Origin of the sequence: Rhizobium sp. BK251, from assembly GCF_004345245.1 — a bacterium.
Taxonomy (GTDB): Bacteria; Pseudomonadota; Alphaproteobacteria; order Rhizobiales; family Rhizobiaceae; genus Rhizobium.
The window spans coordinates 228984-286654 of record NZ_SLUQ01000006.1; the positions used below are offsets into that span (position 1 = coordinate 228984).

Consider the following 57671-nt stretch of genomic DNA (forward strand, 5'->3'; position numbering starts at 1 on the left):
AATCCCGGGATCGGCTGCGTCAGCCCGATGAGCGCCGCGGAGACGAAGAGCGGATAGGAACTCATGTCGGCCGGAGCGAAATTGCCGACGGGCGTATTCGTGATCGTCAACCATCCGCTGATGACGCTTGGCGGCACGAGGCAGAGGAGGAGATAGCCGAAGGCGGAAACGAGCAGGAAGACGAAGAGGGCGCTCGCAAAGGTTCGGGAATCCGTCAAGTCCCTCGGCTTCAGCTGCGAGAATATGTTCGAGCGGACGAAGAGCGTCGTGCGCGAGGCGGCGCTCAATTCACAAAACCGGCCGAACTGGCTCAGCAGGAATATCACCGCGCCGAACCAGAAGGTCGGCATCTGCAGAAGCACGCCCATGGCGTCACCTCAGCGCGGTGGGCACTGGTTGTTGGGGCACTCTTGCGCCGCGACGTCCACCGCCGTCAGGTGCGGCACGGCAAGTATCGTGACCGATATAGTCAGGAACAATGTAAGAGCGTATTGCCAAACGCGGCGCATTTTCTTGCTCCCTGAAGTCAGTCAAGAAATCTGGCATATTATACTCTGCTAACATTGTACTCCTGCACGGTGGAAGCGCAACCGATATCGAGCACAGGATGCAATGGCGCTCGGCGACATATCATGATGCGTGCGCAAATTGCGGCAGGCCCGCTTTCAACCTTTCACGAGCCGGTCGATGACGCGGCCAAGGAACAGTATTTCGCCGAGGAAGCCGCGTGCGAGTGCATAGCCGTACCAGAGGAGGAAGAGCGAGAAGAGGCCGAGCAAGAGCGCAACGAAACGATTGCCCGCACCCGGCGGCGGCAACAGCTGGAATTCATCGTTGAGAAACGCTTGGAAACTGCGCGGCCGCAAGAGCATCCATAGACCCAGCCCCGTGACCGAGACGCAGACCAATAGCTGAAGAACAAGTACGAATAGGCCGCGATTCATGTCCTGCCGTGAGTTATCCATTCCGCCGGCCGCCCAGCCAACCGCCGCCGCCCCGAGCGTTCCAGGGTCGAATGGAAACGACTAGCAGCGATGGCATAGGTTTTCGAGGCGGCGAGAAGGGCATTCGCATCAAGGGAAATTTATGCCGGCCCTTGCCTGCCCCGCATCTTCCCTCACGACAAAGGGCCGGCGCCCCGCGGCACCGACCCTCCGTATTGGCAAAGCCGACATCAGATAATGTCGGAGACCGCAGCCCTCAGCGCCGGGAAGGCGTTGCCGAGATAGGATTGCGGCCAGGGCACGTTGAGCGTCTGGTCGAAGAGCACGAACATGGCGACCCAGATGATGCCGACGATCAATATCGTGCGCAGCCAGGGCTGCTTTCCTTCAAGGCGCATGTAGAGCAGCATGTAGAGGAACATGGTCGGCAGGAGGCCGATCAGCAGCACGCCGACGAAGATCGCGACTAGCCAGAGGGCCGCGATTCCGATGCGCGCATAGATCTCCCGATCCGGCAGTCCTTCCAGCGGATCGGACTCGCTCGGCTTGCGCGGCTCCACGATGCGTTCTCCGGCCCGCACCTTCATCGTCATGCCAATCCCCGAGAGGATCACCACGAGGAGGCCAACGCCTGCGACCGTCTGCGGCATCAGGCGTGCGGCGAAGGCCCAGTGAGTCGAGGTCAGGAGCGCGGTGAGGAAAAAGAGGCCCATGACCAGCCAGATGCCCGGAACCACGATGCGGTCGACCGGAGAAGCCGTGCCCTGCTCAACCTCCCTCTGGCTCTCGCCTGGTGCGCTGACGGCAGCGCCGACCGGCATAAGCGCGCGGACGCGGCGGTTGGCAAGGAACTTGTACAGGCTCCAGGCGAAGAAGATGACCGGAATGAGAGTGATGATGATCACGCCGGGGCGCGAGACCCAGGTGAAGCCGTAACGACTGGTGGAGATGAAGAGATACTGCTCCACGAGCCCGCCGAGCACGAGGCCGAGGAGGACGGGCGCGCGCGCCCAGCCGAACCGCTTCATCGTCCAGCCGATCACCGAGAAGAGCAGCAGCACGACGATATCGCCGATATCGCGAGTCGCCTGATAGGCGCCAATGAAGACGATCGAAAGGACCGCCGGCACCAGCACGCCGGCCGGCACAAGCGCCAGCTTGGCTAGCTGCGAGACGAAGGCGAAGCAGATGAGGACGCCGACGATATTGGCGATCATCAGGCTCCAGACGATCGTGTAGGTAATGTCGAGCTGTTCCGTCAGGAGTTTCGGACCCGGCTGGATGCCGTGCATCATGAAGGCGCCGAGCAGGATCGCCATGGTGGCGCTTGCCGGAATGCCGAAGGCGAGCGTCGGGATGAGTGCGCCGCCCTCGCGCGAGTTGTTGGCTGCCTCGCAGGCGATGACGCCGCGCACATCGCCTGTACCGAAGCTTTCCGTGCCGCCCTTGACCGATTTCGCTGCCGAACCGTAGGCGATCCAGTCCACGGCCGGCCCGCCGAGGCCGGGAATGGAGCCGAGCACCGCACCGAGCCATGAGCTCTGCAATACGAGGCGGATGTTCTTGATGGCATCGACCACGCCACGGAACTGATCCCGCACGATGCTTTCGCTGCGGTGCGCGGCGATCGCCTGTTTGGAGGCGGCAAGCTCGATCAGTTCCGGGACGGCGAAGAGGCCGAGCACCAGCGCCTCGATCGGAATGCCTTCCCAGAGATAGATCGAGCCGAATGTCCAACGCAGTTCACCGGTCTGCGCCTCGTCTCCGACGGAGGCGAGCAGAACGCCAAAGCACGCCGCAACCAGGCCCTTCATCATGTTGCCCTGGCTGACGGCAGCGACCAGGCTGAGGCCGAGGACGCAGAGTGCCAGCAGTTCCGGCGTGCCGAAGGCCATCATGAAGGGCCTGAGGATCGGGATCGCGACGCCGAGCAGGACGGCTCCGAAGATGCCACCGAAGAGCGAGGCGGAATAGGAGGCGCCGAGCGCCCTGCCCGCTTCGCCACGGCGCGCCATCGGATAGCCGTCCATGACGGTCGCGGCTGAGCCGGCGGCTCCGGGAACGCCGAGCAGGATGGAGGGGATGGTGTCCGCCGTCGGCGTCACCGCCCACATGCCGATCAGGAAGGCGAGAGCGGTGTAGGAATCCATTGTGTAGGTGAAAGGCAGGAGCAGCGCCATGCCGGCAAGTCCGCCAATGCCGGGGATCACCCCGATGAAGAGGCCGAGCAGGACGCCCAGCATGATGATCAGGAAGCGGAACGGATCGAAGACGACCGTCAGCGCCTCCATCGCCTGTTGCAAGAGATGCATATTTCCTCCACGCGCCCGGCTCCCGCCAGACATTGCCTTCCGGACCGGCACGCGCGGCGCGCCCGGCCCATGGTTCGAAAGCATCGCCACCTTAGCGGTGCCAGCCGGTATTGCATCTGTAACCAGAGCGACACCGGTGATTTGCCAACCTCTCGAAACGCGGCTGTTGCCGATACGGCACGTCCCGAAATGCGGCTGCAGACAGACGGGCATGGCCGGTCTTCCGCACTGCGCGGAAAAGGCTCACTATGCCTGGCTGTCCTCCTGCAACACGACGATCCGAGCTCCCGGTCGGATCATTTGTGTAGTACTGTCATTTTGTAAGACAATGGTGGACTAGAGCCGCTGATTTTGGCAAATTCAAAAAGCGGAGGTCATTATCATGCCGGTGAATTTAGCGACCATGGAATTGAAACTGCTCGTCGTTTTCGACGCGCTTCTCGTCGAGTGCAGCGTCAGCCGCGCGGCCGACCGGCTTGGAATGTCGCAGCCGGCCGTCAGCAACGCGCTGAACCGGTTGCGCCTGATGCTGAACGACCGCCTCTTCATCCGTACCAGCGAGGGCATGCGCCCGACCCCGCGCGCGACGGAGATCGCCGGACCGATCCAGGCCGCCATGCGCCAGATCGAAGAGGCGCTGGAGCCGACCGCCTTCGAGCCTGCCGATCCCGACTGGACCTTCAGCCTCGCCGTCTCCGACCACGCCTCTGTTGTGATGCTGCCACATCTGATCGAGCACATATCGCGGATCGCTCCGCGCGTCGGGCTGAAGATCCAGTCCCGACCGAACGAGGATCTGCCTGCCGTTCTCGACACCAACGAGATCGATATCGCGATCGGCGTCATTCCCGAGCTGCCGAGGCGCTTCAAACGCATGCCGCTCTTCGAGGACACCTATCTCTGCATGATGCGGCGCAGCCATCCGCTCGCCGGCCGGCCGATCACGCTGGAAGAATTCCTGAAGGCGGACCAGCTTTCGGTGAAACCCGGCATGAGCGACATGAGCCGCGCCGACCGCTTCCTGGCCCAGGAGGGCATCAAGCGCCGCACGGTAACGACCGTGCATCAGTTTCTTGCAGCGCCCGCCATCGTCTCTCGCTCCGATCTGATTGTGCTCGTCTTCGAGAAGATGGCGCCGATCTTCGATCCATCGCGCTTCTATTTCTGTCCCGTGCCGGTTCCGAACATGAAGGTGACGGCAACCGCGGTCTGGAGCGATGTGCATTCCGACCTTCCGGCCCACAAGTGGCTGCGGCGCCAGATCGCGCTGGCCGCGCGCCAACTGGCCGAAGAGCCGGAACTCTCCCGTGACGAGGCGCTTCCGGCCTCCATGGCATTGAACTGAGCTTCATCAGGCCTGGCTTCAAACGCGATCCTCGAGGAATCGGCGATTGCGCACGCCCCATTGCGCCCGCTTCGCAAATGCGAATATAGTACTGTCATACAATATGACGTAGCTGAGGAATTCTGATCCTCGGCAAGAACAGGAAAGGACATGCCGTGAGCCAGCGATCCATCTCCCCCGAACGCCTATCGCCGGAATTCGCCGGGATGCGGGACGGAACCCGCCTCTCCTACCGCCTCGTCAAGGGCAATGGCGATCGGCGTTGCTTGCTCGTGCATTCGCTCGCCATGGACAAGACCTTCTGGAACGCGACCGTCGAGGCGCTTGCTGCCGGCGCCGACGTGTTGATCTACGACTGCCGCGGCCATGGCGCCTCCGATAAGCCGGAAGGACCCTACAGCGTCGAACAGTTCGCGGGCGATGTCGCCGACCTCATGGATCACGTCGGCTGGAAATCGGCGACGGTCGCGGGCGCATCGATGGGCGGCTGCGTCGCGCTTGCCTTCGCTGCCGGCTTTCCGGAACGCGTGGAGGCGCTCGGCCTCTTCGATACGACCGCCTGGTACGGCGAGAATGCGCCGCAGGCCTGGGCCGAGCGCGCGGAGAAGGCACTCGAAGGCGGGATGGCGGCCCTTGTCGCTTTCCAGAAGACCCGCTGGTTCAGCGATGCCTTCCGCGAGGCAGATCCGGCAATCGTTGAAGCGGCCATTGCCGTCTTCCTCGCCAACGATCTGAAAGCCTATGCGGCCACCTGCGCCATGCTCGGCCACGCCGATCTCCGCCAAGCGCTTCCGACGTTCAATTTTCCGTGCCGCGTCGTCGTCGGCTCGGAGGACTACGCCACCCCGCCGGACATGGCCCGCACCATGGCCGGCGCCATTCCCGGCGCAACATTGGATATTCTTCAGGGCGCCCGCCACTTCACGCCGCTGGAGGTGCCGGCGATCATCGCGAGCCATCTCGATCTCCTCCTCGACGCCAGCAGCGGAGGACGGCGCTGAAGCAGCGTCCATGCGAAACGGACGCAGGCACTTAAAATATCCGGGTTTTCACTTATATATGGGTCAAACTCGTTTCGAGGGTCTGCTAGAGGAGACTTGAATGCTTGGTGCCCTTTCCCGCCATTCCCGCCTTGCTGCCATCGTGGTAGCGGGTCTGGCCCTTTCCGTGATGACGGTCGACCACGCCGAGGCCCGGCGCGCCGGCGGCAGCTTCGGCGGATTCGGAAGCCGGGGAACCCGTACCTTCCAGGCCCCGCCGGTAACCCGCACCGCGCCGACAACTGCCGCTCCGATCGAGCGCTCCATGACGCCCCGGACGCAGACCAACCAGCCGGCAACGGCGCAGTCGCCTCTCGGCGCGCAGCAGCGCCCCGGCTTCTTCAACGGCTTTGGCCGCTCGATGCTGGGTGGCCTCCTGGTCGGTGGCCTGTTCGGCATGCTGCTCGGTCACGGCTTCGGCGGTGGTTTCGGTTTCCTCGGCATGCTGCTGCAGATCGCCTTGATTGCCGGCGCCGTGATGCTGGCCCTGCGGTTCTTCGCGCAACGCCGGCAGCAGCAGCCCTACGCGGCTTCCGCCGCCGGTCCGTCGCCACGCCAGTCCTACGGTGCGCCCGGCAGCAACGTCACCTCGTTCCGGATCCCCTCGATCGGTTCCGGCGCCGGCGCGGCCGCCTCGCCGGTGACGCCCGCCAATGACACGACGGTCGACCAGAGCGATCTCGAGCGCTTCGAGCAGATACTCGACGCAGTCCAGCGCGCCTATGGCGCCGAGGACTATGCCGCGCTCCGCAAGCTGACGACGCCCGAAGCCATGTCCTACCTCGCGGAGGAACTGGGCGAGAACGCCACAAAGGGCGTGCGCAACAGTGTCTCCGACGTCCATCTCCTGCAGGGCGACGTCGCCGAAGCATGGAATGAAGGTAACGACGAATATGCAACGGTCGCGATGCGCTATTCGAGCATCGACGCTCTTGTCGATCGCGAGACCGGCCGTGTGGTCGATGGCAACGCCACGACGCCGACCGAGACGACGGAGGTCTGGACCTTCGTTCGCAGACCCGGCAACGACTGGAAGCTTTCTGCTATCCAGGCTGCGGCCTGAAATCAGAGAGAGGGCGAGGCTTAGCGCCTCGCCTTTTCCGTTGTGTTCAACTGCCGCACCGGATTGCCCGCCAGCCAGGCGGAGATATCCTCCAGCGCATCCCTGTAGAAGACGCGATAGGTTTCCTCGGTGACATAGCCGAGGTGCGGCGTCGCGACGACGTTGGCCAGACCGCGAAAAGGATGGTCGGCCGGCAGCGGCTCCCGGTCGAAGACGTCGAGCCCAGCCCCGCCGATCTTTCCGCCCTCAAGCGCTGCGATCAACGCCGGTTCGTCGACCAGCGGCCCGCGCGAGGTGTTGATGAGCAGGGCGTCCTTCTTCATCAGACCGAGCTCGCGTGCCCCGATGATGCCCGCCGTCTCGGGTGTCAGCGTCAGATGCAGGCTGACCACGTCGGAACGGGACAGCAGATCGTCAAGCGACGGCGAAAAGCCGATACCGAGTGCGGCGCTCCTTTCCGGCGTATTGGAGCGCGACCAGCCGGCGACCTCCATGCCGAAGGCGCGGCCGTAGCCGGCCACCAGCTTCCCGAGCTTGCCGAGACCAACGACGCCGAGCGTCTTGCCGGCAAGGCCGCGCCCGACCGAAAGCTGCCATCGCTCGCCACTCGCCCGGAAATTCGCTGCCTCCGCCGGTATATGCCGCACGAGCGCCATCAGCAGCGCCCAGGCGATTTCCGCCGCCGGCCCCACCACGCCGCCCGTGCCTGCGACGATGATCCCGAGCCTTGCCGCTGCTTCCGTGTCGATCGAGGCATTATGCATGCCGGTGGTGATCAGGAGCTTGAGTTTCGGTAGCTGTTCGAGAAGGGCAGCGTCGAACACCGTGCGCTCGCGCATGGCAACGATGATGTCGTAGTCCCGCAATCGCTGCTGTGCCTGCGCACCCGTGCCGGTCGGATCCGCGAAGCTTTCAACGCGGACCTTTCCGTCAAGCGCTCGCCAATCCGCCATGGAAAGGGCGATCTGCTGATAGTCGTCGAGGATGGCGCAGTTCAGGGTCATGGGCTTGTACTCCGGGGGAAGAGATGGACCGGTGGTTGATATAGGCGCGGCGGCGCGCTTCGAGAACCGGCGACGACCGGTTCGTTCGATCTCGCAGATCACTTTCCATTGACCTCGCCCGCTGCTATCTGAAGCAAGATGCAAATACGGGACGAACAGCCACGCGACCATGCCGCCATCGCCGAACTCGTCGAGCGCGCCTTCGGGCAGCCGGTCGAGGCGCGGCTCGTCGAAAAGCTGCGCGACGACGGCGATGCGGCGATTTCGCTGGTTGCGGAGGAAGGGGACGCTATCGTCGGCCATATCCTGCTGTCGCCGATGGCAGCACCGTTCCCGGCGCTCGGCCTCGCCCCACTTGCAGTCCTTCCCGGTCATGAGCGCAAGGGCATCGGCTCTGCGCTGGTCAAGGCAGCCATCGCACGGGCAGGCGAGCGGAACTACGGCGCCGTCTTTGTCCTCGGCGATCCTGGCTATTATGAGCGCTTCGGCTTCAGGGCCGCTCTGGCCGCGGACTTTTCTTCTCCCTATGCCGGTCCTTACTTCATGGTCATGCCGTTACGGGAATCTCTTCCCGCTACGACAGGCCGCGTCGACTACGCGCGAGCTTTCGACGGCCTCGCCTGATCAGGCCTTGATGCGCTTCATCTCCGGATCATAGAGCGGCTTCAGCGAGACCACACAGGGCACCCGCATCATCGCCACGTCCAGTTCGTAGCGGCCGGACAGCACGAAATCCTCGGTCACGCCCTTCGGATTGCGCACATAGCCGTAGCCGATCGGCTTGCCGACTGTATAGCCGTAGCCGCCGCTCGAGAGCCAGCCAACGCGCTGGCCGTCGCGATAGATCGTCTCGCGCCCGAGCAGCACGACATCCGGATCGTCAGGCACGAAACAGGCGAGCATCTTCCTCACGCCGTCTTGAAGCTGGCGCTCGATCGTTTCTCGGCCCCTGAAGGGAGTGGCCTTCCTCGTCTTCACCGCCCAGGCGAGCCCCGCCTCGACCGGTGTGTGGTCCGGACCGATATCGGCGCCCCAGGCGCGATAGCCCTTCTCCAGCCGGCAACTCTCGATCGCCCGATACCCGGCGTTGACGAGGCCGTGGTCGCGGCCTGCATGCATCAGCACGTCATAGACCGTTCCGGCATATTCGATCGGGACATGCAGCTCGTAGCCGAGTTCGCCGACATACGTGATGCGCAGCGCCCGCACCGGGCAGCCGGCAATGCCGATCGTCTTCACCCGGCCGAAAGGAAAGGCGGCGTTGGAAACATCGGCGCGCGTCACCTCTTGCAGGATCGCCCGCGCATTCGGCCCCATCAGGGAGAGGACCGTATAGGCCGAGGTCACGTCCACCAGCTCGGCATGCATTCCAGCCGGGATGTTCCGCGCGATCCAGTCGAAATCATGCGTGGCGAAGCCCGTTCCGGTGACGATGTAGAACTCGTTCTCGGCGACGCGGGCAACCGTAAGATCGCATTCGATGCCACCCCTGTCGTTCAGCATCTGCGTATAGGTGAGCGCACCCACGGGCTTTGCCACGTCGTTGGAGGCGATCCACGAAAGTGCGGCCTCCGCGTCCCTGCCCTTCAGCACGAACTTGGCGAACGACGTCTGGTCGAAGAGGGCGGCTGCCTCGCGCGCGGCGCGGTGCTCGCGCCCGACCGCATCGAACCAGTTCTGCCTGCCGTAGCTGTAGACATCCTTCGGCTGTTCGCTGGCGAAGAGATCGGCAAACCAGTTCGGGCGCTCCCAGCCGAGCTTCTCGCCGAAGCAGGCGCCCTGGGCCTTCAGCCGGTCGTAGAGCGGCGACTTGCGGCAGGGCCGCCCGCTTTCATACTCCTCGAAGGGGAAGGCCAGCGTGTAGTGCTTGCCATAGGCTTCCAGCGTGCGGGTGCGAACCCAGTCGGTGTCGAAATGCGGACGGCCGAAGCGACGGATGTCGACCGGCCAGAGATCGTAGGGCGGCTCGCCCTTTGCCACCCATTCCGCAAGCGCCATGCCCGCTCCCCCGGCGGACGCGATGCCGAAGGCGTTGAAGCCGGCGCCGACAAAGAAGTTCCTGAGTTCCGGCGCCTCGCCGAGAATGAAGTTCCCGTCCGGCGTGAAGCTTTCCGGGCCGTTCAAGAGCTGCTTGATGCCGGCGGTCTGGAGCCCCGGTACGCGACCGAGCGCCTGTTCCATGATCGGTTCGAAATGATCGAAGTCGCTGTCGAGCAGCGTGAAGTGGAAGCCCTCCGGAATGCCGTCCACCGCCCAGGGCATCGGGTTGGGCTCGTAGCCGCCCATCACCATGCCACCGACTTCCTCCTTGTAGTAGGTCAGCCGGTCGGGATCGCGCAACGTCGGCAGGTTGGAGGGAACGCCGAAGGATTCGGTGATGACATATTGGTGCTGCACCGAGACGAGCGGGACATTGACGCCGAAACGCGCCGCAAAGGCACGGGTCCATTGCCCGGCGCAGACGACCACGCGCTCGCATTCGATGCGGCCGCGAGCCGTGATGACGGCCTTTATCTTTCCCTTTTCGATCTCCAGATCGAGGACTTCCGTATCCTCGAAGATCGTCGCTCCCGCCATGCGCGCGCCCTTGGCGAGCGCCTGGGTGATGTCGGAGGGATTGGCCTGCCCGTCGGTCGGCAGGTATGCCGCACCCACCAGGTCATCGGTGGTCATCAGCGGCCAGAGGTCGAATGCCTCGCGCGGCGTCAGAAGCTGCATCTCGAGCCCGAAGGACTGGGCCGTCGTCGCCTGGCGCTTCACCTCCGTCCAGCGCTCCGCATTGCAGGCGAGCCGAAGCCCGCCATTCATCTTCCAGCCTGTGCCAAGTCCCGTCTCCGCCTCCAGCCGCTTGTAGAGATCGACGGAATAGCCGAGCAACTGCGTAATGTTGGCGCTGGTACGCAACTGCCCGACGAGCCCGGCCGCATGGAAGGTCGTCCCCGAAGTGAGCTTCTTGCGTTCCAGCAGCACGGTATCGGTCAATCCGAGCTTGGCGAGATGATAGGCCGTCGAGCAGCCGATGATGCCGCCGCCGATCACCACGGCCTTGGCTGTCCTGGGCAATTCCTTGGTCATAAGGTCAATCCTGAATGAAATTCTGGAAGGCGCGTTCGAAGCGCGCCAGATTGTCGGATGTATAGGTCGAATAGTCGAAATCGATGGTGGAATGGATTTCCGAGACCATACTCCACATCGTCTCGCGCAGAAGCGAGGCGCATTTCATCGCCTGGTAGCGCCGCCAGAGATCACCGCTCGCCGGCGCCCCGAAATAGGCCCCCAGCATGCCGCGCTCCATCTCCTCGGAAAACTCGTTGTTGGAGGCGAGCCCGCCGAGATCGAAGAGCGGCGTGTTGAAGCCAGCGTAGTCCCAATCGATGAGCCAGAGCCTCTTGCCGTCGTCGAGGAAATTCGCCGCCAGCAGGTCATTGTGACCGAAGAGGACATCGAATGGACCGGCAGCCCTTTCGAGCAGACCCGCCCTCTCGACGAGCAACGGCAACAGCCCCTCATATCGGCTGTGCGCCTCGCGAAGGCTTGCCGCATAGTCGCGGATGACGTGGAAGACCCAGAAGATCGCCGCAGGTCCCTGGAAATGCATCGGGATATCGTGGTGACAGGCCCTGACCAACGGCAGGATGCGCTCCAGCATGGCGGGCGCCCGCACCTCCGCGGCCGTAAGCGGCCGGGCGTCAATATAGTCGAGCACGAGAATGCCCGGCGCATGATAGAGCACGGCCGGCGAAAGCCCTGCCGCATGCGCCGCGATGCTCGCCGCAAGCTCGTTCGCCCGGCTGATATGGTGGACCGGAATATCCGTGCCGATGCGAACAACACAGCGCTTTACCGCATCGCTCACCAGATAGTTGCGATTGGTGATGCCACCGGTGATCGGAAAAATCTCGACGGCACCGTGCCATAGACCCAGCGCATGGATACTGTCTTCCGGCGTCATCGGCATGCGGACCCCCTGCCCCACGCAACCAAGGCCTTCCCCGGGCCATTTGCGGGTTCAGGAAGAAATCTAGGCCGGAATGGCACGGAAAAACAATAGGCTATGCGCGCCGCAGCTTCGAAGGGGCGTGTGATCGCTTGGCGGCGGCTCGCGGCCAGGGTCCGTCCCTGACCTCGCGTACGTCGCGGCGAAATTGCGTCGGCACGGAGCCGGCGCCGCCCCTGGTCTCAATCCGGCAGTCCGGCCAGTCGCAGGCCGTCGGCGAAGCTCGCGAGATCTTCGGCTCGATGGATCGGAAGCCAGTCCCTGAGATTGGCGACACGCAGGGACGGATCGAACTCACGAAGGCTCAGCATGGCCGGCCGCGCCTTGTCCATCCGGCCGGCCTTGGCATGACTTGCCGCCACGAGGGCGACCGCGATCAGAAAGTTCGGCAAATTCTGCACGGCCTTCTCCGCCCATGCGGAGGCGGTATCGAAGCGGCCTGCAAAGAAATGCGCCAGCGCGGTGCCGGCCTGCATCCGGAACATTTCCGGGTCGAGCGGACTGAGGCGAACGGCGTGGGCGAAGTGTTCGATCGCGCCGTCGGTCTCGCCGCGGAAAGCGCGCAGGAATCCGCCGAGGAACCACGCAGGCGCCAGGTTGGGATTGAGCAGGAGAGCACGGTCGATCAGCGCGATGCCGCCGTCGAGATCACCGGCCAGATGGCCGAGCGCATGGCCGCCGCGGGTCAGCGCGACGGCATCGTCCCGCCCTAATTCGATGGCCAGGCGCGCCAGCCGCCTTCCCTCGGTGATCTCGGCCTGCCGATCGGTCATCCAGCCGTTGACCTTGCGCCAGAAATGACACCAGGCGGCCATGCCGTAGGCAGAAGCAAATTCCGGATCGAGCTCGATTGCCTTGTAGAACAGGGACAGCGCGTCTTCGATCTCCTCCCTCTTCCCGCCATGCACCTTTGCCATCCCGCGCAGGTAATAGTCATATGCGTCCAGGCTTCCGGTTGGCTTGCGCTTTGCACGCTCGATCTCGGCCTGTTCCAGCTGCGGCGAGATCGCACCGACGACGCTCTCGGCGATCTGGTCCTGCAGTTCGAAGATGTCTTCGAGCGTGCCTTCGAAGCGTTCGGCCCAGAGATGCGTGCCGGTCGTCGCATCGATCAATTGCCCGGTAATGCGCACCCGGCTGCCCGCCTTGCGCACGCTGCCTTCCAGAACGTAGCGCACACCCAGCTGACGGCCCACTTCCTTCACGTCGACGGGGCTGCCCTTGTAGGTGAAGCTCGAATTGCGCGCGATGACGAAAAGCCAGCGAAAGCGCGATAGTGCCGCGATGATGTCCTCCACGACGCCGTCGGCGAAATATTCCTGCTCCGCATCACCGGTCAGATTGTGGAAGGGCAAGACCGCAATGGAGGGCTTATCCGGAAGGGCAAGCGCCTGCGGCGGGATTTCGCCCTGTCCGAAGAGGGCATCGTTCGGCATGGCCGGCCCGTCGGCTGATTGCGACTGGCTGACCTCTCCGACGAACCGGAAACCCTTGCGGGCAATGGTCCTGACCAGCCGCTGCTCGTCGCCATTGTCGCCGATCGCCTTGCGAACCGCGTTGATGTGGCTGGTCATGGTCGATTCCGAAACGATCCGGCCGCCCCAGACCGCCTGGAGCAGGTCGTCCTTGCTCACGACGCGGTCGCGATTCTCCACCAGATGAAGCAGCAGGTCGAAAACCTGCGGCCCGACGCCGATGACTTCGGATCGCCGGTGGAGTTCCCGGCGCTCCGGGTCAAGCCGATAGTCTCCAAACACGAACTGCAAGTCTCGAATCCTCTGGCAGAGTTCGTTCGGGGTGGGTGGCCGAGGCAAGTGGCCGACACTGAATTGTCCATTGGTGGCAAGGCATGTCTTAGCTGACCGTACTGCCTGTCGAAGGCCCGGCTGTCCGATACTCCGCATTTGGACAGGTAAGCAAGCTTCATTCAAGAGCAATTCAAGCCTGCGGCAAGGACTTGCCACCGGCTTCGGGGCAATCTCCATCCATCGACCGCAGTGGTTGCGGTCAGGTGAAACGGAGGAAAATCATGAAGATCGTCGTTATCGGAGGCACAGGCCTCATTGGAAGCAAGCTGGTTACGAAGCTCCGCGCAGGCGGTCATGACGTCCTTCCGGCGTCCCCGAACACCGGCGTGAACACCATCACCCGCGAGGGGCTGGCGGAAGCGCTCCATGGCGCCAACGTCGTCGTCGACGTGGCCAACGCGCCCCTTTGGGAAGACAAGGCCGTCCTCGAATTCTTCGAAACCTCGGGCCGCAACTTGCTCGCTGCAGAAGCGGCTGCCGGCGTGCGCCATCACGTTGCCCTCTCTGTCGTCGGCACCGAGCGGCTTCTCGAAGGGGGTTACTTCCGCGGGAAGATGGCGCAGGAGAAGCTGATCGAGGAATCGGGCATGCCCTATACCATCCTTCGCGCCACTCAGTTCTTCGAGTTTGTCAGCGGCATCGCCCAGTCGGGCACCGTCGGGCAGGAAGTTCACCTCTCGCCCGCACTGATCCAGCCGATATCGTCCGATGACGTGGCTGCAGCGCTCGCCGACCTCGCGGTTGCCAAGCCGATCAACGGCATGGTCGAGGTCGCCGGTCCCGAGGCCCTGCCGCTCGATGAGCTTGTCAGACGCTTCCTGCGCATCACCAAAGACAGCCGGAAGGTCGTTCCAGACGTCAACGCGCGCTATTTCGGCATCCGCCTGAACGATCAGTCGCTCACACCCGGCAAGAACCCGCGCATCGGCTCGGCCCGCTTCGAGGATTGGCTGAGCCAGTCCATCGCGTAGCAACCCGGCCGGCAAGGCCTGCATCAGCAACCACAGGGTCGGGAGACGTCGAGGTCCGGTCACGCGTCACCCTGCGCTTTCCCGCCCTGCCCCTCATTCAGCAGGAGATCAGACATGATCAGGATACTGTTCTACGCGGCAGCGCTGGCAGCCACCGTTTCCATAACCGGCGCGTCGGCGGATGAGTCGGACGACAAGTCGAAGGTGACGCTGGTCTACGACCACGTCCTTCCGAATGTGCCGGGCAAGAGCATGAAGGGCGTGCTTGTCGAATACGAACCGGGCGGCTCCTCGTCCGCGCATACCCACCCGAATTCCGCCTTCATCTATGCCACGGTTCTCGAGGGAGCGATCCGCAGCCAGGTGAACGACGGGCCGGTGAAAACCTACCACGCCGGCGAAAGCTTCTCCGAGTTTCCGGGTGACCGTCACGGCGTCAGCGAAAACGCGAGCAGCACCGAACCGGCGCGCCTGCTGGCCGTCTTCGTCATCGACACGGACGAGACGACCCTGACGACGCCCTACCACGAGTGAAATCGAAGCGGCCGGCTGCCACCGACGAGCCGGCCACATCCTCCACCCCTTCCGAATTTCAAAGGCATGAACAGAATGGAAACTCTATCCAGCACAGTCGCGATCATTACCGGCGGAAGCTCCGGGATCGGGCGGGAGGCAGCGATCTCCCTGGCGCGGCTCGGAGCCAAGGTCCTGATTACCGGACGGCGTCAATCGGCGATCGACGCGGTCTGCGCCCTATCGGACAACATACGGGGCCTCGTCGCGGATGTCGCCCATGTCGATGATGCCAAACGTAGTGTCGATGAGGTGGTCAGGCTCTGGGGGCGGCTCGACGTTCTCGTCAACAATGCCGGAGCCGGAGGCATCATGCCGCTCTCCGAGGTCACTGCGGAACGCATCAACGATATATTCTCCGTGAACGTCGTGGGACCAAGTCTCCTGGCCGCCGCCGCACTCTCGCATCTGCGGGCCAGCAGGGGTGCGATCATCAATATTTCAAGCACGTACGGTCACAAGGCCGGGCCGGCGCTCTCACACTACGCCGCAAGCAAGGCGGCACTCGAGCACCTGACACGGTGCTGGGCCCTCGAACTTGCCGCGGATGGGATCCGGGTGAACGCGATCGCCGCCGGCCCGACCGAGTCCGGCGCGCTCACCGGCATGATGGGGTTGTCCGTCGAGCAGGCCGAGGCGATAAAGTCGCATGAGCGTCAGATGATCCCCCTGAAGAGGCGCGGCGAACCAGCTGACATCGCCCGATGGATCGCGATGCTTGCCGAGCCCGGCTCGGCCTGGGTGACCGGCCAGGTCCTGAGCGTAGACGGTGGCCTGTCCGTCGCCTAGCGCCTGGACTCATGGCAAGCCGGCAAGGGCGAGGCAGACGCCAACCCCTTGCCTAGACGATTCAAGGCGGCGAATTGCTGGGAGGGGAGATAGAGAGTAGAATTTCGGACGTCAACTCGACCTGAGGGGGTAGGCTATGAGCAGACTGTTGATCCTGTCGGCTGGTGTTATCCTGGCACTAACGCCCGTGGCGTCCGCTGCGCCGGCTATGCAACCGCTGAAGATCTCTAAGGAATGTAGCCAGTATACCGGCGATGTCCCGAGCTTCTGCACCATTACGGAATCGAACCTCGCGTCGATCCCGGCGGGCACCAAGATCCTGTACTATGGGCCGGTGACCGGCAGCCCGCTTTTCGGCAGCAGCACGGCGGTTATTTCCGTCGGAAACGGAGACACGGCGGTCGGGTACTGCGTCACCTATGACACGGCAAACCCGATGCAGGGAACCTGTGCGTTCCATGCCGGCAGCGGAGCCCTTGCCGGATTCCAGGCGGTCGTCAAGGTCACGGTCGACGACAAGCAGATCTATCACTGGGACGGCGGCTACCTGCTTGGCGCCGCCAAGTGAGAACGAAGGAAATGCTGCTGTCGTCTGGCTGTTTGCTCTAGCGGGCGGCCGAGAGCCTGCCGCCAGGGAAGACACGCCTCGCCTCACGCCGCGGCGACAGCCGCGGCGGCTGCGGACCGCAGGCTTTCTGCAGAGATCAATTCTCTCGCGATGACGGCGGTCGAATAGGCGCCGTTGGCGATCGCGACCAGTTGCTCGGCCGACAACCCCGGATCCGGCACCGACAAGTCTTGCGCGATGGCCTGCAGCCGCCGCTTCAGCTCCATCTTGTGCTCGGCGGCCACCCGGCGTGCGGGATGCTGGGCGTCGGGAATTTCGCTCGCGATGTTGATGCACGGGCAACCCCTGAAGCTATTCTCCATGACGCGGCTTGCAACGCTGTCTATGAAGGCGAAAAGCTGCTTGCGTGGCTCTCCGGCAAGCGGTGCCATCTGATTGTCCCAGCGCGTCCAGTAGAGCCGGTCGTACTGGCGGGCATATTCGGCGATCAGATCGTCCTTGGAGGGGAAGACGCGGTAGAAGCTCGTCTTTGAGACACCCGAGCGCGCCACGATCGTATCAACCCCTGTCGCCCGAATCCCTTCGCCATAGAAAAGGTCCTTGGCGACAGCGAGGATTTTCTCCCGCGCTCCGGGCTCATCCTTCCGCGGTGGGCCGCGGCGTGGCCGCGTGTGTGGATCAACTTCCTGTGTCATCACTCTTCGTGCCTCGCCCTCTCATTGACGATGTAACAGGTCTGTACATATAAAATCAAGTGACAAACAGGTCTGTAACTTTAGGAGATACCCATGCGCAGCGTAGTGGCGACGAATTTCAACGGTTACGAGGGACTGAAAGTTATGGAGCGGCCCAAGCCCGAGCCAAGCACGGACCGGGTGCTTGTTCGCGTCACGGCGGCTGCCATCAATCCACTCGATCACACGATACTCGTCGGCGGGCTACCTCGTGCCAAGGCTCCGCTTGTTCTCGGGAACGAGGGAGCCGGCATCGTCGAAGATGCAGGACCGAGCTTGATTGCGCCGGGCAGCCGGGTGGCGTTCACCGGGCCCTATGGCGCTGCCGAGGATGGAACCTGGCAGGAATATCTGCTGGTGCGCCCCGAAGACCTATTCCCGCTGCCGGACTCCGTCGATGACGTTACGGCAGCGTCGATGACGGTGTCCTATCTGACCGCCTTTCTGAGCCTGCGCCAGGCCGGGTTCGCCCCCGGCAAGTCCGTATTGGCGCCCGCAATCGGCGGATCGGTCGGCAATGCCGCCTATCAGCTCGCCGCGGCGCTCGGCGCGTCTCGCGTGATCTCCACTGCGGGCAGCACGCCAAAGGCGGAAACTGCCGTCGAAGCCGGCTTCGACGATGTCGTCGATCTCTCTGTCGAAGGCCTCGCAGCCGGAGTAAGGCGCATGACCGGCGGAGCGGGTGTCGACATCGTCATCGACAGCCTAGGCGGGACGATCATGAGCGAGGCGATGGACGTCCTGGCGATGAAAGGGTCGCTCGTATCCATAGGCTACTCGGCCGACCGCATTGCGCCGATCAACGTCACGAACCTTATCTGGAAGGACCTGAAGATATCCGGTTTCAGCATCTTTCGTGCGAGCGCGGAGGACATTCACGCTGCCTGGAAGATATTGCTTCCGCTGATCTCATCGGGAAAGATCGAGCCCCTGATCGACCGCACATTCCCTCTTGCCGAGGCAGGTGACGGTCTCGCCTACCTGATCGAAAAGCGGCCTTTCGGGAAAGTTGTCTTGACGATGGAGGCGTGACGCGCAACTGGGCGACGGATCCAAACCGCAACCCGGCTTTAAAGGGACATCGCCACCCAGGGACGCCGCCGAAGCCGGCGGCGTCCCTGGCGGGACAACGCCTCAGGCCGCGTCGACGGTCAACTGTGTCTGTTCGCCCAGCCCCTCGATGCCGAGGCGGATCGTCTGGCCGGCGTGCAGGAAAACCGGCGGCTTCATGCCGAGGCCGACGCCGGGAGGCGTGCCCGTCGAGATGATGTCACCCGGCTGCAGGCTCATGAACTGGGAGATGTAGTGAACGAGGAAGCGGACGCCGAAGATCATTGTCTTCGTCGAGCCGTTCTGGCGCGAGACGCCATCTACCGTCAGCCACATCTTCAGGTTCTGCGGATCAGCGACCTCGTCTCTCGTCACCAGCCACGGGCCGATCGGGCCGAAGCTGTCAGCCGACTTGCCCTTGGTCCATTGACCGCCGCGCTCGCTCTGGAACTCGCGCTCGGAGACATCGTTGATCAGGCAGAAGCCGGCGACATGCTTCATCGCGTCGTCTTCCGAAACGTAACGCGCCTCGTCGCCGATGACGACGCCGAGTTCGACTTCCCAGTCGGTCTTCTTCGACTTGCGCGGAATGATCACGTTGTCGTTCGGCCCGGTGATGGCGCTCGTCGCCTTCATGAAGAGGATCGGCTCCTCGGGGATCTTGGCGCCGGTCTCGGCGGCATGGTCGGCATAGTTGAGCCCGACGCAGATGAACTTGCCGGTGCGTGCCACGCATGGACCAATGCGCTCCGTGCCCGTCGCAAGCGGCAGCGTGGTCAAATCGAGCGCGGCAATCTTCTGAAGGCCGGCCGCAGTGAGCACACCGCCCGCGAGATCATCGACATGGGCGGAAAGATCGCGGATCTTTCCGTCAGCGTCGAGGATACCGGGCTTTTCAGCGCCCGGCTGGCCATATCGAAGAAGTTTCATGATGTCTCCCTGGTTCTTGCTTTGATCAAGCGGTCAGGCGTTCGCCCAGCCGCCGTCGATGACGATGGCGTTTCCGGTCATGAAGGCGGATTCGTCGCTTGCGAGGTAGACGACGAGGTCGGCCACCTCCTCGGCGGTCCCGAGCCTGCCCATCGGCTGACGGGCGATGAAGGCGGCGCGTGCGGCATCGTAGTCGCCGAGTGCGCGCATGCGGTCCTGCAGCGACGGGCTCTCCACTGTGCCGGGGCAGATGGCGTTCGCCCGGATGCCCTTGCCGATATAGTCGAGCGCCACGGATTTCGTGAGCCCGATGACGGCCGCCTTGGTGGTGCCGTAGATGAACCGGTTCGGCGCTGCGATCACCGTCGAGGCGACCGAGGCCATGTTGACGATCGTCCCGCCGCCGCGGTCGATCATGCCGGGAAGCAGCGCCCGGATCATGCGGTACATCGCCCTGATGTTCAGGTTGACGGAGAAATCGAAGGCGTCCTCGTCGCAGTCGAGGATAGCGCCGTTGTGGACGAAGCCGGCGCAGTTGAAGAGGATGTCCGGCGCCGTGATCGAGGCCGCGAATTCCTTGATCGCTTCCGGATTGAGCACGTCGAGGCGGCGCGTCGTGACGCCTGCCACCTCGTTCAGCGTGGCGAGCTTCGCCTCGTCGATATCGGTTGCGATCACGTTCGCCCCTTCTCGCACAAATGCGAGGACGGACGCCCGACCCATTCCCTGACCTGCAGCCGTGATGACCGCAGTCTTTCCCTTGAGCCTTCCTGTCATAACCGTCTTTTTCCTTGGATTGTTGCCCGTATCTTATGGAAGTCGTCGCTCAGGGCAAGGCCCGACCACCGTCGTCCGGCAATCCGACGCGGTGCGCCGCTCCTGCCAGATGCTGCAGCATGGCGGCCCGCGCCGCCTCGGCATTTCCCGCCTCGACTGCGGCAAGGATCCGGTCGTGTTCACCGAGCGTGATGCTCGCCATGTCGTCCGAGCCCTGCCGGTTGCCTGCCGCCAATATGCTCTCGCGGACGCGCTCGGAGACGAAGAGGAGAAACTGCACCATGTAGATGTTGCGCGTGGCAGCGGCGATCGTGCGGTGGAATTCGACATCCGCCTTCAGCCAGTTGACACTGCCATACGGTGCCTCCCGCATGACCGCGAGCGCCGAGCGCATGGCCTCCAGATCCTCGATGCTTCGCCGTTCGGCAGCTATGCCCGCTGCCTGCACCTCGAGGATGCCACGCAGTTCGAAGAGGCTCTGGAAGGCGTCTACCTGCAGGAGCGTGTCGTTATCGATCGTCAGCACCGTCGAGTTGGGCACATCGGCCACGAAGGCGCCGCGACCCTGCTGCGACCAGATCCGCCCCTCGGAGCGCAAGCGCGCGATCGCCTCACGCACGACGTTGCGGCTTACCCCGAAGGTCTGGGCAAGCGCCTGCTCCGTTGGCAGCTGGTCACCGGGCTTCAGCCGGCCCTGTGCGATCTCGCGCGAGATGGAGCTCGCCACCAGGGTGGAAAGATGCGGGCCGCGATTGACCTTGTCGAGTTTCAGCGTCATTGCTCACCTATAGCCCGACCCGGGACGGGACGCCATGATCCGCCCATCGCTCAGAATATGCGAAGGGTCAAGCGCATCCTTGATCCGCCCGAACAGATCCAGCGAAACTTCGTCAATCCGGTCCAGGAAAGCCTTCTGCTTGACGCGTCCGATGCCGTGCTCGGCGCTGATGGAGCCACCCGAACGGTCCAGCGCCTCGAAGATAACCTTCTCGGTCTCGTGAAACAGGGCCACGACCGCCTCCGGCCCCATGCCTTCCGGCGGCACGATATTCAGATGCACGTTCCCGTCCCCGACATGGCCATAGGTGACGGCAAGCGCCTCCGGATGGCTCTTCTCCAGGGAGGAAAGCGCGTCGGTAACGAAATCGGCAAGCCCGGAGATCGGCACCGAGACGTCGGTGCGCAGGTATCGGCCTCCCCTTCCCTGCGCTTCCACCATCGTCTCGCGCAGGAGCCAGAGCTTTTCGGCCTGGGCGCGGCTTGCGGCAACGACACCGTCCATGACGAGGTCATCGGCACCCGCGAGGAAGTCCTGGAGGATCGACGCCAGATCGACGCGCCCGCCGGCCGAGGCCTCGATCAACACGTAGACCGGGTAGACATCGCCCAAGGGATCCTTGAGGTCGTCGCGGGCATGGAGCGCGATGTCAATGCCGACGCGCAGGATGAGTTCGAAGGCGGTCAGAAGATCGCTGCATTCGCGACGAGCGCGTGCATAGAGCGCCATTGCGTCCTCGACGGAGCGCAGGCCGACCAGAGCCGTCTCCACCTGCGTCGGTCGCGGAAAGAGCTTGAGCGCAGCCGCCGTGATAATGCCGAGCGTGCCTTCGCTGCCGATGAAAAGTTGTTTCAGGTCATAACCGCGATTGTCCTTGCGCAGCATCTTCAGCCCGTTCCAGATGCGGCCATCGGCAAGCACCACTTCCAGGCCGAGCACGAGATCCCGCGTCATGCCATAGCGCAACACGTTGAAGCCGCCAGCATTGGTCGCCACATTGCCGCCGATACGGCAGCTTCCCTGCGCGCCGAAGGTGATCGGCAGCAGACAATCCTCGGCTTCCGCCCGGTTCTTGGCATCCTCGAGAATGCAGCCGGCCTCCACCACCATTGCGAAATCGACGGCGCTGATCGAGCGCACCTTGTTCATGCGCTCCAGCGAGACGACCACCTCGCCGCCATGAATGGCGGCGACCGCTGCGCCCACCAGGCCGGTCAGCCCGCCCTGCGGCACGACGGGTATGCCTTCGCGATAGCAGCAGCGCATGAGCGCCGAGACCTCGTCCGTGCTGCGCGGCCGGGCAACCGCGAGCGGCCTGCCGAAATGATCCCCGGACCAGTCCCGGCTGTAGCGGGCGAGATCCTCGTCGGCGGTAAGCAGAACATCCTCCGGAAGTGCCGCGGCGAGCGCCGCTAGCCACTTTGCGTTAGGGGGAGGAACGGCATTCATCAATTGGCTCTCCGACGGGATTCAAAACGACTGGACAACTAACCCCGTTGCATGGTTATCATACAACAATGATTTTGAACATCAAGAGCGGCGGGCCTTTCCACAAACCGCCGATAGCGAAAAATCAGATTGAAAAACGATAACTTGGAGGAAGGTCGCATGAGCGGCACTCAGGACAAATTCCGCATGATGCACACGATGATCCGGGTCTTTGACCTGGACAAGTCGATCAAGTTCTACACGGAACAGCTCGGCATGAAGCTCCTGCGCAAGGACGAGTACCCCGAAGGCAAGTTCACGCTCGCCTTTGTCGGCTACGGTCCGGAGGAAAACAACACGGTCGTCGAACTCACCTACAACTGGGACCAGGAAAAGCCCTATGAGATCGGCAGCGGCTTCGGCCATCTGGCGCTCGGCGTCAACGACATCTATGCCGTGTGCAGCGCGCTGGAGAAGCAGGGTGCGCGCATTCCGCGCCCGCCGGGGCCGATGAAGCACGGCACCACGCATATCGCCTTCATCGAGGACCCTGATGGCTACAAGATCGAGTTGATCGGCCTCGACACCATGCGGTGACATTCGCCTCCCCCTTCCGCCTGACGGAAGGCGGGAGAAAAAAGACCGGCGCCGCATGGCAGGAGCTTTTCTGCTGTGCGGCGCCTTCAAGGTCCTGGGAGTAAACGCTGTCACTTTATGATCGCAATCTTGCTTCGATCGATGGTGATCGCGACGGCGATGATCAAAACAGCGCCGAAGACGACATTTTCCGCGAAAATATTGATGCCGACGAAGGTCATGCCGATGCGCACGATCGAGATGATCAGCGCGCCGACTGCCGTTCGTCCAACCCCGCCAAGGCCGCCGGTGATCGCCGTCCCGCCGACGATGACGGCGGCGATGGCCGGCAGCAGCAGCTGGTTTGCAAGGCTCGGCGACCCGCTGGAGAGGCGTGCGGCGAGGATGACGCCCGCGATCGCCGCAAGCGTTCCCGAAATGATGAAGGCGATGATCTTGGTGCGATCGACATTGATGCCGGCCGCCAACGCCGCCGGCTCGCCGGCGCCGACCGCAAGGCAGTGGCGCCCGAAGCGCGTGTAACGCAGGATGAGGAAGCTCGCGAGGCCGACGACGGCGGCAATCAGTGCCACGACGGGCACGCCGGAAACGGTCCCGTTGATCCAGTTGGTCGCGAGCCGGCCACCCTCCTCGATGGTGATCGCGCGCCCCTGCGCCGTCCACAACGCCATGCCGGCAACGACGCCGCCGGTTGCCAGCGTTGCGACGAAGGACGGCACCTTGAGGCGCACATGCACATAGCCTGAGACGAGGCCGAAGACGACGCCGGCAGCGATCGCCACCGGAAAGGCGGCAAAACCCAGTGACGGCAGGAGCTGCGCCAGGATCACGCTTGCAAGCGAGGCGACAGCCTGGATCGAAAGATCGATACCGCCGACGAGGATGACGAAGGTCACGCCCGTCGCCAGAATGAAGAGCACGGCCGTGTTGGCGAGCAGCAGCGCCAGCGTCTCGCCCGTCAGAAAACCCGGCGAGGCGATCTCGATGATGACGATCAGGACGACAAGCAGTGCCGGCGGAATGAAGCCGCGCGCCCAGCCGGCCGGCAGCTGCGATGCAAGGTTGGAAAGATAATTCATCGCCGCCTCCTCAAACCATGGCCCGCAACAGGTCGACTTGGTCGGGCTTGGCGCCCGGCTCTGCGTCGAAGCGCGCGGTCACCTCGCCGTCGCGCATGACGAGCACGCGATGCGACAGGCCGATCGTCTCCTCCAGCGTGTCGGAGATCAGAAGGATCGCCACCCCCTGATCGGAAAGGTCGCGTACCAGCTCGTAGACCTCCTCCTTGGCGCCGACGTCGAGCCCGCGCGTCGGGTGGTCGAGGATGAGGATGCGAGAGCCCGCCGTCATCCAGCGGGCGAGCACCACCTTCTGCTGGTTGCCTCCGGAAAGCTTGCGGCAGGCGATGTCAGGTCCCGGCGCCTTGATCCTCAACCTCTTGATCCAGTCGGCAGCAAGCCGGCGCTCGCGCCCATAGTTGATCGCACCATGCCTCATGACGCAGGAAAGATCGGCAAGCGTGATGTTCTCCGCGATCGACAGGAACATCACCAGTCCCTCGACGCGCCGCTCGCGCGGGATGTAGCCGATGCTGCGGCGGACCGCCTGTTCCGGCGCGGTGAAGCGCACCTGCTCGCCGCCAATCTTCAGCGTACCCTCGCCATGTGGCAGGAAGCCGCCGATCGCCCGCGTCACCTCCTCGCGGCCGGAACCGACAACGCCCGCGATGCCGACGATCTCACCGGCGCGGATTTTCAGGTCCACATGGCGGAAGGCGCCGGGAATGCCGAGATTGGAGGCCTCGAGCACGACCTCGCTCCGGGGCGCCATCTGCCGTGCCTCCTTGTAGTATTCGGTGTGCAGTCCGCGACCGACCATGATCTCGTGCAGCTGCGGAGCGGTCACGTCAGCGGCGCGATGCTGGGCGACGACCTCGCCGTCCTTCATCGTATAGACACGGTCGGAAATCCTCAGCACCTCGTCCAGCCGGTGCGAGACGAAGACGAAGCTCGCCCGCGATTTCAGCGAGCGCACGCGCGCAAAGAGGATGTCGATATCCGAGGCACTGAGTACCGATGTCGGTTCGTCGAGCAGGATGACGAGCGGCCGCGACACACTCTCCTCCAGCGTCAGCGCCTTGGCGAGCTCCACCATCTGGCGCGCGGCGAAGGTAAGCTCCGACGTACGCGCGGTGACGTCGATATCGACGCCGATCTTGGCGAGCTGCCGGCGCGAGGCTTCGTGCATCGCCTTCCAGTTGACGAGCCCCATGCGGGCGAACTGCTGTTCCTGGCCGAGGTAAATGTTTTCGGCGACCGAGAGGTTGAGCAGCAGCGACTGCTCCTGGAACACCATGCCGATGCCATGGCTGGCAGCGTCGCGCGCGCTCCTGAGCTTCAGCGGTTCGCCGTCGAGCGTCAGTGTGCCGGAATCGGGCCGGTGCGTCCCGGCAAGGACGCGCATCAGCGTCGACTTTCCAGCGCCATTCTCGCCGATCAGGCCGACAACCTCGTTCGGCCGGATCTCGATGTCGACGTTCTTCAGCGCCTTGACGCCGACGAAGGATTTGGTGATGCCTCTGGCTGCAAGCATGGCCGCCTCACTTGACGATCTTGAGGTGGATGCGGTCGAGCGACAGCGCGACGGCGGCGATGATCAGCAGCCCCTGCACGGTCTGCTGTATGTAGGGCGAGATGCCGAGCAGGATCATGCCGTTTGCAAGCACCGTCACGATGAGGACACCGACCAGCGTGTTGAGCACACCACCCTCGCCGCCCGTCAGTGCCGTTCCGCCGACGACGACCGCTGTCACTGCCGCAAACAGCCTGCCGTCCGCGATCACCGCGTTCGACTGGCCGAGCTGGGCCGCGGCGAGCACGCCGGCCACCCCGAAGAAGAAACCGGCGAGCCCGAAGGCGGCAATACGCACGCGCTTCGGATTGACGCCGGAGAGTTCCGCCACGTCCTCGCCGCCGCCGAGCGCGACGATGTGGCGACCGAGCCGCGTGTGATACTGGATGACCGCGGCCACGGCGAAGGCGGCAAGCGCCACCCAGACAGCGAGCGGGAAGCCGAGAAAACGGGAAAGCGCCAGTGCGCGGAGCTCCGGATCCATCAGCCGCACGGCTGAACCGCCAAGCATGTAGACAGAAATGCCGAGACCTATGAACCACATGCCGAGCGTCGCCATGAACGACGGGATGCGCAAGGTCGTCTGCAGGATGCCGTTGGCGAGGCCCATCACCGTGGCGGCTGCGACCGATGCCAGCACCGCGAGCCAGCCATAATCATGCGCGTTGCTGTCGTTTGCGGCCAGCAGCACCAGCACCATGGCCGCGACCGAAAGCGTGCCCTCGACGGAAAGATCGATGCTGCCCATGAGGATGATGAAGGTCATGCCCATCGCAAGCGTCAGCGGAACGGCCGCAGAATTGGCGATGCGCACCAGGTTTCGCGGCTCGATGAAGTTCGGATTGGCGATGCTGATCAATATGCACAAGACGATGAGCACGACGAGCGGCGCAAAGGCGCGCCAACGGCCGAGTGCTGCCCCGCGAAAACTCCGGGCCACAAATGCTTCCATTACACTGGTCCGCTGCATGTTCGAAACGGGCTTCACCGGTTGGGAGACATCAGACAAGAGAATACACCTCCGCGTCCTGACGGGAACCCGCCGGCGGCATGGGTTTGCCGCCGGCGTTCACGGTGGCATGGCACCGCCATGCCTCGGGGGAGGAGCCGACTAGACGCGGATCGGGCCGACGACGCGGCCCCAGAGGTCGTTCCAGTCGAGCGTCGGCTGCGCTTCGACATTGGTCTTGTAGTATTCCTCGACGTTGTCCTTGGAAATCAGGACGACCTCGCCATAGAACTCGCGATGGTCGGCGGGCTCTGTCGTCGGATCAAACTTCTTCATCAGCGCGTTGTAACCGATGGCAAGTCCCATGCCGCCCTGCCAGAAGGGATCGGAGGTGACGGTGCAGGCGAATTCGCCGTTGCGCACCGCATCGACCGCCGACTTGATGCCGTCGATGCCGACGATCGGCACCTTGCCCGCGAGATTTTCGGCGCGAAGCGCTTCCAGCGCGCCCGTGCCCATATCGTCGTTTGCCGCCCAGATGCCCTTGATATCGTCACCGAAGCGGGTCAGCAGGTTCGAGGTCAGGTCAAAGGCCTCGGTCGATTTCCAGTTGGCGACCTGGAAGTCGAGAAGCTTGATGTTCGGGTTCGCGGCCAGCGCCTGGTCGAGGCCCTTCTTGCGCTCGATTGCCGCCGTCGTCGAGATCATGCCGCCGAGAGCAATGATGCCGCCCGAACCGCCGATCGACTTGAACAGGATCTCGGCAATCTGCTTGCCGCTGGCTATACCGTCGAACTCGATATGCGAGACGTAGTTCGGATTGAAGTCCGTGGGATGCAGGTCTGCGGGCTTGTTCCACTGCGTCACGACATAGGCACCTGCCGCCTTGCAGGCCTCGACGATCGGCCGGGCGTCCGGCGTGTCGTTCGGGTCGGAATTCAACACCATGTTGCCGCCGGTCTTGGCCAGCATCGCCTTGATGTCGGCTATACCCTTTTCGCTGTTGCCTTCGGAAACAAGCGTCACGTGCTCGAGCCCGACCGACTTGGCATAGGCCTCGGCCCCGGTCTTCCAGACAGCATGATAAGGGTTGGAAAGCGAGCGGATCGACGTGACCAGCGTTGGCGGATTCTGCGCGAAAAGCTTCCTAGGCATGGCCGCAACGGCAAGGCCGGTCGCCGCACCTGTCAGAAATGTCCGGCGGTCCACCCGCGCCGCATGCGATAAATCAATTCTGCCGTTCATCCCAAGTCCTCCCGTTGGATTCACGTCTGCCGACAGCCACCCTCCACCGGTGCCCGTCGCCAATTCTCAAAGCCTATACCTTTCTCTGTTGTACGACAACCCCTAAACACGATAACCGTACTCTTTCTCTTGACGCTCCCCCGGAGAGTTGAGATTGTGCGGCCAGGATGCGCCGAAAGCGGCGTGGAGGAGCGTGGAAAACCGGCATGGGAGGAGAAATGCCCGACTATATCATCGTCGGCGGCGGTTCGGCGGGATGCGTGCTCGCCGCACGGTTGAGCGAAGACCAGGATGTCACGGTTGCGTTGATCGAGGCGGGTCCGCCAGACAGAAACATGTTCATCCACATGCCGGCCGGCTTCTCCAGAATGACCGCGGGACCGCTGATCTGGGGCTACGAGACGGCGCCCGGCCGCGAGATCGGCGGGCGCCGGATGGTCTATCCGCAGGCTCGCGTACTCGGTGGCGGCAGTTCCATCAATGCGCAGGTCTTCACCCGCGGCTGCCCGGCGGATTACGACGGCTGGGAAGCCGAGGAAGGCTGCACCGGCTGGTCCTACGCCGATGTCCTTCCCTATTTCCGGCGTTCCGAAGGCAACGATACCTTCGGCGGCGAGCATCATGGCACCGAAGGCCCCCTCGGTGTCAGCTTCCAGACGCCGCATCCGCTAACACGCGCCTTCGTGCGTGCCGCGCAGGAGGCGGGGCTTCCCTACAATGCCGATTTCAACGCCGGCCGGCAGGAGGGCTGCGGCTACTACCAGACGACGACCCGCGAAGGCCGCCGCTCGAGCGCCGCCGTCGGCTATCTGAGGCCTGCGCTCGGCCGCGCCAATCTCAAGGTCACCACGGGCGTCCTCGTCAAGCGCATCGTCGTCAAGGGCGGCCGCGCCATCGGCGTCGAGATCGTCGAGAACGGCCGCACCACGCTCGTCCATGCCGACAGGGAAGTGATCGTCACGGCCGGCGCCATCGGCTCGCCGAAGCTCCTGATGCTTTCAGGCATTGGTCCTGCCGCCCATCTGAAGGAGACCGGCATCGAGGTCGCCCACGATGCCCCAGAAGTCGGCCGGAACCTGCAGGACCATATGGACGTCGACGTGCTCGCCGAGCTCTCCGGCCCGCATGGCATCGACCGCTACAAGAAAAGGCGCTGGCAGCTCGCCGCCGGCCTCGAATACCTGCTCTTCGGCAAAGGACCGGCGGCTTCCAACCTCGTCGAGGCCGGCGGCTTCTGGTGGGGCGACCGCGCAGAGAAGACACCGGACATCCAGTTCCATTTCCTGCCGGGCGCCGGCGTCGAGGAAGGTATCGGCACGGTTCCGGGCGGCAATGGCTGTACGCTCAACTCCTACCATGTCCGGCCGCGGTCGCGCGGGAGCGTTACGCTGAAATCAGCCGACCCTCGCGACGCGCCGGTCATCGATCCGAACGCGTTTTCGGAACCCTATGATCTCGACCGCGCCGTCGACGGTATCATGATCAGCCGCGAGATTCTCGCCCAGCCTGCCTTCCGCTCCCTCATCCGCAGCGAGTATCTGCCCGGCGATCGCGTCAAGAACCGGGCCGACGCGCTGGATTTCGCCCGCCAGTACGGCCGCTCCGCCTACCATCCGGTCGGCACCTGCCGGATGGGCGGCAGCGCGCAAGCCGTCGTCGATCCGCAATTGCGGCTGAACGGCATCGAGGCGCTACGCGTCTGCGACAGTTCCGTCATGCCGCGCCTCATCTCCTCAAATACCAATGCCGCGACGATCATGATTGCCGAAAAGGCAGCGGACCTTATTCGCGAAGCGGGGAAGACAACGCCGCCATCCTGAGCTATCGAATAGAGCAAGCCCGCCCGCCATCCTGTCGACGAGTGAACCTTTCATGACCGTTTCCGATCCGCGTGCCTTCCTGAAGACCCTATTTTCCGCCGCCGTGACCGCCGCCGATCCGGTCCATGCCATGCGAAGGCTCCTGACGGAAAGGCCGAAGGGCCGCACCATCGTCATCGGCGCCGGCAAGGGCTCGGCACAGATGGCCGCGGCACTGGAAAGCTTCTGGGACGGCCCGCTCGAAGGGCTCATCGTCACCCGCTACGGCTTCGGCATGCCCTGCAAGCATATCGAGATCATCGAGGCCTCTCATCCAGTGCCCGACGCCGCCGGGCTGGCGGCGGCCGAACGCCTGCTGAAACGGGTCGAGAGACTTTCTCCCGATGACCTGGTGATCGCGCTGATTTCCGGCGGCGGCTCGGCACTCCTGCCCTCCCCCCCGCCGGGTCTGACACTCGAGGACGAGATCGCGCTCAACAAGGCCTTGCTTGCCTCCGGCGCCCCGATCTCTGCGATGAACACCATCCGCAAGCACGTTTCGCGCATCAAGGGCGGCAGGCTTGCGGCCGCTGCGGCTCCCGCCCGTGTCATCAGCCTCATCGTATCGGACGTGCCCGGCGACAATCCGGCTTTCGTCGCCTCCGGCCCGACGGTTCCGGATGGAAGCTCTCCAGCCGATGCGCTTGCCGCCATCCGGCGCTACGGCATCCCGGTTGCTCCTCACCTGCTTGCCCATATCGAGAGCGAGGCATCGCGCGCGCCGAATCCGGCCGATGCCGCCTTTTCGCGCAACAGTGTCCATATCGTCGCCTCCGCCGCGCTGTCCCTGGAGGCCGCTGCCTTTGCCGCAAGGGCGGCGGGTGTCGAGGCCGTGATACTCTCGGACGCGATCGAGGGCGAGGCGCGCGAGCAGGCCCACATGCATGCGGCGATCGCCAGGGAAGTGCTGATGCGTAATCGGCCGTTTACGAAGCCCGTCGTACTGCTTTCCGGCGGCGAGACCACCGTGACCGTGAAGGGCAAGGGCAAGGGTGGGCGCAATTCGGAATTCCAGCTCTCGCTCGCCATGGATCTCGACGGCTGGGAGGGTATCGACGCGCTCGCCGCCGATACGGACGGCGTCGATGGCAGCGAAGACAATGCGGGTGCATTCGTCGACGGCGGCACGATCGCCCGCATGCGTGCCGCGGGGCTTGTTCCGGCCGACTACCTCTCCAATAACGACGCCTGGTCGGCCTTCAACGTGGAGGGCGGCCTCTTCGTCACTGGTCCGACCGGAACCAATGTCAACGATTTCCGCGCCATCCTGATCCGCTGATCCCGCAATCACTTCGGCATCTGTTCCAGAGCGTTCAACATCGGGGCGAGCGAGAAGCGACCTTCCTCAGCCTTGCGTGTCAAATCCCTCAGATAGCCGCCCGGTGAGCGGATATCGGCTGCGCGCTGCAAGATGGCCGCGACCGTGACTGCGGCGCCGATATCCCCCATGGCAGCGCACGCCCTTTCCCAGGCATCCGGTGATATGCCGAGCATCGAGCGCACCAGTCCCGCCGTCTCAATCGCCTCCCGCCACGTTCGAATGCCACCGCGCGCATAGCCCGCCAGATCTGGGCAGAGCTTCAGGAACCGCTCCAGCGTCACACCCGCCGCCTTCAGCTCCGATGCTTTCTGCCGCGGCGAGGCCGGTGGCTCTGCCTTATTATGTTCTGTGCCGTTTATTTCAAAAGACTGGTCTGTGTTTGAATTCTGAATATGGCGCTCATTATCAGAGTCATTGGCGCTCATTTCCTGCTCAGTCATTGAATTGAGGTAGGCATTCTCGGTCTCGGCGCGCAGACGCAGCAGGCCATCCCGGCGGACTTCCAGCGCCTCGACCGTCGCATTCCGCTTCACAGTCCCCGAGAGTTCCGCCAGGCGGAACGCAATGTCCGTCCAGTCGCCGGCACGGTGTTCGGCAAACGCCGCCTCTATAAGCTTGGAAATATCGCGTAGATGGAGCGTAATCTCGGCCCTCAGACGCGACACCGCCTTGGCTCTTGCGCGGGCCGCCTCAGCGTGAGCATGGATCGCGGCGCTCGCAAGCGCCAGCGGCGCGAGGTCGAAGCCGAAGGCATCCTCCACTGCGCCCTGCCCGTCACGGCGGCAGAAGCGCTTGCCGTTCGGGCTGTCGCGGCGAAAGATCAGTCCCGTCTCCACGAGAAGCGCGATGTGACGGCGCAGCGTCGCCGGAGACATGCCACGGGCCCTGATCGACAGTTCCACATTGGAGGGAAAGACGACGATCGGCGCACGGCCGTCGAGCTCCCGGTCACTGTGGAAGCTCGCCAGTGCCTCCAGCACGGCGAGCGTGCGGTCGGAAAGGCCGTAGGCCTCGCGCGCTTCCGTGAGCGCCCTGAGCAGCTGCCACTTGTCGGCCGCCCCCTGGTCGTTGCCGCCCTTGCCCTCCTTGAGGGCCTGCTGTCGGCGGGCGACCTCCGTTTGGTGCATGAAAATGTCCGCACGCATCCGTGCGCCGCCGAAAGGCGTCGTTGCAAGCCGTTCCATTGCTGCCGTCCCCTGTAAACAGAGGCAAGAAGCCCGCTCCACGGCCATCATTGGGCAAAGCTCATTCGTTCCCTGGCCACCAATTCAGGCGAAGCAAGGGTAGAATTTCATGACGATTTCAGCGGGCGGGACGTTTCCGACGCAACAAATCCACAGCCGGAAACGACATTGCGCCGCCGACGCTTGACTTTGACCTTCGGAAGTGATTCTCTCGAATTGCTACATAGAAGAGGGCTTCCGGAATGGTGACGTTTTGGGGGCCTTTTTTCTTGCTCTCGCGTTTCCTTTCCTGATCGCTATTCAGTCTGCACTTTTCCGTCCCGGCAAATTGCCTCGACGGCGGATGTCGTCGCTCTATCGTCCCCAGGCCGAATGGATGAGGCTCGTGATCTCGCCATTGACGGCATTCAGGGATTCCAGCGCCCGGTCATAGGTGGCACGTGTGAAATTCTCCCGGCCGATCTCGTAAAGCGTCTGCTTGGTAAGGCCCGCATCGGAGATCGCCGTGGATTTCACCATGGCGGAGGTCAGTACCCGGTCGCCGAAGAGCGAGCGCATGAAGCCCACGATCTGCGCCTGTGGCCCATCGTTCGGTTCGAAGCGGGTGACAAGGTAGCGCAGGAAATCGAAATTGAGCTCGCCGCCTGCCTCACGCACCACGCCAAGGAGATCCGAGGTCATGAACAGGAACTGGTTCATCGAGGCGACATCCAGCATTTGCGGATGCACGGTGACGATGACGGAAGTCGAGGCGCAGAGTGCCGACAGCGTCAGGTAGCCAAGCTGCGGCGGGCAGTCGATGACGACAACGTCGTAGTCGTCGGCGACGCTTGCAAGCGCACGTTCGACGCGGGCAAAGAAAAGCGGGCCGGCGTCGCCGCCATTGTGTCGGTCGGCGAGCGCGCGCGGCGTGGTGTGCTCGAATTCCTGCAGTTCCAGATTGCCGGGAACGAGGTCGAGCCCATCGAAATAGGTCTTGCGGATGACCGAGCTCAGTGGCCGCACCTCGTTGTCGTAGCGGATTGCTCCATAGAGCGTGTCGTTCGCGGTGAGGTCGAGTTCCGGCTGATAGCCGAAGAGGGCGGAGAGCGAGGCCTGCGGATCGAGATCCACCGCGAGCACCCGATGACCGGTGAGCGCCAGATACTGCGCCAGATGCACAGCCGAGGTGGTCTTGCCCGAACCACCTTTGAAGTTGGTGATGGCGATCACTTGCAGGTGTTCGCCCTTCGCCGGGTCCCGCCAGGCGCGATAGCTGCGGGCGCGGGCGGCATTGCCCTTCGCACGGGCCTGCTCGGCCAGATGGGCCCGCAGCGCGTTGATATCCGTCAGCGAATAGTGGCGTCGCCCGCCCGCTCCAACCTCGGGCTGCGGCCCCTCGCCCGCAATCGACAGCTGACGCAAGTAACCGTCGGAGACGCCGACGAGCTTCGCCGCCTCGCCCGAGGTGAAGCCGCGCAAAGTCTTGCGCGCCGCCGGCGGGAAAAGCCGCTCGCGCATCGATTTCAACTGCTCGGACAGAGCCTGCGCATCGGCCGCAATCGCCTCGTCGGCCGGCAGGCTTCTCGCACTGCCTTCCATCGCCGCTGCTGTCTCCGGCATCAACGCCATTTCATTCCCTCTTCAATCGTCCGTTTCCCCTCTGGATGGCCGCTTGCCCGGACCTCGAGCCTGACCAAAGAGAATCGCCAACTGGCGCGCAGTGTTTCGCGATTCTCGCTCCGCGTAAATACGCCGGCGCGGAACTCTTACAGTGCAGCCCGTCAGTTACGCCGATTGAGGCTATCTGCGACGACTAGCGTATTAGCTGAATAGTTGACTGACAAACGGGACGCCGTGGGTGGCGACGTGATAGCCCTGCCAGGGAGGCAGCGTCAACGATCCCGGATCGAGGAGATCGTTCCTGCTCTCTGCATCCCCTCGATGCTGCTTCGGATAAGCAGACGCCTGCAGCTAAGTGGCTCACGGCGCGCAAGCGTCGTGAGAACTGTTGACGACAAATCATCGACGATTTATCGATATTTTATACAAACATCGGAGTGCGGCGATGCGAAACGACAATAGCGGACGTTGGGATTTCTGGATCGACCGAGGCGGCACCTTCACCGATATCGTGGCGCGTGATCCGCAAGGCCAGCTGCGTGCGAAGAAGGTGCTTTCCGAAAACGCGTCCGCCTATCGCGATGCAGCCGTTCACGGTATCCGCCTTCATCTCGGCCTTTCCTGGGACGAGCCCATCCCCGCCGGGCTGATCGGCGAGGTGCGCATGGGCACGACGGTTGCGACCAACGCGCTTCTCGAGCGCAAGGGGGAACCGCTGGCGCTCGTCACGACGCGAGGATTTCGCGACGCGCTGCGCATCGGTTATCAGGAACGCAAGAAGATCTTCGCGACCGAAATCGTCAAGCCCGAAGCGCTCTTTCGCGAGGTCGTGGAGATCGACGAGCGGATCCTGGCCGACGGCACGATCGAGCGCCCTCTCCGCGAGGCTGAAGCGCGCAATGCGCTCGAGGAATTGCGGGCGAAAGGCTATCGCGCCGTCGCGATCGCCTTCATGCATTCATACCGGTTTCCGGACCACGAGGCCGCGGTTGCCCGTATCGCCCGAGAGATGGGCTTCGAACAGGTTTCCGTAAGCCACGAGGTCTCGCCGCTGATCAAGCTCGTCGGGCGCGGCGATACCACCGTCGTCGACGCCTATCTCTCCCCGGTTCTCGGGCGCTATGTCGAACAGGTGTCGCGCGAGCTTGATGTTGCCCGCACTGGCGCTCGCGTCATGTTCATGATGTCCTCCGGCGGATTGACCGCGGCCGACATGTTCCAGGGCAAGGACGCGATCCTGTCGGGTCCCGCAGGCGGCGTCGTCGGGCTCGCGAAGACCGGAGAGCAGGCCGGCTTCGACCGTGTCATCGGCTTTGACATGGGCGGCACCTCGACGGACGTTGCCCATTTCGACGGTGAATACGAACGTGCCTTCGAGACCGAGGTGGCCGGCGTGCGCGTTCGTGCGCCGATGATGCTGATCCATACGGTCGCAGCCGGCGGCGGCTCGATCCTGCATTTTGACGGCGAGCGCTTCCGCGTCGGGCCGGACTCGGCCGGTGCCAATCCCGGCCCCGCCTGCTACCGCAACGGCGGGCCTCTGGCGGTGACGGATGCCAATGTGATGACCGGCAAGCTGCTGCCGGAATTCTTCCCCGCGATTTTCGGGCCGAACCAAGACCAGCCGCTGGACGTCGAAACCGTGCGCGAAAAATTCGCCGTGCTGGCCGCAGAGATCGGCGACGGCCGCAGCCCGGAGGAGGTGGCGGACGGCTTCATCCGCATCGCTGTCGCCAACATGGTGGAGGCAATCAAGAAGATTTCCGTCCAGCGCGGTTACGACGTGACGCGTTACGCGCTGAACTGCTTCGGCGGCGCCGGCGGCCAACACGCCTGCCTCGTTGCCGATGCGCTCGGCATGAAGAATATCCTGATCCACCCGATGTCAGGACTCCTCTCCGCCTATGGCATGGGACTTGCCGATATCCGTGCCACGCGGCAGAAGGCGCTGGGCGTCACGCTCGACGAGGCGGCACCGGCGGCGATCGCAGATCTCGGCAAGGAACTGCAGGGCGATTGCCTTTCGGAGCTTCTGGCACAAGGGGTAGCGGCGGAGGCGATCCGCACCGTCGTGCGCGCCCATATCCGCTATGCGGGAACGGACACCGTGCTCGCCGTCGAGACCCTCTTCCCCAGCCTTGACGACGCATTGCGGCTGCGGAGCGACTTCGAGACCGTGCATAAACGGCGCTTCGGCTTCGTTGCCGAGGACAAGCCGCTGGTCGTGGAAGCCGTCGAGGTGGAGACGATCGGCGGCGCGGCCGCTGAGATCAACTTCGATATGGGAGCAACGGCCGAAGGCGAGGCGCCGGCGGCACGGCGCGAGCGCTTCCACTCGCAAGGTGAGACACATGACGCTGCGGTAGTTCGACGCGAGGCAATTGCGCCAGGCCACAGGGTGACGGGACCGGCGATCATCATCGAGCCGAACCAGACCATCGTCGTCGAGGATGGCTGGCAGGCAAGGCTGACGGGCAAGGATCATATCGTTCTGAGCCGTATCAGGGCGCTGCCCGAGCGCACGGCGATCGGCACCAAGGCCGATCCCGTGATGCTGGAGATCTTCAACAACCTCTTCATGTCGATTGCCGAGCAGATGGGCGTCACGCTGCAGAACACGGCATATTCGGTCAACATCAAGGAGCGCCTCGACTTCTCCTGCGCCGTCTTCGATGCCGAGGGCAATCTCGTGGCCAACGCGCCGCATATGCCGGTGCATCTCGGCTCCATGGACGCCTCTGTCGCGACGGCCATTCGGGAGAATCCGATCATTCATCCCGGCGATGTCTTCCTGATCAACGCCCCGTACAACGGCGGCACCCACCTCCCGGACCTCACCGTCTGTACTCCAGTATTTGACGCGCATGGAAAGCGCATCCGCTTCTGGGTCGCAAGCCGTGGCCATCACGCCGATATCGGCGGCATCTCGCCAGGCTCGATGTCGCCACTTGCGACCCATATCGAGGAGGAAGGCGTCTATATCGATAATTTCAAGCTGCTCGACCGCGGTCGCTTTCGCGAGGCGGAACTGGCAGCGCTGCTCACCGGTGCGCGCTATCCCGTGCGCACGCTTGCCCAGAACGTCAACGACCTGAAGGCGCAGGTTGCCGCGAACGAGAAGGGCGTTGCAGAAGTCAAGAAGATGATCGCGCTCTTCGGCGAGGACGTCGTCGACGCCTATATGGGCCATGTGCAGGACAACGCCGCCGAAAGCGTGCGGCGCGTGCTCGACCGCTTGCCCGACGGCGAGTTCTCCTACGAGATGGACCAGGGCTGCCGGATCGTGGTGAAGATCACGATCGACAAGGAAAAGCGCGAGGCAACGGTCGATTTTACCGGTACCTCACCCCAGCGCGGCGACAATTTCAACGCGCCGCGCCCGGTCACGCGGGCTGCGGTGCTCTATGTCTTCCGCGTGCTGGTCGAGGCGGATATTCCGATGAATGCCGGATGCCTGCGGCCGATCCGCATCGTCATCCCGGAAGGCACGATGCTGACGCCGGAATATCCGGCCGCGGTCGTCGCCGGCAATGTCGAGGTGAGCCAGGCGGTGACCAACTGCCTCTTCGGTGCCGTCGGCGCCATGGCGGCTGCCCAGGGCACGATGAACAATCTCACCTTTGGCAACGACAAATACCAGTATTACGAGACGATCTGCTCAGGCGCACCTGCGGGTCCCGGTTTCAACGGCGCGGATGCGGTGCATACCCACATGACCAACTCGCGGCTGACCGATCCGGAAATTCTGGAGACACGCTTTCCTGTCGTGCTGGAGGATTTCCGTATTCGTGCGAACTCCGGCGGGCGTGGCAATTGGACGGCCGGCGATGGCACGCAGCGGACGATCCGCACGCGCGAGAAGCTCGAATTCGCGATCCTCTCCGGACACCGCCGGATCGCGCCCTTCGGGCTTGAGGGCGGCGAGCCCGGTCAGACCGGCCGCAACCTAGTCCGGCGCAACGACGGTCGCATCGAGGAATTTCCCGGCAGCGCCCATACGGTGCTCGAGGCCGGCGAGGCCTTCACGGTGGTGACGCCGACGGGCGGCGGCTACGGCAGGGCGGAGGGCTGAGCATGGGCGACGCGAAAATCCGGAAAGGGACCCGCGAAAAGCGCGAGCTGATCGTTTCTTCCGCCCATCTCGCCGTTGGAAGCTCGCCCGCGCTCTCGGAGCTCGAATATGGCCTCATCCTCTACTCCCACGCCTTCAACCGCTGGATCGTGCGCTGCATGGCGGCCTCCGGCGTGCCAGGGCTTTCGCCGGTCGAGGTGATGATCATCCATTCGGTGCGCCATCGCGGCAAGCCGAAGACGCTCTCGGATCTCTGCCTCGTGCTCGACATCGAGGACACCCACATCGCCAACTATGCGGTGAAGAAGCTGCAAGCGGCCGGCCTCGTGAAGACCGGCAAGGCGGGCAAGGAGAAGATGATCCAGGCGACCGACAAGGGTCTGGAGGCCGTGAAGCGCTATTCAGAAATCCGCGAACGCCTTCTCGTGGAAGCAACCAAGGTGTCCGGTCTTTCGCAGGACGATCTCTCAGACATCGCTTCGCATCTGAGGGCCATGTCCGGATACTACGAACAGGCGGCAAGATCAGCGGCAACCCTCTGAGCCCGACGCCGCAGGAAGAGACCAACGGTCATTCTCCTCTCGCGCGCCCTCATGTCGGATTTCCGGTCAGAAACGGGCTTGTTCGAGGCCGGCGGTGACGTTTTCTCCGCGAGCCGCATAAGTCCAGCCAACAATGGCTTTCGGGCACCCCCATTCCGGCTATCCAAGTCCCTTTCGAATGCGCTGGAGGCTTGAAGCTAGCGAAAGGACCTGCGCTCGCCGCCCCTCGAGGCCTGCGTTTCGGCCGCCGAGTTGCGGCAATTCTGAAACCTCTCGCGCCGGTGAGGCAGGCGAAGAGGGATCTCTTGCGCAACGTAACTAAATAACATAACGGTGCTGTGAGTTTGCCGGAGCCGCGCTTAAGAGGACCATCACTTGGCCACACTTCCAGAAAGCTGGTTGCAGTCTTCGAGAGCCTGTGCGAAGGATCACGCAGATGGTGCCGCTGCCGGAAAATCTGGCGGGCGGCTGAAAAGGGAACACGGTGCGGATGACCCAATAGGGGCCAAGACCGTGGCTGCCCCCGCAACTGTAAGCGGAGAGCGCGTTCGCGATATGCCACTGGCTTTCAAGCCGGGAAGGCGCGAACGGGCCGAGACCCGCGAGCCAGGAGACCTGCCATCGACAACGTCAACCGCAACGGACGGGGTGTTCCGATGGAGAATGGCTGGTTTGAAGATTACGCGCTCACGCGCCCATGTCTTCCTGGGACTGTGCCTCCGGGAACTATTCCAGGAGGTTATTCATGGACATTGACAGTTTTCGGACGCTTCGGGTCCGCACCAATATCTCTTGCAAATACGAGGACGCGCGTTCGCCGACCGGCGCCGGACCGCTAACGTCCGCGGTCCTTGCTCTGCGCCAAGAAGGCAGGGCGTCGTGAGCACGGTCAAGAGGTGCGCCCGACTGGAGGTCGCGGGGCTTTCCTGGGGACCCGTGAAATCGCGACCCATCATCAAAGACATCACCCTCTCCGTCGGCGCGGGGGAGCGGCTTGCGCTCATCGGACCGAATGGAGCGGGCAAGTCCACCCTGCTTAGGTGCCTCTATCGCGGCGTCCGCCCGCTTTCTGGCTCCATCCGTCTCGATGGAACCGAGCTATGGCGCATGGGGCCTCGCGAGGTGGCGCAGCGGATCGCGGTCGTCCTGCAGGACACACCCGGCGACTTCCCATTCAGTGTCCGAGACGTGGTCATGATGGGCCGCATTCCCCACCGCAAGGGCACGGCGCGCTGGAGCGAGGAAGACCACGCGGTGACGGCGACGGCCCTTGCCCGGTTCGATCTCCAGCATCTGTCGGGTCGGCAGTTTGCATCGCTGTCAGGCGGCGAGAAGCAGCGAACGCTGATCGCCAGGGCACTCGCCCAGCAGCCGGAGCTGATCATCCTGGACGAGCCGACGAACCACCTCGACATCCGCCACCAGCTCGAAATTCTCGAGCTCCTCCGGGAAGTCGGCCCCACCATCGTCACCACGCTGCATGAGATCAATCTCGCCGCTGGCTTCGCAACACAGGTCGCCGTCATCCGTGGCGGCCGCATTACGGGGTGCGGAGCACCAAGCGAAGTGCTGACCCCCGAACGCATATCCGCCGCTTTCGACGTTTCGGTCCGGCGCCATCAGGACACAGGTTCACATCATCGCTTTTCCTTTTCCCTCAGATAGTAGGAGTTTTGCCTTGCCCAATCGCATTTCGCTTCACGCCGCCTTGTTTCTCGGTGCCTTTCTAGTTGCGGGTACCGCTGCTGCCGCACCCGTGACTGTCAGGAGTTGCAACCGCGACGTCACCTTCGAGAAGCCGCCGCTGCGGGCCGTCTCCAACGACGTCAACCTCACGGAGATGATGCTGGCATTGAAGCTCCAGGATCACATGGTCGGCTACACGGGCGTCTCGGGATGGAAGACACTCGACGAGAAACTGCGCGAGGGCGTGAAGGAACTGCCCGAGCTCTCACCGAAATATCCCACAAAGGAGGTGCTGCTCGGCAGCGATGCCGATTTCTACTTTGCCGGATGGAACTACGGGATGAAAGTCGGCGGCGAGGTAACGCCGGAAACGCTCGCTCCGTTCGGGATCAAGGTCTACGAGCTAACGGAATCCTGCATCCACATCATGGCGAAGAACAAGCCGACAATGGACGACATGTTCGTGGACCTCACGAACCTGGGCAAGATCTTTCATGTCGAGGACCGTGCGGAGGCGCTCGTCACCGGCTATCGCAAGCAGCTCGCCGAAATCGAAAACCGCATCGGCCGGATCGAGCGGCCGACGCGCGTCTTCGTCTACGACTCCGGCGAGGAGAAGCCCTTCACGTCCGGCCGATATGGCATACCGACCGCGATGATCGAGGCAGCCGGCGGCGTCAATATCATGGATGACGTCGACAAGAGCTGGATCGAGGTTTCCTGGGAGCCGGTAATCGAGAGGAACCCGGAGGTTATCGTGATCGTGGATTATGGCGAGGTTACCGCCCAGCAGAAGATAGACTTCCTCAAGAACAATCCAGCTTTCAGGAATGTCGACGCGATAAAGAACGATCGTTTCGTCGTTCTGCCCTATGTCGAGGCGACGCCCGGGCCGCGCAACATCGACGCGATCGCCAAGCTCGCCAGGGCCTTTCACCGAAACATGCTCTGAGCACCTGCAGCGCTCGGATCGGCTGGATCCGGGCGCAATATGGATTTTGAATGACCTCCACATTTAAGCTCTTCATTCTCGTTATTCCCGCACTCCTACTCCTGTCGCTGACGGCTGCGGTGTCGCTTGGGGCGGCACCTATCCCCTTCACCACGGTCTGGTCGATCGTCGCCAACAAGCTGCGTCCAGACAGTCTCCTCGTCACCTGGTCGATGGGGCAGGAGAGCATTGTCTGGGACGTACGGTTCCCGCGTGCAGCGCTCGCGGCTGTCGTCGGTGCAGGGCTTGCGGTCACCGGCGCCGTCCTGCAGGCATTGACGCGCAATCCGCTTGCCGATCCTCATCTGCTCGGCGTCTCGTCCGGGGCGGCTTTCGGTGCGATCCTGGCATTGCTGCATACCGGTCTCGTCCTCGGACTCCTCACGGTGCCGCTCTTTGCGTTCGGCGGCGCACTTCTGGCAACAGCGTCAGTCGCGCTGGTCGCCCACCTGACGGGCTCGCAATCGGCCGACCGATTGGTGCTTGCCGGCGTTGCCGTCGCCTTCGTCTTCACCGGCCTCGGCAATCTTCTGATTTTCCTTGGTGATCCTCGTGCGGCGAGCACGGTCGTCTTCTGGATGCTCGGTGGCCTCGGGCTGGCCCAGTGGCAGAACCTCATCTATCCGGCCGCAATCCTGGCATTCTGCCTTCTCGTGCTCGTCTTGCGGGCACGCGAACTCAATGCGCTGGTAATGGGGGATGAGACCGCCCTCACGCTCGGCATACCGGTTGCCCGCTTCCGCGTCTTGCTCTTCGTCCTCACGGCTCTGCTGACTGGCGTCATGGTCGCCTTTGCGGGAGCGATCGGCTTCGTCGGTCTGATGGTGCCGCATTTCGTGAGACTTGTCGCGGGCGCCGACAACGTGCGCGTGGTACCTTTAAGCGCCGCCATCGGCGCGCTCGTGCTGATCTGGGCGGACATTGCCGCGCGCCTCGTCATGGCCCCCGAAGACATGCCGATCGGCATCGTTACGGGACTTGTCGGCGGCCTTGCGTTCGTCCTGATCCTGAGGCGAAGCCGGTGACCTGATTTCCCCGGACATATGGGCGGACCGGCACACGTCACCGCATACTCCCGGGACAAGCAACCGCCCTGCCGAGATTGTCCATGCGGGTTTCCACCGCCGCAGATCTTGGTTATGGGAAACGCAACGATTTGTTGCAGGTGGAAGATCAATGGAAGCAAGCGATCCGGGCGTCCCTGTGTTAAGGCAGCATTTTGATCGCCACAGGACGGAGCTCAGCCGCACGGAACTCGTGGTGGCCGAATATCTGCTGGGCCTGCCGGTCGACATACTGATCTTCCGAAGCGCCGAAGAGATAGCCTCCGAGACCGGAACCAGCGACGCGACCGTGATCCGAACTGCGAGACGGCTGGGCTTCAGCGGCTTGCCCGAACTGAAGCGATTCTGCAGCCGCCCGATGGCAAAGAGCGTGCCGACGACCGAGCGGCTTTCGCAGCGCCTGCGGGCGACCGGCGATGACCTCACGACCATCGCCAGCCAGATGTTCACCACCGCGCATGAGGTGCTGAACTCCACCCAGGAGACGCTGGAAACCGATTCGGTCAATCACGCCATATCTCTGCTGGAGCGTGCCGATACGGTCTGGTGTCTTGGGATGGGCCGGTCCGAGGTGGAAGCCAGGCACTGCTCCATCGCGCTCAGTCGCGTGGGTCTGCGAACCCGTCAATCCGGCGCTTCTGGCTTTGCACTCGCCAACGAACTGATCGACCTGCGCGCCGGCGATGTCGTCATCCTCTTTCACACTGCGCGCGATACCGCGGAACTGAAGCTGATCGTAAACCAGGTCACGCAGGTCGGATGCGACGTCGTTCTTGTCTGCGGGGTTCAGCTTCGCGACCGTTATCGCGACAAGGTTTCGGCCGTGCTCACCTGTGTCGGCGCCGCGACCGGCCTCGCGAGCTGGACGATCGGCGCCATCGTTGCCACCGATATTCTCGCCTATGGGCTGGCGACACGCCACAAGGAGAAGGCACTCGCGACCAGGGCGCGGCTTGCCAATCTGCGTGCTCAAATCCCCGAATAATCTGCCTCATTTGCGCGCCTGTGCCTCCCGAAATTCGGGAGGAGAAAAAATATGAGAAAAACTGTTATGTTTTGTTGAAACGCTCACTACAATCTTGTAGTCAATGCGACAACGAGATGCGCCGCAGCGCGTGTCCGACGTTTGTCTAAAGGCTTACTCGCATGAACCGCATTGCTCGATCCTCTTCGATTTTCATTCCTCATTGTCGTTAGCGGCTAGGCCGACCGGCCGCGGCTGATCCAAAGGCCCGGCGGCCACCGCCTCATTTCCGAATTCATTGCGAACAGCAGCCGCAAGGCGGGCGAGCGCCTGTCTTGCGCATTGCAAACCCATGTCTTTTGACCTGTTAAGGGGACCCCGATGCTCCAATATCGCCATGCCTTCAAGGCCGCCCTGCTCGCGACTGTTGCTGTGATTCCCGTTCACGGCGCCGCGCAAGAAGCCACCAAGTCCGCCGCAGATACGGTCCTCGATCCGATCGCGTTGACCGGCAACTGGCTCGAGGAGCCTGACAAGGAGAAGATCCTCAAGCACGCGGGCGCACGAACGATCGTCAACCGCGAGCAGTTCGAGGAGAGCGGGGCGACCAATATTCGCGACGCGCTGAAACTGGTTCCCGGCGTGCAGGTGCAGGACAGCAACGGTACCGGCGGCAGTGATGTCTCGCTGAACATCGGCGTGCGCGGCCTGACATCGCGCCTCTCCCCGCGCTCCACCGTGTTGATGGACGGTATTCCGCTGGCCTACGCGCCCTATGGCCAGCCGCAGCTGTCGCTCTTCCCGCTGACGCTCGGCAATGTCGAGACGATCGATGTCGTGCGTGGCGCCGGCTCGGTGCGCTACGGGCCGCAGAATGTCGGCGGCATCATCAACTTCGTCACCCGGCCGATCCCGGAAGACTTTACCGCGCGCTTCGCTTCGAACGCCGAGTTCGCCGGCACGAATGGCAATGCGAAGGTCTTTCCGAACCTGCTCATCGGCGGCACCAACCCGGATGGGCTCGGCGCTGCGGTTCTCTATTCCGGCATTCACGGCGAAGGCTATCGCGACAGCAATGACCGTACCGACATCGACGACCTGATCCTCAAGGGCGCCTACGAATTTTCCGATACCGACAAGCTCGGCATACAATTCCATCACTATGAAGGGGAAGGCCGCATGCCGGGCGGCCTGACGACGAAGGAGTTCGCGGAAGACCCCTATCAGTCGACGCGGCGCTATGACGACTTCAGCGGCAGGCGCAACGACATTTCGCTGCGCTATCAGCACGACGACGGTGAGAACAACTTCGAGCTGCTGACCTACTACGTCGACTCCTTCCGCGGCAGCCACGTCGAGCAGCAGGGCACCGGTTCAAGCGCCAACCTCTATCGCCTCACCTCGGCACCGCGCAGCTATTCCTATTTTGGCATCGAGCCGCGATATTCGCGCCTGTTCGAACTCGGTGGCGTCACGCAGGAGGTGACCGTGGGCTACCGGTACCTGTGGGAAGAAAGCTCCGAGGTTGCCGCCCGCACCGGCTTCTACAACCGCGCCTCCGGCATCAATCCCAACAGCCGCCCGATGAACGTCTACCAGACGAGCGACGGCGGCACGACGGCGCATGCCTTCTACATCGACGACAAGATCGAGCTCGGCAACTGGACCATCACCCCGGGCGTGCGCTACGAAATGATCAGCACGCACAACGACGTCGTCAACCTCAGCAACGGCAATATCACCAGTGCGCTCTATCCGGAGATCGACGCGCACGAAGCGTTGCCGACGCTCTCGGCCGAGTACATGATCAACGACGTCTGGAGCGTCTTTGCCAATGCGGGCGTCTCCTTCGGTCCGCAGCAATACAGCCAGCTGGCATCGACGACGGACGGCCTGCATCCCGAAGAGGCGACGACCTACGAAATCGGCACACACTATGAAGGCGACTATCTGACCGCCGAACTGACCGCCTTCAACATCGACTTCGACAAGGAACTCTATCTTGGCCGTACGATCGTCGGTGAAGGTATCTGGACCGATCTCGGGGCGACGCAGCATCGCGGGATCGAGGCGGCTGCGAGCTACGATCTCAGCGAAGTCGCGCCCTTCTTCGACGGGCTCTCGCTTTCGGCGACCTACACCTATACCGAGGCAACCTACCAGGCCGGCGCCTTCAAGGGCCGCGACCTACCCTTCTATTCACGCCATGTCGGCTCTTTCGGCGCGCGCTACCAATACGAGGACTGGGTCTTCAATACCGATGTCTTCGCGCAGTCTAAGCAGCATTCGCCGGGCAACGCCGCAGAGGGCGCAACCTATGTGACCGACGAGGATCCGACCGGTCGTCTTGGCGACATCCCCGGTTACGCGACGGTGAACCTGCGCGTCGCCTACGAGCCGCAGGACAAGAAGAATGCCCCGAAACTGGCCTTCGGCGTGAAGAACCTCTTCGACAAGGAGTATTTCACCCGCTCGACCGACAACAACGGTGGCAAGTTCGTCGGCCAGCCGCGCACCTTCTTCGTCACCGCCTCCGTCGCCTTCTGAGACGCATCCCCAATAGGAAGGTGCCGCAGGCCGGCGCCTTCCTATTCCTAACATGACAAAAAGCAGAAAGTTTTCTTGCCGGACCCGACAGGCTCCGCTATCGAATGGAAACCACCCGCCTTTGATGAATGACTTTGTATCCAAGATGTTTGCCAACGCCATTTCCCGCCGCGGCCTCTGCACGAGCCTGGGCCTCCTGATCGCCGGTTCGGCGCTTCCTGCCAGCGCCCTGGAGGCAATGGCGGATGAGAACGCCGGCCAAAGATCGATCGCGCATGAGCTGGGCACGACCGAAATTTCCGGCAAGCCCGGCCGCATCGTGGCCCTCGAGTTTTCCTTCGTCCAAGCACTCGATGCATTGGGCGTGGCGCCTGTCGGCATCACCGACGACAACCAGCCGCAGCGTATCGACCAGCTGCTTGGCAAGCATATCGACTACAGTTCTGTCGGCACGCGGCTGGAGCCCAACCTGGAACTCGTCAGTGCGCTGACCCCCGATCTGATCGTCGCCGACCTGACCCGCCATTCGGCGATCTATCCGCAGCTCAGCGCGATCGCACCCACGATCGTCCTGAACAGCTGGGAAGGCAGCTATCAGGTTATCAAGGATTCGGTCGTCGTCATCGCCGATGCACTTGGCGAGAAGGGGAAGGGCGCGCAGGCGATTGCCGACCACGAAGCGGCCATCGCTGCTCTCATCGCCGCCATTCCCGCCGGCGAGAAACGCCGCTTCCTGCTCGCGGTCGCGTCGTCGGATTCGATGAGCCTCCATACCTCGTCGTCCTTCACAGGCTCGGTCTTCAAGGCCATGGGCCTGATGCCGGCAATCGACTCCTCCGATCCGGTGGAAAGCGGTGCGGGTCTCGAGCGGCTGATCGCCGTCAATCCTGACGTGCTTCTGGTCGCGACCGATGCCGGCGGCACCGTGCTCGATCAATGGAAGGGCAACAGCGCCTTCACCAACATCTCGGCCGTCAAGGCGGGCACAATCTTCGAGGTCGACCGCAACCAGTTTTCCCGCTTTCGCGGCCTGAAGACGGCAGAGATGATCGGCCGCGAGATCCTCGCTAAGGTCTACAATGCCGGATAGGCGACCATGAAGGGTAAGGGCGCCGCTGCAAATGGACGGGGGACGAGCAGCCCGGCGCTGCTCGGTCTTGTTCTCTGCCTCGCCCTTGCCGTGGTCATGCTTGCCGGCATTTCCTTCGGTGTATCCGACTTGCCCGTTGCCGACGCCCTGCGGCTCCTCTTCGCGCCGGACGGCTCGCCGCAGAGCGCTCTCGTCTGGGACGTGCGCCTGCCGCGGACGGTACTGGCGCTGCTCATCGGCGCCAACCTCGCCATTGCCGGCGTTCTCATCCAGACACTGACGCGCAATCCGCTCGCTTCGCCGCAGACCTTCGGCATCAACGCCGGCGCGTCCCTGATGATCGTCCTGTGCCTGATCGCGCTGCCCGGCCTGCGCGGCGCAGGAACCGTCGGGCCGGCCTTTGCGGGTGCCGCCGCTGTCGGCTTCGCCATGTGGGCGCTCTCGGTCTCCGGCGCGATGAACGACATGAAGCTCGCACTTGCCGGCATCTCCATCCAGCTCGTGCTCGCGGCTCTCGTTCAGGCGATCCTGATCGCCAACAATGCGGCACAGGACATTGTCTATTGGCTCGCCGGCTCGATCAATGGCGCGCAATGGGGCAAGGTCGCGATCATACTTCCCTTCACGCTTGTCGGCGGCGGCATCGCGCTGCTTGCCGGCCGTCACTTCGGTGTGCTCGCGCTCGATGAGACGACCGGCCTTTCACTCGGCCAGAATGCCCGGCGTGCCGGCGGGCTCGCAGCGGTTCTCATCGTCGTGCTTGCCGGCTCAGCCGTCGCGGTCGGCGGCCCGATCGGCTTCATCGGCCTGCTCGTGCCGCATATCGTGCGTCGCCTGGCTGGCAGCGATCAGCTGACGCTCATCGTCCTCAGCGCCATTGCCGGCCCCCTGCTCTTGAATGCCGCCGATCTTCTCGGTCGTGTCGCCGCCTTCCCGGCGGAGGTGCCGGTCGGCATTGTAACCGCATTGGTCGGCGCACCCGCCTTCCTCGCCATCCTCTGGCAGCAGAGGGCGCGATGAACATGAATACCGCCAGCGCGCCATCGCTCCGCACCACGACGGTCTGCATGGGCGTCGCGGCACTCATTGTTCTGGTGGCCCTGCTTGGGATGACGATCGGCGCCGTCACGCTGACGATCGGCCAGGTGCTGGATGGTATCGCCGGGGGGGAAAGCGCCTTCATCGTCATGCAGTATCGCGCGCCGCGCGTCATCGTCTCGATCCTCGCAGGCGCCTCCCTTGGCGTGGCAGGTACCTTCCTGCAAGGCGCGCTACGCAATCCGCTCGCCTCACCCGATGTCGTCGGCATCACCAAATGTGCCGGGCTGGGCGCCTTCCTTGCCGGCCTCTTCACGCCGCCCGCCTGGGCGATCTGGTCGATCCCGGCCGGCGTCGTCGCTGGGACGCTTGTCGGCGCATTCGCCCTGCTTGCGATCGGGCGCAGCTTCGGCGGCGGCATTGCGGCACTGGCCCTTGTCGGCGTGGCGCTCGGCATGCTCGCGCAGGCGCTGATGCAATATGTGATGGTGCTCTTCCCGACGCGCGCCGACCAGTCCATGGTCTGGCTCGCCGGCAGCGTCTATGGCAGCACGATGGCCGACGTGCTCGCCCTGACGCTCTGGCTTGTCGTCTGCCTGCCTTTCGTGCTGATCGCGACGATCCGGCTCGATGCCGGTGGCTTCGGAGATGACACGCTGACCAGCCTCGGCATGTCGCCCGGCCGCCTGCGCGGCGGCCTCATCCTCGTTTCCGTTGCCCTCTGCGCCAGCAGCGTCGCCGCGGTCGGCAGCATGGGTTTTCTCGGCCTGCTTGCGCCACATGCCGCCCGCATGCTCGTCGGACGGCGCGCCCGCCACCTGGTTCCTGTCAGCGCCCTCATCGGCGCGCTGACGCTTTCCGCCGCCGACCTCATCGGCCGCCTCGCCGCTCTGCCGAACGAGATTCCGGCCGGTATTGTCGCGGCCGTCATCGGCGGTCCCTATCTCATCTTCCTGCTGATCAAGGAGGTCGGCCGTCATGACTGATGCCGTCTATTCCCGCCTGGCCGCACGGGACCTGACGCTCGGCTATGCCACGATCAAGGTTCTCGACGGCGTGGATGTCGCCATTCCGGATGGCAAGATCACGGCCCTGATCGGCGCCAATGGCAGCGGCAAGTCAACGCTCCTGCGTGCGCTCGGACGGATAATCCAGCCGCTCGGCGGTATTGTTACCCTCGACGGCAAAGCGATCGCGACGATGCCGGGCAAGGCGATCGCGCAGACGCTCGCGCTTCTGCCCCAAAGCCCTGTCTCCCCCGATGGCCTCACCGTTCGCCAGCTCTGCCGCTTCGGTCGGCATCCGCACAAGGGTATGCTTTCGCGCACGACGATTAGGGACGAGGAGATCGTCGGGGCCTCGCTTGCCGCGACCGGCCTTGCCGATCTTGCCGAACGGCCGCTCGACCGGCTCTCCGGCGGCCAGCGCCAGCGCGCCTGGATCGCCATGGCGCTCGCGCAGGAAACGCCGATCCTGCTGCTCGACGAGCCAACGACCTATCTCGACATCGCCCATCAGCTCGAAGTCCTGGAGCTTTTGAAGGAATTGAACGGGAAACGCGGACGCACCATCGTCATGGTGGTCCACGACCTCAATCACGCAGCCCAATATGCCGATCACATCATCGCGGTCGCCGGTGGCGGCATCCATGCATCGGGCAGCCCCGCCGATCTCCTGAAGCCGGATCTGATCCGGACTGTCTTCGGTATCGACGCGATGGTGATCCCGCATCCGGCCGACGGCACGCCGCTCTGCCTGCCAATCGCCTCCCGCTGAGACCCGATTTCCATCGGCCGGGTCAGCGCTTTCCGGCGTAATCGCTCCTGACGATGCCGTGGCGCTGCAGCTTGTCATAGAAGGTCTTGCGGGGGATGCCGAGCGCGGCAATCGACTGCTGGACGTCGCCGTCGAACGAGGTCAGCGTCTCGCGGATGATATCGGCCTCGTACCGCTCCAGCCTTTCCGGCAGCGACGGCGGCGTATCTGACGTGGAAGTCACCGTCGTTGCCGCGGGCTCCATGCCGAGAACCACGCGCTCTGCAAAATGCGACAGCTCGCGGACATTGCCCGGCCAATCATGTTCACGGAGATATTTGCCGACAGCAGGAGTGATCGCAGGCGCGTCCCGGCCGAAGCGGCGGGCGGCGCGTTCGGCGAAATAGGCGAACAGCAGGGGTATGTCATCCCGCCTTTCCCTCAGTGGCGGGATGGCAAGCGTCACCACGTTCAGCCGATAGTAAAGGTCCTCGCGAAAGCTCTTGCGCTGATCGGGATCGCCGAGATCCACCTTTGCCGCCGCAACGACGCGCAGATCGACAGGGCGCACTTCGTTGGTGCCGAGCGGTGTCACTTCACGCATCTCGAGAACGCGCAGCATCTGGACCTGAGTGGAAACCGGCATGCTCTCTATCTCGTCGAGGAAAAGCGTGCCTCCGCTCGAATGCTCGATGCGCCCCACTCGCTTCTTCTGCGCACCCGTAAAGGCGCCCGGCTCGTGCCCGAAAAGCTCGCTCTCGATGATATGCTCTGGCAATGCACCGCAATTGAGCGCGACGAAATTGCCCTTCGACCGGCGGCTCCAGTCGTGCAGGAGGCTCGCGACGACCTCCTTGCCACTTCCCGTTTCTCCGGTCACCAGCACGTCGACATCGGTATCGGCAATCTGGCGCAGCATGTGGCGCAGGCGTCCCATGACGGGCGTCTGACCTATCAGGGGCAGGCCCTGTTCCGCCTGGACCGCAGCATCCCGCAGCCGGCGGTTCTCCATCACCAGTCTGCGCTTTTCCGCGGCACGACGCACGCACTGGACCAGCCGCTCGGTCGCGAAAGGCTTGGCGATGAAATCATATACGCCGTCCTGGATCGCCTTGACGGCCATGGGGATGTCGCCGTGTCCGGTCATCAGGATCACCGGCAGTTCGCTGTCGAGCTGCCTGACCCGATCGAAGAGTTGCAGGCCGTCCAGTCCCGGCATGCGAATATCCGATACGACCACCCCCTCGAAGCCCGCGTCGAGCTTTGCAAGGGCGTTCGTAGCGGAGGTGAACAGCGTTACTTCGAAACCGGCGAGTTCTAGGGTCTGGCCCGTCGCCCGCAATAGATCCTTGTCGTCATCGACGAGAAAAGCCGGCACCCCTTTGTTCATTCCGAAGCCTTCTTTAGATGCACCATGAAGCGTGTTCCGTTTGCGCCGCTCTCGACCTCGATGCGGCCGGCATAGTCAGTGACGATGTCCTTCGAGATCACCAGACCAAGGCCGAGGCCCTTCTCCTTGGACGAATTGAAAGGCTCGAAGAGTGCCTCCAGTATGTCGGGTGCTATCCCCGGGCCATTGTCGGCGACCGTGATGATCACGTCTGCGGCCAGCACCGTTGTTGAGACGGAGACCCGGGCATCGTCAATATCCTCGACAGCCTCGAGCGCGTTCTGGAAGAGATTGATGAATACCTGCTCCAGTCTCACCCTGTTTCCGAGAACCTTCAAGCCGCTCGGCATCGGCTCGATCCCCAGGATGTCCAGGCGACCGGTGAAGCGGCTGCGCAGCAGCAGCAGCGCGCCGTCTATCACCTCCCGCACGTCCACCGGCTCGGGCGCCGTGCGCCCTCGTCTCGCCAGCGCCTTCAGGTCATCGGTGATGGCTCCGATCCGCTCCGTGAGAGCGGCTATCAGACCGAGGTTTTCCGCCACGGGCTTCGTCTGCCGTCTTTCGAGGAAGACCTTGGAATTGTCCGCATAGGCCCGGATCGTGGCAAGAGGCTGATTGATTTCATGCGCGACTCCTGCCGCAACCTGCCCGAGGATCGCCAGCCTGTTGGCCTGGACGAGATCCTGCTGCACCGCCTGCAGCCGCGCCTCGGTGGCGCGATGATTGGTGATTTCCTCCTGCAGGCTGTCGCGCGCCAGGCTGAGGTCCCGCGTTCGTTCGACGACGCGGGCTTCGAGCTGCTCCCGAGCCGCTTGCTCCCTGATGATCAACATCGTGGCGGCCTGGCGCCGGCGCAGCCAGATCGCCGCGGCGGCGATGACCAGGAGGAGAGCGAAAGCCGAAATCAGGCGCACCTCCCTCACCGCGGCCGCTATCGGCGTCTCGATCGGCAACAGGTACTGAAGGCTCCAGTCGGTCGATGCAACGGGGACAATGATCCGCAGATAGCTCTCCATTCCGCTGCCCGGAAGAAGGGCGCGGATGATCGCCGCTTCCGGCTCAAGTTGCTCGACGACTGAGATCGGCAGCGGCAGGAGAGGTGCGTCGCCGAACTGCAAGCTTTCCCGAATGGCCGTGACGTTCCGTGGTGCAAGCACTTCGGTCGTCATGAAGCGCCAGGACGGGATGCTGGTGATCAGCACGACACGATTGCTGTCGACAACGAAGGCGGGGCGCTGCGTATCGCGCCAGTCGCTTTCGAGCTGGTCGAATTCCATCTTGACAACGACGACGCCGAGCGGCGCCGAAGCCGACCCGACCCGATGCGAAATATAGAGACCCGGTCGCTTGCTGACGGTGCCGAGCGCGAAATGCTCGGCCGTTCCATCCCGCATTGCTCCTGAGAAATAGGTACGGAACGCGTAGTCGCTTCCCACGAAGCTCGTCGCGTCGCGCCAGTTGCTGGCCGATATGGTGATGCCATCGGTGTTGATCACGTAGAGAACGGAGGCGTTCGTGCCGGCGATGAGATCCTCGAGCTTGCGGCTCAGCGCGTTCCTCATTTCCGGATCAGAACTGGAAAGCGCCTCCTCGACGTCCCGGTCGCGGGACAGCAGGAATGGCAGTGCCCGCGGTCGTTCGAGCACGGCGCGCAGCAGCGCCACCTTCAGATTGGCATCAGTGCGTCCCTGCACTTCCAGCGCCGACAATGCCGACGCCCTGCCGTACTGCCCGACCAAATAGAGAACGACGAACGACAGCGCCAATGCGACGAGGCCGAACAAAAGCCATGCTCGGCGCGCACGCTGGCGCGTAAGCATCTCCTCGCTCGATGGAACGACATCATCCATCCGGCAAGAATGAGCATAAATCCGCACACGCATCAAGTGACATTGTGCGTAAATGCGCACAAATTACAATTACAGCATGACTTAAGAACAAAGATAAAGCGATATAAAACATCTATTTAAATAGCGGATTGCCGATCTGGCACGCAGCTTGCTGACCTCCTCAACAACGACAGCAATTCGCCTCGGGAAGAGCCAAATTCCTTGGTTGGGGCGAGATGGAGGACCACATGAACGCACTACCAACAGACATCCAGAAGCGTGAACCCGTTCCCTTTTACCGGCATCTCTACGTGCAGGTCATCGCCGCGATCATCGCCGGCATCTTGATCGGCCATTACTATCCCGAGCTCGGAACCTCGTTGAAGCCGCTCGGCGATGCCTTCATCAAGCTCGTCAAGATGATCATCGCACCGGTCATCTTCCTGACGGTCGCGACCGGCATCGCCGGCATGGCAGACCTCAAGAAGGTGGGCCGCGTCGCGGGCAAGGCGATGATCTATTTCCTTGTCTTCTCCACGCTGGCGCTCGCCGTCGGCCTGGTCATCGCCAATGTCGTGCAGCCCGGTGCCGGCATGCATATCTCGCCGGCCTCGCTCGATGCCAATGCGGTGGCAAGCTACGCCAGCAAGGCGCATGAGGCCTCGATCACCGGCTTCCTGATGAACATCATTCCGGATACGATCGTCGGCGCCTTCGCGCAGGGCGACATCCTGCAGGTTCTGTTCTTCTCGGTCCTCTTCGGTATCGCGCTTGGCATGGTCGGCGATCGCGGCAAGCCCGTCCTCGATTTCCTCAATGCCCTGACCGCTCCGATCTTCCGCCTCGTCGCGATCCTGATGAAGGCTGCCCCGATCGGCGCGTTCGGCGCCATGGCCTTTACGATCGGCAAATACGGCATCGGCTCGATCGCCAACCTCGCCTTCCTGATTGCCACCTTCTACGCCACCTCGCTGTTCTTCGTGCTCGTCGTCCTCGGCGCTGTCGCAAGATACAATCGCTTCTCGATCCTTGCGCTGATCCGCTACATCAAGGAAGAGCTGCTGCTGGTGCTCGGCACCTCCTCCTCGGAAGCGGCTCTGCCCGGTCTCATGCAGAAGATGGAACGCGCCGGCTGCAAGCGCTCGGTCGTGGGCTTGGTGATCCCGACCGGCTATTCGTTCAACCTCGACGGCACCAACATCTACATGACACTTGCCGCGCTCTTCATCGCGCAGGCAACCGACACGCCGCTCTCCCTCGGCGACCAGATCCTGCTGCTTCTCGTGGCGATGCTGAGCTCGAAGGGGGCAGCAGGCATCACCGGCGCAGGCTTCATCACGCTGGCTGCGACACTCTCGGTCGTTCCCACGGTCCCGGTCGCCGGCATGGCGCTTATCCTCGGCATCGATCGGTTCATGTCCGAATGCCGTGCGCTGACGAACTTCGTCGGCAACGCGGTCGCAACGATCGTGGTTGCCCGGTGGGAGAACGAACTCGACGAGACCATGCTCGCCAGTGCCCTGTCAGGTCATGGCGCGGATGAACCGGTCACCCCACGCTCTCTCCAGGCGGCGGAATAATTCCTCCCAGGGAAAGAGGCCGCCGGTCTCTGGAAGGGCCCGCCGTTCGCGGCGGGCCTTTTCCGTTATACCGCTGCTGCAGCTCGCTGGGCCGTCGCTGTATCCGGTCATGCACTCGTGGCGAAGTCTCGAACCTCCGGTCAACCCCTATTTGTCCTTGGCGAAGATCGACCAGCGTTCCGCCACCTTGAAGCCATTGGCCTCGTAGAGGCGAAGTCCTGCCTCGCTGCTCTGCAGCACGGCGTGGTGCGCGCCCGCCTCGTAGGCATCCCTCAGGATTCTCCGCAGGAGGCTTGTCGCCAGTCCTCTTCTGCGAAAATCGGGAATGGTCGCGACGTTGTAGATGGTGGCCCAACCGCATACCAGCATGACCAGTCCCGTCGCCACTACGCGCGAGGAGTTTTCAACCACATAGACGGTCGCGCCGCGCAAGTTGAAGACCGATCCGAATATTGCCATGACCTCCGGTGGCGCCGAAAATCCTGAGCAGAGCGCGGCAAGATAGGCATCGCGATCGTCGGAATTGGCGACACGCAAGCGGAGGTCTCTGACCTGCTCGAGCGGCCACGCCGGCTGGTCGACAGGTGCGATCATCAAGGGACGCTTTGTGCGCCTCGAAAGACCGTGGGCTGCCGCAAGGTCGATCAGTTGCGGGGATGGCGAGTTCTCGCGCACCTGGATGCTCCAGGGAAAGCCGAAATCGACCTGGGATTGCGCTGCTGCGGCCACGAGGTCATAGTTCGAGCGTGGGCCCTTGACGAACACGCCGTTCAGGTCGGCGATGAGCGCGCGCGAGACGACCTGGAAATGATCATTGCCGATGGTGCGGAAGATGCCGCCCTGCCCTCTCGCGAACTCAGCAATCGCGACATACCAGGCGGCCAGGGCTCCATCGAGGACGACAGGATTCGTCAAGGTCAACACTTTCTAATTGAGGAAATTCACGATCTAAATCCTTTTAGGATGCGTCTGTTTCAATCCTGTTCTTGCTTTCGGAAGTTGCACTACGGTTGTAGTTTCGCGGCGCGCAAACAGCTTTTGCGCGCTTATTTTTCATATTTCTCGACTTCGCTTTGCCAGCCTGATGATCTCCGTCATGGCGCCTCACAACCGCCACTTGCTGCCCTGCCGCCGCCATCCAGCTCGATCATGGATTGAGGCATTGCTGCTATGTCGAACTCGTCCGATTTGGGCGGCGACTTCCTCGCGTGATATGTTTGCCCCGCTGTCTGGTGAGGGGACGCGAGTGGTTGAGGCTGGCGCACAAGGCGCGTCACGAAATCCGCGAGCGCAGCGACGGGGGACCGCGGATGTTGGCGTTGATGCAGTGGCTATCCGGCCTTGTGAATCGGTTTCGCCGGCCCCCACGGGCCGAGGCGACCGACGCGGTGCTGCGCTCCGGGCTTGCGCATTATCGGTGGGGCTCGGGGGTGATCAGGTTCACCGATATCTCCGCCGTCGGCCGGATGGCACCGGCCGAGATCGTGACCGAGATCATGCAGCAGCACTCAATCTGGGATGGCGATGCTGGCTTCCGGCGCACGGTCACCTATCTGCACGAGCTGGTGCACTATCTGCAGGATCTGACGACCGGCATAGGCCACTGGGACTTCGTGCAGCGCCAGGCGGCCTATGACGAACTCATGCCCGCGATCGTCTCGCAATTCGATGCGGGGCCATCGACCGCTCCGCCGGATGCACGCCGCTTCAAGGCGATGATCTCGGATTCCTTCTTCAACGGCTGGCCGCATGCCGATCGCAGCTGGGAGAAGCAATGCCTCGCCGACACGGCAAGGGGCAACGGCTGGCATTTGGAGGGCTGGGATATCACCGAGCTCTTCTCAATGGAGTCGATCCTGGAGACGGAGGCCGTGTTGCAAACCGTCGTGACCATCATGCGGACGAAGAGAACGCAGAATGCCCAGGCGATCCTGGATGACAACGTCTCCATCTTCAATCCGCTGAGGATGCCGGAGAAATACTCGGCGCTGTGCCGATTCATCCTGCAGCACACGATGCAGTCGTTCGGCTCTAAGGATGCGGAAACCTTCATCCAGGAACTGGGTGGCACCGACGTCGATCTCGCCAAACTCTACCATAGCTATATTTTCCTGATCGATCTTGCCTGCGCGCATCCGCCTTCCCGCTTCTTCAAGGAAACCGACCTGCGCCGCGAGGACTTTCTGCCAGGCGTCCGCTTGATGCGATATATGTACGCTTTCCAGAACGGCCTGCCCGATGACGCGGACAATACCATCAGGACCGAATTGCGTTTGAACCAAGCTTGCGGCGTCGCCTATCCGACCGCCAGCGAGGTCTATCGGATGTGGGCGGAGGATTTTGTCGCTGCGCCGCAGACGCCCATGGTGAAAGTCCGCGCGGTCAGCGCCACCGGGCGACTCTCCTCCACCGATGCCTTTGCAAAGGCTGCAAACGGCGTCGCGGTCAATCAGATCCCGGTCGTTTATGCCATCGCAGGACTGAGCGGGACCCACAGCCTGCGTATAAACGAGCATAAATGGGACGAGGGCTACCGACACCTTGACGACTCCGCCGGATGGGACGCTGTGTTTCTGGAGTCTCTCAAAGCATTCTACACGCCTCGCCCATTTCGGTGTAGCGTGCCGCCGAGTTGTCCGGTCTGCCGCAAGGCGTGCCTCGAAGGATTTGGGTTCCCGTACGAAGTACCCTCTGACGAAGACTGTGTCGTGCATGCCTATTTGGTGGAGGAAAGCGCCCGGCGGGCGCGGGGCAAAGGTGGAGGTGACGAATGAGCAGGCCACTGAACGAGACCGATGTGAGCGCCTTCGAGGAAGGCGCAACCGATCTTTTTGTCGATCCGGCGGCAAACCGGGACGGCGAGGCGCTCCAGATCACGGGGCTGGAAATACTGGCGTTCATCGCCGCCAAGGTCGCATTGCCGGCTCTCGTCGCCTTCTCCTCGCGGGCGCTCTATGACAAATGGCGGAAGCCTTTGACGCGTGCCGATCTCGAGGCACTCCGCAAGGAGCTGATCGGCAAGAACCTGTCGCGAGAACCGGCGGTGCCGAGGGCAGAACTGATTTCCGATGCCATTGCCAAACTCGTCGCCGAGGGGCTGGACGAGGAAAAGGCAAGAAGGATCGCCGGCGAGATTGTCGACAAGGCAACCGCCAAGGCGGCAGGGTGAGGCTTTAGCCCGAATCCAACCCGCATCGCAGCGATGTCGCGGGCCGGAACGCGCTTCATTCGATTCAGCCACGACCGACGCAGCAGCGTTTTCGCGGGCGGCTCCACCGTGATTGCGAGTGGAGACAGCCTGCGCTATGCTGCAATGCAGCACATTTCAGGCGCAGCATTCAGTCGGGCTTGCAAGCCACCCCGCGTGGCGAAACGGAGGGAACTGGACATGCCGATGTTCAAGATGCCGCTTTCCGGCGATGTCGTTCAGTCCATAAATCCCTGGACGGCTTTCTTCAGTCCGATCGGCAGCCAGTTCGGCGTGGTCAACATCAATTTCGGGCAATCGAGCGCACCGCAGGTCGAGCAGGAGGTACTCACCGACGTCGGCAGCTATGGACGACAGCTCGGCCGGATGGGTGATGCGCTCGTCGTGCTCCTCGCCCATTTCAAACCGGACAAGCC

The 57671-nt window shown here is 63.2% G+C and carries 48 protein-coding genes and 1 riboswitch (2 of these 49 cut by a window edge); of the genes, 27 read left to right on the top strand and 21 right to left on the bottom strand.

From position 1 onward, the window contains the following. From EV286_RS16635 to EV286_RS16645, 3 genes are all read right to left on the bottom strand, one after another. On the bottom strand, window positions 1-368 hold the beginning of the coding sequence (locus EV286_RS16635) for a hypothetical protein (RefSeq protein ID WP_132958263.1). Its footprint begins 1132 nt before the window's first position; 368 of the gene's 1500 nt are visible here — the first part of the coding sequence; its start codon is at window positions 366-368; the stop codon falls past the left edge of the window. Window positions 369-665: 297 nt separating this feature from the next. Continuing rightward, window positions 666-965, bottom strand: a complete 300-nt coding sequence (locus EV286_RS16640) for a hypothetical protein (RefSeq protein WP_132958264.1) — start codon at window positions 963-965, stop codon at window positions 666-668. A gap of 209 nt (window positions 966-1174) precedes the next feature. Then, window positions 1175-3256 (bottom strand): tripartite tricarboxylate transporter permease, encoded by a 2082-nt coding sequence (locus tag EV286_RS16645; protein ID WP_132958265.1) that lies wholly within the window; start codon window positions 3254-3256, stop codon window positions 1175-1177. 382 nt (window positions 3257-3638) lie between these two features. On the opposite strand from EV286_RS16645, the gene EV286_RS16650 reads away from it, so the two are divergent. The 3 genes from EV286_RS16650 (at window position 3639) to EV286_RS16660 (ending at window position 6704) form a co-directional block, all read left to right on the top strand. Next, complete coding sequence (locus EV286_RS16650) at window positions 3639-4601, top strand: LysR family transcriptional regulator (protein WP_132958266.1); 963 nt, start codon at window positions 3639-3641, stop codon at window positions 4599-4601. 155 nt (window positions 4602-4756) lie between these two features. After that, window positions 4757-5602 (top strand): alpha/beta fold hydrolase, encoded by an 846-nt coding sequence (locus EV286_RS16655; protein WP_245500730.1) that lies wholly within the window; start codon window positions 4757-4759, stop codon window positions 5600-5602. 100 nt (window positions 5603-5702) lie between these two features. Next, complete coding sequence (locus tag EV286_RS16660; RefSeq protein WP_132958267.1) at window positions 5703-6704, top strand: Tim44 domain-containing protein; 1002 nt, start codon at window positions 5703-5705, stop codon at window positions 6702-6704. Between the two features lie 20 nt (window positions 6705-6724). Here the strand turns inward: EV286_RS16660 and EV286_RS16665 are convergent, their stop codons facing one another. Beyond that, window positions 6725-7708: a D-2-hydroxyacid dehydrogenase family protein gene (locus EV286_RS16665; RefSeq protein WP_132958268.1), complete on the bottom strand. Its 984-nt coding sequence runs from the start codon at window positions 7706-7708 to the stop codon at window positions 6725-6727. Between the two features lie 138 nt (window positions 7709-7846). Here EV286_RS16665 and EV286_RS16670 point away from each other — a divergent pair, with 138 nt between their 5' ends. Next, the gene (locus EV286_RS16670; RefSeq protein ID WP_132958269.1) at window positions 7847-8332 is read left to right on the top strand and encodes an N-acetyltransferase; all 486 of its coding nucleotides are present in this window, start codon (window positions 7847-7849) and stop codon (window positions 8330-8332) included. On the opposite strand, the gene EV286_RS16675 is transcribed toward EV286_RS16670, so the two are convergent. From EV286_RS16675 to EV286_RS16685, 3 genes are all read right to left on the bottom strand, one after another. Beyond that, window positions 8333-10783: an FAD-dependent oxidoreductase gene (locus EV286_RS16675; RefSeq protein WP_132958270.1), complete on the bottom strand. Its 2451-nt coding sequence runs from the start codon at window positions 10781-10783 to the stop codon at window positions 8333-8335. It abuts the gene before it with no gap. Window positions 10784-10787: 4 nt separating this feature from the next. Then, window positions 10788-11660 (bottom strand): choline/ethanolamine kinase family protein, encoded by an 873-nt coding sequence (locus EV286_RS16680; RefSeq protein ID WP_132958517.1) that lies wholly within the window; start codon window positions 11658-11660, stop codon window positions 10788-10790. A 227-nt stretch (window positions 11661-11887) separates the two neighbouring features. Then, a complete protein-coding gene (locus tag EV286_RS16685; protein WP_132958271.1) occupies window positions 11888-13471 on the bottom strand; it encodes a winged helix-turn-helix domain-containing protein in 1584 nt (527 codons plus the stop codon). Window positions 13472-13734: 263 nt separating this feature from the next. Between EV286_RS16685 and EV286_RS16690 the strand changes: the two genes are divergently transcribed. The 4 genes from EV286_RS16690 to EV286_RS16705 all read left to right on the top strand — a co-directional run bounded on the left by EV286_RS16690 (window position 13735) and on the right by EV286_RS16705 (window position 16414). Continuing rightward, window positions 13735-14484, top strand: coding sequence for an SDR family oxidoreductase (locus EV286_RS16690; RefSeq protein ID WP_132958272.1), 750 nt, complete (start codon window positions 13735-13737; stop codon window positions 14482-14484). Between the two features lie 114 nt (window positions 14485-14598). Further along, window positions 14599-15018, top strand: coding sequence for a cupin domain-containing protein (locus EV286_RS16695; protein ID WP_132958273.1), 420 nt, complete (start codon window positions 14599-14601; stop codon window positions 15016-15018). 75 nt (window positions 15019-15093) lie between these two features. Next, entirely contained in the window at window positions 15094-15846 is a 753-nt protein-coding gene (locus tag EV286_RS16700; RefSeq protein WP_132958274.1) for an SDR family oxidoreductase, read from the top strand. A gap of 136 nt (window positions 15847-15982) precedes the next feature. Next, complete coding sequence (locus tag EV286_RS16705) at window positions 15983-16414, top strand: hypothetical protein (protein ID WP_132958275.1); 432 nt, start codon at window positions 15983-15985, stop codon at window positions 16412-16414. 83 nt (window positions 16415-16497) lie between these two features. Here EV286_RS16705 and EV286_RS16710 read toward each other — a convergent pair whose 3' ends face one another. Further along, complete coding sequence (locus EV286_RS16710) at window positions 16498-17109, bottom strand: TetR/AcrR family transcriptional regulator (RefSeq protein ID WP_132958276.1); 612 nt, start codon at window positions 17107-17109, stop codon at window positions 16498-16500. A gap of 93 nt (window positions 17110-17202) precedes the next feature. Here EV286_RS16710 and EV286_RS16715 point away from each other — a divergent pair, with 93 nt between their 5' ends. Beyond that, window positions 17203-18180, top strand: a complete 978-nt coding sequence (locus tag EV286_RS16715) for a zinc-binding alcohol dehydrogenase family protein (RefSeq protein ID WP_132958277.1) — start codon at window positions 17203-17205, stop codon at window positions 18178-18180. A 102-nt stretch (window positions 18181-18282) separates the two neighbouring features. Here EV286_RS16715 and EV286_RS16720 read toward each other — a convergent pair whose 3' ends face one another. From EV286_RS16720 to EV286_RS16735, 4 genes are read right to left on the bottom strand one after another with little or no spacing between them, the layout of a single operon-like run. Next, a complete protein-coding gene (locus EV286_RS16720) occupies window positions 18283-19128 on the bottom strand; it encodes a fumarylacetoacetate hydrolase family protein (RefSeq protein WP_132958278.1) in 846 nt (281 codons plus the stop codon). A 33-nt stretch (window positions 19129-19161) separates the two neighbouring features. Next, window positions 19162-19905, bottom strand: a complete 744-nt coding sequence (locus EV286_RS16725; protein ID WP_132958279.1) for an SDR family oxidoreductase — start codon at window positions 19903-19905, stop codon at window positions 19162-19164. Between the two features lie 49 nt (window positions 19906-19954). Continuing rightward, window positions 19955-20683, bottom strand: coding sequence for a FadR/GntR family transcriptional regulator (locus EV286_RS16730; RefSeq protein WP_132958280.1), 729 nt, complete (start codon window positions 20681-20683; stop codon window positions 19955-19957). A gap of 3 nt (window positions 20684-20686) precedes the next feature. Then, the gene (locus EV286_RS16735; protein ID WP_132958518.1) at window positions 20687-22132 is read right to left on the bottom strand and encodes an FAD-binding oxidoreductase; all 1446 of its coding nucleotides are present in this window, start codon (window positions 22130-22132) and stop codon (window positions 20687-20689) included. 159 nt (window positions 22133-22291) lie between these two features. On the opposite strand from EV286_RS16735, the gene gloA reads away from it, so the two are divergent. After that, on the top strand, window positions 22292-22708 hold the full coding sequence (gene gloA, locus EV286_RS16740) for a lactoylglutathione lyase (RefSeq protein WP_132958281.1): 417 nt from the start codon (window positions 22292-22294) through the stop codon (window positions 22706-22708). 110 nt (window positions 22709-22818) lie between these two features. Here the strand turns inward: gloA and EV286_RS16745 are convergent, their stop codons facing one another. The 4 genes from EV286_RS16745 to EV286_RS16760 form a co-directional block, all read right to left on the bottom strand. Next, the gene (locus EV286_RS16745; RefSeq protein ID WP_132958282.1) at window positions 22819-23787 is read right to left on the bottom strand and encodes an ABC transporter permease; all 969 of its coding nucleotides are present in this window, start codon (window positions 23785-23787) and stop codon (window positions 22819-22821) included. 10 nt (window positions 23788-23797) lie between these two features. Beyond that, entirely contained in the window at window positions 23798-25300 is a 1503-nt protein-coding gene (locus EV286_RS16750; protein ID WP_132958283.1) for a sugar ABC transporter ATP-binding protein, read from the bottom strand. Between the two features lie 7 nt (window positions 25301-25307). Then, window positions 25308-26291, bottom strand: coding sequence for an ABC transporter permease (locus EV286_RS16755; RefSeq protein WP_132958284.1), 984 nt, complete (start codon window positions 26289-26291; stop codon window positions 25308-25310). Between the two features lie 159 nt (window positions 26292-26450). Continuing rightward, on the bottom strand, window positions 26451-27533 hold the full coding sequence (locus EV286_RS16760; RefSeq protein WP_132958285.1) for a sugar ABC transporter substrate-binding protein: 1083 nt from the start codon (window positions 27531-27533) through the stop codon (window positions 26451-26453). 218 nt (window positions 27534-27751) lie between these two features. Between EV286_RS16760 and EV286_RS16765 the strand changes: the two genes are divergently transcribed. Both EV286_RS16765 and EV286_RS16770 read left to right on the top strand, forming a co-directional pair. After that, a complete protein-coding gene (locus tag EV286_RS16765) occupies window positions 27752-29353 on the top strand; it encodes a GMC family oxidoreductase N-terminal domain-containing protein (protein WP_132958286.1) in 1602 nt (533 codons plus the stop codon). Window positions 29354-29405: 52 nt separating this feature from the next. Continuing rightward, window positions 29406-30671, top strand: a complete 1266-nt coding sequence (locus EV286_RS16770) for a glycerate kinase (protein ID WP_132958287.1) — start codon at window positions 29406-29408, stop codon at window positions 30669-30671. Between the two features lie 8 nt (window positions 30672-30679). Here EV286_RS16770 and repC read toward each other — a convergent pair whose 3' ends face one another. Continuing rightward, complete coding sequence (repC, locus tag EV286_RS16775) at window positions 30680-31897, bottom strand: plasmid replication protein RepC (protein ID WP_132958288.1); 1218 nt, start codon at window positions 31895-31897, stop codon at window positions 30680-30682. Window positions 31898-32251: 354 nt separating this feature from the next. Next, window positions 32252-33508 carry a plasmid partitioning protein RepA gene (gene repA / locus EV286_RS16780; protein WP_132958289.1) on the bottom strand — a complete coding sequence of 419 codons (1257 nt, stop codon included), beginning with the start codon at window positions 33506-33508 and terminating at the stop codon, window positions 32252-32254. 436 nt (window positions 33509-33944) lie between these two features. On the opposite strand from repA, the gene EV286_RS16785 reads away from it, so the two are divergent. The 11 genes from EV286_RS16785 (at window position 33945) to EV286_RS16835 (ending at window position 49269) form a co-directional block, all read left to right on the top strand. Further along, on the top strand, window positions 33945-37571 hold the full coding sequence (locus EV286_RS16785; protein ID WP_132958290.1) for a hydantoinase B/oxoprolinase family protein: 3627 nt from the start codon (window positions 33945-33947) through the stop codon (window positions 37569-37571). Window positions 37572-37573: 2 nt separating this feature from the next. Continuing rightward, entirely contained in the window at window positions 37574-38113 is a 540-nt protein-coding gene (locus EV286_RS16790; RefSeq protein ID WP_132958291.1) for a winged helix DNA-binding protein, read from the top strand. A gap of 420 nt (window positions 38114-38533) precedes the next feature. After that, window positions 38534-38751, top strand: a riboswitch (cobalamin riboswitch). A 241-nt stretch (window positions 38752-38992) separates the two neighbouring features. Next, window positions 38993-39778 (top strand): ABC transporter ATP-binding protein, encoded by a 786-nt coding sequence (locus EV286_RS16795; RefSeq protein WP_245500731.1) that lies wholly within the window; start codon window positions 38993-38995, stop codon window positions 39776-39778. 13 nt (window positions 39779-39791) lie between these two features. Then, complete coding sequence (locus tag EV286_RS16800; protein ID WP_132958292.1) at window positions 39792-40751, top strand: ABC transporter substrate-binding protein; 960 nt, start codon at window positions 39792-39794, stop codon at window positions 40749-40751. Between the two features lie 50 nt (window positions 40752-40801). Continuing rightward, window positions 40802-41815 (top strand): iron ABC transporter permease, encoded by a 1014-nt coding sequence (locus EV286_RS16805; RefSeq protein ID WP_132958293.1) that lies wholly within the window; start codon window positions 40802-40804, stop codon window positions 41813-41815. Between the two features lie 151 nt (window positions 41816-41966). Then, window positions 41967-42839, top strand: a complete 873-nt coding sequence (locus tag EV286_RS16810) for a MurR/RpiR family transcriptional regulator (RefSeq protein WP_132958294.1) — start codon at window positions 41967-41969, stop codon at window positions 42837-42839. Between the two features lie 360 nt (window positions 42840-43199). After that, window positions 43200-45365, top strand: a complete 2166-nt coding sequence (locus EV286_RS16815) for a TonB-dependent siderophore receptor (RefSeq protein WP_132958295.1) — start codon at window positions 43200-43202, stop codon at window positions 45363-45365. Between the two features lie 124 nt (window positions 45366-45489). Continuing rightward, entirely contained in the window at window positions 45490-46455 is a 966-nt protein-coding gene (locus tag EV286_RS16820; protein WP_245500732.1) for an ABC transporter substrate-binding protein, read from the top strand. Window positions 46456-46461: 6 nt separating this feature from the next. Then, on the top strand, window positions 46462-47475 hold the full coding sequence (locus EV286_RS16825; protein WP_132958296.1) for an iron ABC transporter permease: 1014 nt from the start codon (window positions 46462-46464) through the stop codon (window positions 47473-47475). Then, a complete protein-coding gene (locus EV286_RS16830; RefSeq protein ID WP_132958297.1) occupies window positions 47472-48479 on the top strand; it encodes an iron chelate uptake ABC transporter family permease subunit in 1008 nt (335 codons plus the stop codon). Before EV286_RS16825 ends, EV286_RS16830 begins: the two co-directional genes overlap by 4 nt. Then, on the top strand, window positions 48472-49269 hold the full coding sequence (locus EV286_RS16835) for an ABC transporter ATP-binding protein (protein ID WP_132958298.1): 798 nt from the start codon (window positions 48472-48474) through the stop codon (window positions 49267-49269). The genes EV286_RS16830 and EV286_RS16835 overlap by 8 nt, the downstream gene beginning before the upstream one ends. 22 nt (window positions 49270-49291) lie before the next feature. On the opposite strand, the gene EV286_RS16840 is transcribed toward EV286_RS16835, so the two are convergent. Next, on the bottom strand, window positions 49292-50638 hold the full coding sequence (locus tag EV286_RS16840) for a sigma-54 dependent transcriptional regulator (protein WP_132958299.1): 1347 nt from the start codon (window positions 50636-50638) through the stop codon (window positions 49292-49294). Continuing rightward, the gene (locus tag EV286_RS16845; RefSeq protein ID WP_348633551.1) at window positions 50635-52458 is read right to left on the bottom strand and encodes an ATP-binding protein; all 1824 of its coding nucleotides are present in this window, start codon (window positions 52456-52458) and stop codon (window positions 50635-50637) included. The genes EV286_RS16840 and EV286_RS16845 overlap by 4 nt, the downstream gene beginning before the upstream one ends. A gap of 257 nt (window positions 52459-52715) precedes the next feature. On the opposite strand from EV286_RS16845, the gene EV286_RS16850 reads away from it, so the two are divergent. After that, on the top strand, window positions 52716-54047 hold the full coding sequence (locus EV286_RS16850; RefSeq protein ID WP_132958301.1) for a dicarboxylate/amino acid:cation symporter: 1332 nt from the start codon (window positions 52716-52718) through the stop codon (window positions 54045-54047). Window positions 54048-54194: 147 nt separating this feature from the next. On the opposite strand, the gene EV286_RS16855 is transcribed toward EV286_RS16850, so the two are convergent. After that, a complete protein-coding gene (locus tag EV286_RS16855) occupies window positions 54195-54962 on the bottom strand; it encodes a GNAT family N-acetyltransferase (RefSeq protein ID WP_132958302.1) in 768 nt (255 codons plus the stop codon). Window positions 54963-55357: 395 nt separating this feature from the next. On the opposite strand from EV286_RS16855, the gene EV286_RS16860 reads away from it, so the two are divergent. From EV286_RS16860 to EV286_RS16870, 3 genes are all read left to right on the top strand, one after another. After that, window positions 55358-56821 carry a hypothetical protein gene (locus EV286_RS16860; RefSeq protein ID WP_132958303.1) on the top strand — a complete coding sequence of 488 codons (1464 nt, stop codon included), beginning with the start codon at window positions 55358-55360 and terminating at the stop codon, window positions 56819-56821. Continuing rightward, entirely contained in the window at window positions 56818-57216 is a 399-nt protein-coding gene (locus tag EV286_RS16865; protein WP_132958304.1) for a hypothetical protein, read from the top strand. Before EV286_RS16860 ends, EV286_RS16865 begins: the two co-directional genes overlap by 4 nt. A 219-nt stretch (window positions 57217-57435) precedes the next feature. Further along, window positions 57436-57671, top strand: partial view of a hypothetical protein gene (locus EV286_RS16870; RefSeq protein ID WP_132958305.1) — the 5' portion only. Its footprint extends 103 nt past the window's final position; only the first 236 of its 339 coding nucleotides appear in the window; the start codon lies at window positions 57436-57438; its stop codon lies beyond the right edge, outside the window.

Coding starts and splice junctions, on each gene's coding strand:
- EV286_RS16710 (WP_132958276.1), bottom strand. CDS start 17,109: ATGACACAGGAAGTTGATCCACACACGCGGCCACGCCGCGGCCCACCG.
- EV286_RS16720 (WP_132958278.1), bottom strand. CDS start 19,128: ATGAAACTTCTTCGATATGGCCAGCCGGGCGCTGAAAAGCCCGGTATC.
- EV286_RS16640 (WP_132958264.1), bottom strand. CDS start 965: ATGGATAACTCACGGCAGGACATGAATCGCGGCCTATTCGTACTTGTT.
- EV286_RS16735 (WP_132958518.1), bottom strand. CDS start 22,132: ATGAATGCCGTTCCTCCCCCTAACGCAAAGTGGCTAGCGGCGCTCGCC.
- EV286_RS16825 (WP_132958296.1), top strand. CDS start 46,462: ATGAAGGGTAAGGGCGCCGCTGCAAATGGACGGGGGACGAGCAGCCCG.
- repC (WP_132958288.1), bottom strand. CDS start 31,897: ATGGAACGGCTTGCAACGACGCCTTTCGGCGGCGCACGGATGCGTGCG.
- EV286_RS16660 (WP_132958267.1), top strand. CDS start 5,703: ATGCTTGGTGCCCTTTCCCGCCATTCCCGCCTTGCTGCCATCGTGGTA.
- EV286_RS16840 (WP_132958299.1), bottom strand. CDS start 50,638: ATGAACAAAGGGGTGCCGGCTTTTCTCGTCGATGACGACAAGGATCTA.
- EV286_RS16670 (WP_132958269.1), top strand. CDS start 7,847: ATGCAAATACGGGACGAACAGCCACGCGACCATGCCGCCATCGCCGAA.
- EV286_RS16810 (WP_132958294.1), top strand. CDS start 41,967: ATGGAAGCAAGCGATCCGGGCGTCCCTGTGTTAAGGCAGCATTTTGAT.
- EV286_RS16765 (WP_132958286.1), top strand. CDS start 27,752: ATGCCCGACTATATCATCGTCGGCGGCGGTTCGGCGGGATGCGTGCTC.
- EV286_RS16755 (WP_132958284.1), bottom strand. CDS start 26,291: ATGGAAGCATTTGTGGCCCGGAGTTTTCGCGGGGCAGCACTCGGCCGT.
- EV286_RS16725 (WP_132958279.1), bottom strand. CDS start 19,905: ATGACAGGAAGGCTCAAGGGAAAGACTGCGGTCATCACGGCTGCAGGT.
- EV286_RS16790 (WP_132958291.1), top strand. CDS start 37,574: ATGGGCGACGCGAAAATCCGGAAAGGGACCCGCGAAAAGCGCGAGCTG.
- EV286_RS16675 (WP_132958270.1), bottom strand. CDS start 10,783: ATGACCAAGGAATTGCCCAGGACAGCCAAGGCCGTGGTGATCGGCGGC.
- EV286_RS16750 (WP_132958283.1), bottom strand. CDS start 25,300: ATGCTTGCAGCCAGAGGCATCACCAAATCCTTCGTCGGCGTCAAGGCG.
- EV286_RS16680 (WP_132958517.1), bottom strand. CDS start 11,660: ATGACGCCGGAAGACAGTATCCATGCGCTGGGTCTATGGCACGGTGCC.
- EV286_RS16805 (WP_132958293.1), top strand. CDS start 40,802: ATGACCTCCACATTTAAGCTCTTCATTCTCGTTATTCCCGCACTCCTA.
- EV286_RS16865 (WP_132958304.1), top strand. CDS start 56,818: ATGAGCAGGCCACTGAACGAGACCGATGTGAGCGCCTTCGAGGAAGGC.
- EV286_RS16730 (WP_132958280.1), bottom strand. CDS start 20,683: ATGACGCTGAAACTCGACAAGGTCAATCGCGGCCCGCATCTTTCCACC.
- EV286_RS16715 (WP_132958277.1), top strand. CDS start 17,203: ATGCGCAGCGTAGTGGCGACGAATTTCAACGGTTACGAGGGACTGAAA.
- EV286_RS16785 (WP_132958290.1), top strand. CDS start 33,945: ATGCGAAACGACAATAGCGGACGTTGGGATTTCTGGATCGACCGAGGC.
- EV286_RS16850 (WP_132958301.1), top strand. CDS start 52,716: ATGAACGCACTACCAACAGACATCCAGAAGCGTGAACCCGTTCCCTTT.
- EV286_RS16650 (WP_132958266.1), top strand. CDS start 3,639: ATGCCGGTGAATTTAGCGACCATGGAATTGAAACTGCTCGTCGTTTTC.
- EV286_RS16690 (WP_132958272.1), top strand. CDS start 13,735: ATGAAGATCGTCGTTATCGGAGGCACAGGCCTCATTGGAAGCAAGCTG.
- EV286_RS16705 (WP_132958275.1), top strand. CDS start 15,983: ATGAGCAGACTGTTGATCCTGTCGGCTGGTGTTATCCTGGCACTAACG.
- EV286_RS16830 (WP_132958297.1), top strand. CDS start 47,472: ATGAACATGAATACCGCCAGCGCGCCATCGCTCCGCACCACGACGGTC.
- EV286_RS16860 (WP_132958303.1), top strand. CDS start 55,358: ATGTTGGCGTTGATGCAGTGGCTATCCGGCCTTGTGAATCGGTTTCGC.
- EV286_RS16820 (WP_245500732.1), top strand. CDS start 45,490: ATGAATGACTTTGTATCCAAGATGTTTGCCAACGCCATTTCCCGCCGC.
- EV286_RS16845 (WP_348633551.1), bottom strand. CDS start 52,458: ATGCTTACGCGCCAGCGTGCGCGCCGAGCATGGCTTTTGTTCGGCCTC.
- EV286_RS16695 (WP_132958273.1), top strand. CDS start 14,599: ATGATCAGGATACTGTTCTACGCGGCAGCGCTGGCAGCCACCGTTTCC.
- EV286_RS16770 (WP_132958287.1), top strand. CDS start 29,406: ATGACCGTTTCCGATCCGCGTGCCTTCCTGAAGACCCTATTTTCCGCC.
- EV286_RS16760 (WP_132958285.1), bottom strand. CDS start 27,533: ATGAACGGCAGAATTGATTTATCGCATGCGGCGCGGGTGGACCGCCGG.
- EV286_RS16665 (WP_132958268.1), bottom strand. CDS start 7,708: ATGACCCTGAACTGCGCCATCCTCGACGACTATCAGCAGATCGCCCTT.
- EV286_RS16645 (WP_132958265.1), bottom strand. CDS start 3,256: ATGCATCTCTTGCAACAGGCGATGGAGGCGCTGACGGTCGTCTTCGAT.
- EV286_RS16835 (WP_132958298.1), top strand. CDS start 48,472: ATGACTGATGCCGTCTATTCCCGCCTGGCCGCACGGGACCTGACGCTC.
- EV286_RS16700 (WP_132958274.1), top strand. CDS start 15,094: ATGGAAACTCTATCCAGCACAGTCGCGATCATTACCGGCGGAAGCTCC.
- gloA (WP_132958281.1), top strand. CDS start 22,292: ATGAGCGGCACTCAGGACAAATTCCGCATGATGCACACGATGATCCGG.
- EV286_RS16745 (WP_132958282.1), bottom strand. CDS start 23,787: ATGAATTATCTTTCCAACCTTGCATCGCAGCTGCCGGCCGGCTGGGCG.
- EV286_RS16815 (WP_132958295.1), top strand. CDS start 43,200: ATGCTCCAATATCGCCATGCCTTCAAGGCCGCCCTGCTCGCGACTGTT.
- repA (WP_132958289.1), bottom strand. CDS start 33,508: ATGGCGTTGATGCCGGAGACAGCAGCGGCGATGGAAGGCAGTGCGAGA.